Consider the following 57671-nt stretch of genomic DNA (forward strand, 5'->3'; position numbering starts at 1 on the left):
GGGGTGTCACGGCCGACCATCTATCGCTACTTCGTGTCCAAAGAGGACCTGATCGATGCGCTGGGAGCGCATGAACGACGGCGTTTCGACGCGGCGATGGAACGGGCGATGAGGGGGGTCACCGGCATCGCACGACTCGAAGCGGCGGTCGACCTTGTGGCGACTTTCGTGGAGGATCAGCCGCCCGGGCGCCAGCTCGATCTGGATCCGGGCTTCGCGCAGGACCAGATGGCGCGGGCGTTGCCGATGATCAGCGAGAGGTTGATGGTGGTCTTGGAGCAATGCGCTCGTGAGGACGGCTTCGATGCCGCGGCGAATGCGCGCGATCGCGCCGGTGCAATCGCACGAGTCGCATTGAGCCACTACATGTTTCGAGAGACGGACCCAGCGGCGGCACGTCGGGAGATCCGCGCTACGGCTGGTCTTCGGTGACAGTCGATCCAGGATGTCGCGTTCACGTTGATGGTGATCGCGTTCCCAGGCGCATGCTGCGCTGAACGCGAGCGGTTCTAAAACGCTGAATGCCGAGTGGGCCGGCTTCCCGGCGCACAACAGACGAGCGATGAACCAGACCCTGGCCGCTCTGGGCAGGCTGTTGACCGCCAACTCGAGATAGCGGTTCCTTGTCTGCAGCGAAGTTAGCTGGTTCTGCAGCGGGTGTGCCTGCTGCACGTGATCCGCTTGACGTTTGTCGGTGGGCAGGTGTTGACTGATTCTATCGAACATATATTCGAACATCAGTGGTAACACCCGTACCTCAGGAGGTGGTGATGACGGCGATTCTCGCCTCCGATCAGCCTCATCACAACCGCGTTGACCAGCTAAAACAGCTGCGCCGCCAGATCGCGGCAGTGTCCGGGAAGGTCGGTTCCGGTCGGCTTAGTCATCAAAGACATGCTCATAGTCACCCCGGCCCGGACGACCTGCTTCCGGATTCGGAGACAAAGCTGCCCATCCCGCAGCTGCTGGCCGATGTGCTGCCTGACGCGTTGCCACGGGGAACGGTGGCGGTGCTGTCGGGAGCCCGGTCGCTGCCGTTGAGCATGGTGGCCGCGGTGACGGCCGCCGGTGGGAACGCAGCCATTGTCGGCCAGCCGGATATCGGACTGCTGGCCGCCGTGGAAATGGGAGCGGATCTGAGCCGGCTCGCGGTAATCCCGGATCCCGGTTCCGATCCGGTGGAAGTGGCTGCGGTGCTCATGGACGGAATGGATCTGGTCGTGCTGGCTTTAGGCGGGCGCTCGGTGCCACTGTCACGGGCGCGGGCGGTGGTGGCCCGCGCTCACCACAAAGGCTGCACGCTGCTGGTCACCGATGGTGACTGGCAGGGTGCGTCGATACGACTCAAGGCTCGGGTCTGCGGCTATGAGACCACGGCGGGTACGCCCGGTTTCGGACGGATCAGCAAGGTGCGGCTCCAAATCAACGGGGTGCGCGCAAGGGGGCGGACCATCGGCCGGGTGCGAACCGGGTAGTTCACGTGGCCTCCCGAGTATTGGCGATTTGGTGTATGGACTGGCCTGCGGTCGGCGCTGCGGCGGCCGCGGGCCTGCCCGCGACGGCCCCGGTCGCCGTCACGCTGGCCAACCGGGTGATCGCCTGCTCATCGGCTGCCCGTTCGGCGGGAGTGCGGCGAGGATTGCGGCGACGAGAGGCCGCGGCTCGCTGTCCGCAATTGCACGTCGTGACAGCCGACTCCGACCGCGACGCCCGCTTCTTCGAAGGAGTTATCGCGGCGGTGGACGATCTGGTGCCCCGCGCCGAGGTGCTGCGGCCCGGGCTCTTGGTGTTGCCGGTGCGTGGGGCCGCGCGCTTCTTCGGGTCCGAGCAGCAGGCCGCCGAGCGGCTGACCGACGCAGTGGCCGCAGCCGGCGCAGAGTGTCAGGTCGGGATCGCCGACCAGCTGTCCACCGCGGTCTTCGCCGCCCGTGCCGGTCGTGTCGTCGAACCGGGAGAAGACGCGCGGTTCCTATCGGCGCTGTCGATCCGGCAACTCGCCACCGAGCCCAGCCTGTCCGGTCCCGGGCGGGACGATCTAGCGGATCTACTGTGGCGGATGGGGATTCGCACCATCGGACAGTTCGCCGCATTGCCGCGCACCGACGTGGCTTCCCGGTTCGGCGCCGACGCGGTGAACGCGCACCGGTTCGCCCGCGGTGAGCCGGAACGCGGACCGTCCGGGCGTGAGCCGCCGGCCGAACTCGACGCCGTGCTGCATTGCGATCCGCCGATCGACCGGGTTGACGCCGCGGCATTTGCCGGCCGCTCGTTGGCCAGCACGTTGCATCAGACATTGATGGTCGCCGGAGTGGGATGCACCCGACTGGCCGTTCACGCCGTCACCGCCAACGGCGAAGAGCTGACGCGGGTATGGCGATGCGCCGAGCCGTTGACCGAGGATGCCACCGCCGACCGGGTGCGCTGGCAACTGGACGGGTGGTTGAACACCCGGATCGTCGCGGATCGGCCCACCGCATCGGTGACGCTGTTGCGGCTGCAGGCGGTGGAGGTGGTGTCGGCCGGGGCGCTGCAGTTACCGCTATGGGGCGGCCTCGGTGAAGAAGACAGGATGCGGGCCCGCCGGGCGCTGGTGCGGGTGCAGGGTCTGCTCGGCCCGGAGGCAGTGCAGGTGCCTGTCCTGTCCGGCGGTCGTGGGCCTGCCGAGCGCATCACGTTGACGCCGCTGGGCGACGAGCCGGTGCCGCGGGCCGATCCAGGTCTGCCCTGGCCCGGTCAACTGCCCGAACCATCGCCCACGGTGCTGCTCGATGATCCGGTGGAATTGCTTGATGCCCAAGGTAACTCGATCCGGGTGACCAGCCGGGGGCTGTTCTCCGCCGACCCGGCACGGCTAACCTCTCGCGGCCGCGACGACCAGCTGCGCTGGTGGGCCGGCCCATGGCCGGTCGACGAACGCTGGTGGGATCCGGATCGGGTGGCGGGTCGCACCGCTCGCGCTCAGGTCTTGCTGGAGAGCGAGCGCGCGATGCTGCTGTGCTACCGCCAAAGGAGGTGGTATCTGGAGGGAATCTACGATTGACACCCTCCCCGCCTAAAGGGCGGGGATTCCCGGCTCGGCAAGCACCCGAACCTCAAGAAGATCCGGATGTCTTACAGCTTCAGCACCGGCAGGGTTGAGACCAGCCCTGTCCAGAATGACTCTGGCAGCGTTTCGGTCGCGATCCTGGATCATTCCGCAGGACTCACAGGCGAAAACCCTTTCCGACAGCGGCAGGCGGGACTTGGCTCTCGCACCGCAACCGCTACATGTCATGGTCGTGTAGGCGGGCGGCACCAACACCACCTTTCGGCCCGCCCGCTGCGCATATTCAATCAGCGTGGCTTTGATCGCGCCGATCGTGCCGTCCGCGGACTTGCGCGCCATACGAGACTTAGCTAAAAACCGCGGCTTGAAGTCCTCAACCGCCAATTCCCCATGGTTGGCGACGACTTTTGTGGCCCACTTACGCGCCGTGTCCTGCCGCTGCCGGGCGACTTTCTTAGACAGTTTGGCGACCGCGCGCTTAGCCCCGAGGTAACCCTTCGACGCCGGTTCGCCGCGGGCTGGCTTGCGCCGCGCCATGGTCCGTTGCCCGCGTGCAAGCTCGGTGCTGGCACGCTTGCCGTATTCCGGATGCGCCAGGTCGTATTTAGGGTCGGTGGTAGTCGCCACGGCGCGCACTCCCCAGTCGATGCCGATCGCGTGCTCGCACACCGGCAGCGCCGCGTCGTCACAGCGCACTACGAAGCTGGCATACCAGTGCCCGATGCTGTCGCGGTAGACGCGCACACTGCTGGGCTCAGCGGGCAACTCGCGCGACCACACCACCGGAATGCACAGGCCGCCGGCCAGACGCAACCGGCCACTTTTGACGGCGAATCCCCGCCTGGTGTAGTTCAGGCTCGGCAGAGTGCGCTTGGCGGACTTGAACTTGCGACGCCCCTTACCCTTAGCCCGCTTGGCGCGAAAGTTTCGCAGCATCTGCTGTTGGGCCACCACCGAACCCTCACGCAGCCAATCATGCTCTCCCCGCCAACCGGTAAGTGCATCGTCACGGACCCACTCGCCGGACTCGTTAAGTCGTGCAACCGCTTGATTCCACACCCAGCGGCAGCGGTCCCACTCTCGCAGCAACGCCGTCAGCGCCGTCGCGCCGGGGCGCAACCTGTACCGATAGCGAACGACTGCCATGCGGCGAACGCTACCGTCGCTGTACGACAACACTGCCCGTTCCTCTCGCGCCTAAAGGCCGAGGCTTCCTGGCGGTGAATCGGTAACGGCCCGTCACGCCGAGCGTGTGCTCACGGCAAAAAGATCGCCCCGAGATCTCCCCGCCAGTACATGTACGGCTCGTCAGCCGAGTCGACCGGCGAACGGTCCGACCCGTTCGATAAACCGGTCGAAGAACACCGCTGGGTCCACACCAACACCGATCAGCGCGTTGGGCTTTCGGCTCCACCGACCCGACCAGTCGGTCACCGTCATGCCGCGGGTCAGTCTGCCCGTCAACTCGACGTCTACCGTCGCCGGCCGGGTGGCGAGCAGCTGCGGGTCCAGCGCGACCGCCGCGGCCAATGGGTCATGCAGATGCGCCTGGTAACCGTGGCCGAGATCGTGGTAGGACTCCAGGTAGAACCGCGTCGCGTCCTCGATCAGCCGAATCAACGGGTTGGACGCCGACGACCGGGTGCCGCGCTTTTCCTGAGCATTCATTATGGTCGTCGCCGTGTTGGCAGCCGCCGCCAGTCTGACCAGTATCTCCGGTGTGATCGAGATGTTCCGCGTCACGTCCAAGCCGCAGAGAATCGGAAGCGATTGCGGCTCATTGTCTTCCGAGACCTCAGGGGACCAGGCGGCGAACACTTCGGCCGCCGCCTCGGGGTCCACTCCGATGTTCCACTCCGCGACCGGAGTGATGTTGCCGCGGTAGTCATAGGCCCCGCCCATGATCACCAGCCGCCGCAACAGCGTCGGCAGCGCAGGTTCCTTACGCAGCGCCAGCGCCAGGTTGGTCAGCGGGCCGGTGGCCAGCCCGATCAGCTCTCCCGGATGCGCATGAGCCGCTGTGACCCATGCCGTCGCCGCATCGTCGCCGGCGAGCTGACGAGCGGTCGGCGGCAACTCCGCATACCCCAGACCCCGTGGCCCATGGACGTTCCCGACGGGAAGCGCGGGGGAGTTCAACGGGTGATCGACGCCTTTGGATACCGGCACGCCGTCGATCCCGCACAGCTCGAGTAGGCCGAGGTTGTTCTCGCAGACCTGATCCACACCGACGTTCCCGCCGGTCGAGGCGATGCCGACCAGCTCGGCCTCCGGGCTGGCCAGCAGGTAAATCAACGCAATTGCGTCATCCACACCGGTGTCGACGTCGACGAAAACTGGTGCGGCAGCCACTGTTGCAACGATACCCGGAGGGGCTACCAGTGCACGCCGGGCACCAGCCGTATCGCCCGCTTGACCGGCCGCGGGACCCGCAGCCGGTTAACCGCACGCGTTGGTCGCCTCGGCCGGCGCGGTGACGATGATGGCGCGGCAACGGTTTCCGGCGGCGTTATTCCCTGCGCTGCCGCTGAATCCGGATATCCGAGATAGAGCTGGTGCAGGATTCGTCGCGACAGCTTGGGGGTGAAGTAGTTTCCGGCTTCCGCAAGGGTGCCGACCGGGGTGTCGATGCGGGCCGGCTTGTCGACCAGCCCGCGCACCACCATCGCCGCCGCATGCTCGGCACTGATCGGCGGAACGGGGTTGAGCCGCCGCGACGGCGCGATCATCGGCGTGGCCACCAACGGCATGTGGATGTTGGTGAACGTGATGTGGTCGGAAAGCGTCTCGGAGCCCACAACTTCGGAGAACGCGTCCAACGCGGCCTTGGTGGGCAGATACGAGCTGTACTTGGGGCTGCGGGCCTGCACGCCGGCGCTGGATACGTTGACGACGTGACCGAACCGGCGGTCACGCCAATGCGGCAGCAGCGCCAATACCATCCGCACTGCCCCGAAGTAGTTGACCGCCATCACCCGCTCATAGTCGTGGAACCGGTCGGTGGCGTTGACCACCGAGCGGCGGATCGACCGGCCGGCGTTGTTCACCAGATAGTCGACGTGACCGAAGCGGCCCAGGATGTCCTTGACTGTGTGCTCCACCGAGGCGGAGTCGGTGACGTCGCAGGTGAAGGCGTGAGCCTGACCGCCGTTGGCGCGGATCTCGGCGACCAGGTCGTCGAGCGCCTCACCGTTGCGCGCCAACGCGAATACTGTTGCGCCGCGTTCGGCGACGGCGATCGCCGCGGCCCGGCCGATGCCGCTGGACGCGCCGGTGATGATCACGTGGCGCCCCATCAGCGCTCCGGCCGGATCGTCGCGTCGGGCCCGATCGGGGTCCAAATGCTCGGCCCAGTACCGCCACAGCTTGGGTGCGTAGTCGGCGAACTCAGGAATCTCGATACCGGTGCCGTGCAATGCGTTTCGTGTGTTATCGGAGATGAACGTGGGCGCCAGGTCGACGACGTCGAGAACCTCGGCGGGAATGCCCAGTTGGGTGGCTGCCATGTTGCGCCACACCTTGGCCCGCCCGCGCACCTTCGTCACGGGTGCGGCGACGGACCGGGGCAGCGATCCGCGCAGCGGCGGCAGCCCGGCCGCGTCGGCGATCCCGCGATAAATGCCGCGCAGGCCAATCGTTTTCGGTGCGGTCAGGTGGAACGTCTGGCCGTCGCGACCGTCGGCGTGCATGAGGGCGACCAGTGCGTCGACGACGTAGTCGACAGGGACGATATTGGTGCGGCCGGTGTCGGGCAGCATGATCGGCGTGAACCGGGGCAAAACCGCCAGCTTGGCCAGCACGCCGAAGAAGTAGTACGGTCCGTCGATCTTGTCCATCTCACCGGTGCGCGAATCACCGACCACCACCGCGGGGCGGTAGATCCGATGGCGTAGGCCGGTCGCCTCGCGCACCAGCAGCTCGGCCTCGAACTTCGTCTGGTGATACGGCGTCGGCAGCTGCTGACCGACGTCGAAATCGTCCTCGGTGTACTCACCGCGGAATTCCCCGGCTACCGCGATCGACGACACGTGATGCAGCGTCGCGTCGAGCCGGCGCGCGAATTCGATCACGGCGCGAGTGCCCTCGACGTTGGCGATGCGTTGATCGGGTTCGGGGACGGTGAGGTCGTAGATCGCCGCGCAGTGCACCACGTGCTCGACGTTGCCCAGCTCGGCGATGGCCTCGTCGGTCAACCCCATATCGGGCTCGGCCAGGTCGCCCACCAGCGGTTTCGCTCGTTCGCCCCACTGACCGGTCAGCCGTTCGAACCGGCCCAACGACGGGCGACGAACCACGACCCACACCTCGGCGTCCGGCCGGGAGTCCAGCAGACGCGAGACAACGCGCCGCCCGATAAACCCGGTACCGCCGGTAACGACATAATGCATGCAACACATGGTGGCGCGTGGCACGTCGCACGTCAACGCAGTGTGACGCGATCGGTGAAGTGCAGCTCGTTACCTACCGGGCCTACCGGGAAGTAACCGCCGTCTCCGCCTCGTCCGGGTCGTCCCACAGCAGTAACTGACGAACCGCGGGACGCGATCCGTAGGGCTGCAGCATCCGACTGGCCGGCCGCGGGCGCACCCGCTGCGGCCACCAGAACCAGCGCCCGAGCAGGGCGGCGATCGATGGCGTCATAAAGGAACGGACGATCAAGGTGTCGAAGAACAGGCCGAGGCCGATGGTTGTCCCGATTTGGCCGAGCACCTGCAGACCGCTGAACACGAACACGCACATGGTCACGGCGAAGACCAGACCGGCGGCGGTCACCACCGACCCAGAGCCTGCCACCGCGCGGATGATACCGGTCTTGAGGCCGGCGTGGATTTCCTCTTTGAACCGGGAGATCAGTAGCAGGTTGTAGTCGGATCCGACGGCCAGCAGCAGGATGACCGCCAAAGCCAGTACGACCCAATATAATTGGATGCCCAGCATGTACTGCCACACCAGCACCGACAGCCCGAACGATGCGCCCAACGACAGCACCACGGTACCGACGATCACGATGGCGGCGACCAGGCTGCGGGTGATGATCATCATGATCAGCAGGATTAGGCTCAGCGAGGCGATGCTGACGATCAGCAGGTCGTAAGTCTCCATATCAGCGATGTCTTTGTAGGTCGACGCGGTGCCGCCGAGATAAAAGCGGGCGCCCGCCAGCGGCGTGTTCTTGACCGCCTCGTGCGCGGCCAGCTTGATCGGCTCGACATGGGAGATGGCCGCGGGCTCTGCCGGGTCGCCTTCATGAGTGATGATCATCCGAGCCGCTTTGCCGTCGGGCGACAGAAACAGTTTCAGGCCGCGTTTGAAGTCAGGGTTGCTGAATACTTCCGGCGGCAAGTAGAACAGGTCGTCGTTTTTGGCTTTGTCGAAGGCCTGTCCCAAGGCCGCCGGGTTGTCGTTCGCGGTGGCCGACTGATTGGCGATCCCGGAGTTGGTGGCGAAGTTCTTCAGCACCAGTTCTTGGTTGATTTCTTGGCTGGCGATCTGGGGGGGTATCAGTCCCACCAGTTGCGGTTGGATCGCATCGAGCTTGTCCAGGCTTGTGACCAGGTCTTCGAATTTTTCGGTCAGCTCATCGACGCTGTCGATTGATTCAAACGTGTTTCGCAGCGCGAAGCACACCGGGATGTCGTAGCAGTGCTTTTCCCAGTAGAGATAGCTGTGGATCGGTCGAAAGACATCGTCGAAGTTGGCGAGCCTGTCTCGCACCTCGGAGATGATCGCCAAGGTTTCGTGGAATTTCTGGGTCTCGTCGTGAGTGGCGGCGGCGAGTTGCTGCTGCAGGGCATATTGTTGCTGCAAGATGCCGATCGTCTTGCTCAACTCATTTGACTGCGTTACCAAGTCGCGCGCGCGATCCATCTGGTACTTGAGATTTTGAACCTGGCCGATGCTTTGCTGGCTGATCTGAAACGCGATCGAACTGTGGTCCAGTGGTGCTCCCAATGGCCGGGTGATGGACTGCACTTGAGCGATACCGGGGATGTGGACCACGCCTTTGGCCACCTTGTCCAGCACGAGCATGTCGGCCGGATTCCGTAAGTCGTGATCGGCCTCGATCATCAGCAGTTCGGGCTCCAACCGGGACCGGGGAAAGTGCCGCTCGGCAGCGGTGTATCCGACGTTGGCCGCAGCAGAGGCAGGGATGTAGGGCCGGGTGTCATAGCTGGTCTTGTAGCCGGCCAGGGCGAGCAGACCGATCAGGGCGACGGCGATCGAAACGACGAGAATCGGTGCGGGCCAACGGACAATGGCGGTGCCGATGCGACGCCAGCCTCGGGTCTGCAGTACGCGCTTGGGCTCGAAGAGTCCGAAGTGACTGGCAATCGTCAGGATGGCCGGGCCCAGCGTGAGCGAGGCCGCCAGGGCAACCAGGATCCCAATCGCCGCGGGCAGGCCCAGGCTTTGAAAGTAGGGCAGCCGAGTGAAACTGAGGCACGCCACCGCGCTGGCAACCGTCAGTCCAGAGCCCAAGACAACGTGCGACGTGCCGCGATACATGATGTAGAACGCGTCTTCCCGTTCTTCGCCGCCGGCGCGCGCTTCGTGATATCGGCCGACGAAAAATATCGCGTAATCCGTTCCGGCGGCGATCACCAGCAATGTCAGCAGATTGGTGGCGTAGGTCGACAGCGGAAGAATCCCGGCATTGCCAAGGAATGCAACGAATCCCCGTGCCGCGGCCATCTCGATCAGAACAGTCGCCAAGACCAGGAGCGTGGTGGAAAACGATCGATAGACGAAGAACAGCATCACGGCGATCACGCCGACGGTAATCGCCGTGACTTTGCTGGATCCTTTACTGCCTTCGGTGAATTGATCGGCGATCAGTGGGGCAGCGCCGGTGAGGTAGGCCTTGACGCCTGGCGGCGGCTGCATGTGATCGACGGTGCTGCGGACCGCGTCGACTGACTCGTTCGCCAATGCCTCGCCCTGGGCTCCGTTGAGAAAGAGCTGAACGTAGGCGGCCTTGCCGTCGCTGCTCTGGGATCCCGCCGCGGTCAGCGTGTCTCCCCAGAAGTCCTGGATGTGCTGAACGTGCCTCTTGTCCTGTTCCAGCTTGCGAATCAGCGCGTCATAAAAGGTGTGAGCATCAGCGCCGAGCGGCTTGTCGCCTTCCAGGACGATCATCGCCGAACTGTCCGTGTCGAACTCGTGGAACACCTTGCCGATGTGCTTGAACGCCTGGTACGACGGCGCCTCCGGGGAGCTGAGGCCGACGTTGTGCATCCTGCCGACTTCTTCTAGTTGCGGCACAAGGATATTCGGCACCGCGGCCAACGCCACCCAGAACAACAGAATGGGCACCGCCAGGCGGCGAATCGTGTGTGGCACGACGGGTCGGCGGCTGCTGTGATCGCTCATCCGGACTTGTCCAAACAGAACGTGTACGCGTTCAATTCGTTGACGGTCCTTTCGTCTTTGACGATGCCGTTGACGGTGATGCGGCAGCTCAAGGTGGGGCCGTTGCCTTGAGCAACCACGTTGGCGATGACCGCGGGATCGGTGGTCGTGATCGTGTAGGACCACGGCAACGGGGCGTTGTCGACTCGTTGCGGCGCGGCATGGACGTCCTGGTAGTTGATGGTCGCGGTGGTCCCCGGTTGGCCGAAGACCTCATAGATCACTTGCTTGGGGTTGAAGGGAACGATCTCGTTAGAGCCACCGCTGCCGAGTGCTGCATTTTTGTGAGAACCGAAGGCGTCGTGCAGGCGGAAGACGGCGAACCCGGCCAGCGCGACCACCACGGCGGTGACCAGGATCATCCAGTGCCCTCTGACAAGGCCGGTCAACGAAATACCTCTCACCCGTTGACCTTTCGATTAGCGCATCGGGTGAGGCTCGGGATGATCACATCGTCCACGAGGGCCTCCACGGTCTGCTCGGTTGGTGGCCGGCCGGGAAAGATGGACCGAAAGATCAGATAGTGCGGCATCAGGTCCCAGAGTTCGTCGTTGATGGCGGTTTGATCGATCTCACCGCGGTCAACGGCCTGCTGGAGGATCTGGTACATCAAGGCCTTCCGCTGCTCGATGAACTGGTGCTGCATGACGTCGTTGAGTGCGGGGTTGCGCGATACCTCGACAAGCACCGCGCGGATGGTGCCGGCGTGCTGCCGACCTTGTTGGCAGACCACCTCTCCTATGTGCAACAAATCGCCTCGCAGCGTTCCGGTTTCGGGTGGGACGGCGATCTGGCGGATGCCCTCGATGAACGCGGCCAAAACCAATTCGGCTTTCGAGGGCCAGCGCCTGTATACCGTGGCCTTGCTGGCGCGCGCGGTGGCCGCCACCGCGTCCACCGTCAACCGGTCATACCCGTGTTCTTGCAGGAGCTGCAACGTCACCGCAAGCAGTTCGGTCTCCCGCGGCGACCACCCCGCCGCGGGATCGGCAGTCTGCGTCACGCGCTCAGGATAGAACCACCGCGGCAGTACTGTCCAGTACCGTACCGCGGGGATTTCGCTGCCAACCAGCCGTCGAGTCCTGGCGCGTTCGGCTCAGTAACTGAAGTCGCGGATGCCGTCCCAGTCCACCAGCGTCCATCCCATCGCCGGACTGCCGGTGACCACCACTCGGCCGACATTTGGCAGCCGATGGCTGGTCGCCAGGCTGTCCTTGGGGTTTTTGACGTTCATCAAGGTCCAGTACATGATCGCTGCGCCGTGCGAGAACGCAACGGGTTTGGTGTTACCGCTGTCGTAGATTTTCTGGACGGCGGCAGTGAACTGATCGTTGAATTCATTGCCGCTGATCGAGCCCGGAATGGCGTCCTTGGTGTCGCCCTTGAGCCAATCCGCCGGCGCGAGCAGATAGGTCAGGTCGGCCCTCTTGGTCGAGGTGTCGTTGTACCAGCCAGCGTCGATTTCCCGCAGACCGGGCAGGACTTCGACCGGCTTGCCCAGCGCGTGGGCCAGCGGTGCAGCGGTCTGCTGGGTACGAACCATGTCGGAGACGTAGATGCCGTCGAAGTTGTTCCGGGAGAGCTGGTGGGCCAGCTGCTCGGCTTGCGCCTTGCCTTCCTCGGTAAGGCTCGGACCGGGAATATCGGTGTTGAGGACATTGTCGGCGTTGGCCTGCGACTCGGCATGTCGGATGAAGGTCAGCGTGATGCTGCGCACATGCGGGGATCCCGAGCAGGCGCCGATCATCATCGTCACGACGAGCGCGGCCAAAGCCTTCCAGATGACGGTGCGGTTGCGCATGGCGATAGCCTGCCTTGTCGACGGCTTCGATGTGGTGGGTTTGCATAGGTTCGCCATGGTTGGCCGTATGAATCTGATCGAGAGGAGACCCGCATGGCGATCGACCCGAAGGCCATCGGCGCAACAACCGACCCGATGCTGTTCGAATGGACCGACCGGGACACCATCCTGTACGCGCTCGGTGTCGGTGCTGGAACCGAGGATTTGTCCTTCACCACGGAGAACAGCCACGGCATCACCCAGCAGGTGCTACCGACCTACGCGGTGATCTGCTGCCCGGCGTTCGGCGCGGCGGGCAAGGTCGGATCGTTCAACTGGGCCATGCTTTTACACGGTTCGCAAGGCATCCGGCTGCACGCGCCGCTGCCGGCCGCGGGCAAGCTGTCGGTCGTCACCGAGGTGGCGGACATCCAGGACAAGGGCGAGGGCAAGAACGCGATCATCATGCTGCGCGGCCGCGGCAGCGACCCCGACACCGGGACACTGGTCGCCGAGACGCTCACGACGCTGGTGATCCGCGGCGACGGTGGCTTCGGCGGAGAGCCGGGCCAGCGGCCCGTCGCGCCGGAAATCCCTGACCGCGAGCCCGACGCCCGAGTCGCGTTGCCTACCAGGGAGGATCAGCCGCTGATCTACCGACTCTCCGGCGACCGTAATCCGCTGCACAGCGACCCGTGGTTCGCCAAAGAACTGGCCGGCTTCCCGAAGCCGATCATGCACGGGCTGTGCACCTACGGGTTCTCCGGCCGAGCCTTGGTCGCCGAGCTCGGCAATGGCGATGCCAGCGCCATCACCTCGATCGACGCGCGATTCACCAAGCCGGTCTTTCCCGGCGAGACGCTGACCACCTTGATCTGGCGCACCGAACCCGGCAAGGCGGTGTTCCGTACGGAAGCTTCCGGGCCCGACGGCAGCAATGCGCGGCTGGTGCTGGAGGACGGCGCGGTCGAATACGCGAAGGGCTAGCGCTGAGGTTTAGCGGGGCCGCCATTGTGGCAGCCTGCGGCTATGGCATTCAAACTCACCTACAGCGACGGGCAATCGACCGACTACGACGACAGCACCAAGTGGGAAGTCGAAAACGGAGTGGTCAAGATGGGGCGCGAGGCCGGCAAGTGGACGGTCTTCATCTCCCCGAGTCATTGGGCCACCCTCGAGCTTGTGGCCGGCAAAGATCGAGACAAAACAGGCGGCGACGGGCACGAAGACAAAGGCGACAAAGGCCAGGACAAGCACAAAAAGGGCAAACACAAAAAGGGCGAAGAGGACGACGAAGAGGACGGCTGACCGCGTCAATCGTCGACGCGAATGACCAGGCGGGGTTGCTTTTCGCCGTTGGATGCCGCGCGTTCCCACACCGCCTCGATCATCGGCCGCAACAACAGCTCGCCGAGCTGCCGCACCAGCACGGTGACGATCTGGTGCGATTCGCTGTAGCACGACGTCAGGTCGGCACTTTGTCCAGGAATCCGACAACGCGGGCCAGCCGTCCGTCGGCGCCGAGCGATGCGACGTCGGAGCCGATCACGAGCGGGTCATCCCCGTCGCGGCCAAGGCCCCAGCTGAACCGGGCAACGTCGTGGTGGGTGTCGACTGGGCCGGCCAAAGCGAAGACGTGATCTGGAAATTGGCCTTGGGTCGTGGCGATGGCGGCGTCGATGGCGTCGTGCCCGTGCGCGTCGACCAGAGGGTCGAGATAGGTGGCGTCGTCGTCCCACGTTTTGGCGATCAGCTCACGGCGGGTGGCTGAGTCGGTCTCGTTCCAGCAGGCAAGGTAGCGGTCGATCAACTCGTGCATGTGCTCATCCTTTCGGCGGGTAGAAATTCTGCACCCGATCGTGGACGGCGCCGCCGCGCGCTGTCGATTACCCGGGAGGTAATCGTCGTCGTGAGCCGGCGCGGCTAGCATCGTGGCGGTGACGACTCTGGCCCAGCGGGCACCGGCAACACCGCCGGTCGGTCAGCTGCTGCGCGAATGGCGCGAGCGGCGTCGAATAAGCCAGCTTGACTTGTCAATTCAGGCCGATATCTCGGCTCGGCATCTGAGCTTTGTGGAGACTGGACGGTCGCGCCCGACCCCGGGAATGATTCTGCGGCTCAGCGAGCAACTCGACGTTCCGCTGCGCGAGCGCAACGCGCTGCTGCTGGCCGGTGGTTACGCCCCCGCCTATCCTGAGCACTCGCTCGACGAGCCGGAACTAACGCGACTCCGCGCCGCGCTGCGTCAGATCCTCACCGGACACGAGCCGTATCCCGCACTGGTTGTTAACCGGTGGTGGGAAATGCTCGACGGCAACGCGGCCATCGCGGTGCTCACCGAAGGATGCGACCCTGCACTGCTGACACCGCCGGTGAACGCATTACGGGTGTCGCTGCACCCGGACGGCATGGCGCCACGCATCGCCAATCTCGCAGAGTGGCGCGCCCACATCCTTGAACGCCTGCACCGGCAAGCGCACAGCACACGTGACCGGCGGCTGGCCGAGTTGCACGCCGAGTTGGCGGCCTATCCGGGCGGCGTGACCGAGCGCCCCGAGCTCACCGACGTCGCGGTGCCGCTGCGCCTGCTTCATGGCGATCAAGAGTTGGCGTTCTTCAGCATGACCGCCGTGGTTGGCGCGCCGCTGGACGTCACGGTCGCCGAGGTTGCGATCGAGTCGTTCTACCCTGCCGACGCGGAAACCGCTGCGGCGCTGCACCGAATCGGAGGGTGAGCTCATGACCGACACGGCCGCGACCGAAATGATCCACGCGCAGGTCCCGCTGTGCGCGACTCTGGGCATCACCGCGGACACGTTCCGGCCCGACGAGGTGGTGCTGAGTCTGGATTGGGCGCCGACGCTTTGCACGGGCAACGACGTGCTGCACGGCGGGATCGTCATGGCCCTGGCGGACTCGGCGGGTGGGCTATGCGCGTTCCTGAATCTCCCTGAGGGGGCGAGAGGAACCGCAACCATCGAATCCAAGACCAATTTCTTGGCCCCGACCCGCGGTGGCACGGTCACGGCGCACTGCCACCCGCTGCACATCGGGAAGCGCGTCATCGTGCTCGAAACCGAAGTCCGTGGCGACGACGGCAAGTTGGCCGCCAAAGTACTGCAAACCCAAGCGATCCTGTGATCAGCGACCGAGCTGACGGGCCAGCCGCTGGATGAAGTCCCGCACCCGTTCGGGATTGTCCAATGCGTACTTCGCGGCGGTGGCGCGATCGCCGTCGTCGGTGTGCCGCACCACGATGGGGATACCGTCGTCGTGGACGGCGTCAAAGGCGTCTTCATCGGTGATGTCGTCGCCGAGGTAGATCGGTAACAACGGACCCGGGTGCTCGTCATGGCGAATGTAGTCGAGCACCCAGCGCAGCGTCTTGCCCTTGTCCCAGTCGACATTTGGCCGTAGCTCGATGACTTCGCGACCGGTGGTGACGCGAAGCGCAGTGCGCCGACCGGCGCTTCGTACCGCTGCGGACACCTCGCCGACTCGGTCGCGCGCAGCGTTGCGGTAGTGAACGGCGACACCAAACCGCTTGTGCTCCACCACAACACCCGGGATGTGACCGAGTTGGTCGGCCAGCTCGGCGGCCGCCTCCTCGAGCGCGGGGATACTCGCCGCCGCCTCAGCGTTTTCGTGATGTGTGCCGTCGGGTCCGGTCAGCTCGAAACCATGACTGCCCGCATACCAGATGCCAGGCAGGCCAATCCGCTCGCGCACGTCGGCGAGGTCGCGGCCGCTCAGTATCGCGACGGGGCACTGTGCAGCCAGCGATGTCAGCGCATCGGCCGCACCCTCGACCAGCCACGCAGAGTCGGGATTCTCGACGATGTCGGAGAGCGTGCCGTCGAAGTCGAAGAACACCGCAGGCTGCCGACCGGTCACCACGTCGAGCGCCTGCACCGCGTCGGGCAGCTCGAACATCCGGCGGTCCCCGGTGCGCACGCTGATGTCGCGCACGTCCGTGATCACCGCGTCGGCCCCTCGGCGGGTCAGCTCATCGCGGCGTGCGGTCGTGTCGATCGCGATCACCAGCGCGAATCCGCCGGCGCGGGCGGCGTCGACACCGCTCCCGGTCGCCGTGACGACGGCGCACCGGCCCGGGCGCACCGACAGCCGCCGCGCTGCCTCGACCAGCGCCGCGGTGTCGGGCGGCTGGCGGAGTTCGTCGGAGCCCACACCGGCGTCGTGCAGCCGCTTCAAGAGGGGCTTATCGGCCGCCCGGTCACCGAGGTCGAACAGCACCGCGTCATAGCGGCGCGGGTCGATGGTGACCGACATTCGGCTGCCCTGCCTTCCCGGCACGCTGTTGCGATGCCGGTAGCAAGGTTAATCAGACCGTTCTGTTGGCGAACAGCAAGATCGAGTCTTGGCTGAGCATTTCCAAGCGCGCCACGGCCATCGCGATACCGTTGGCCAGTGCGTCGACGTCGGCTGCGGCGTCGTAATCAGCCGTGATACCGAACACCAGGTCGTTGGCATAGCTCAACACCGCGACACCCGTGCGCAACCGCAGTGCGATCGGTGGAATCGGCAGCAGGCGCGCTACCTCGCGGCCCATCATCTGCAACTGGCGGCGTGGTCCCGGGATGTTGGTCGCCAGCGTCACGATGCCGCGCTGCGGCAGACGGGTGAGGAACCGGATTAGCCACGAGGACAACATAAACGGGATGTAGCTGGTCGCGGAGACGGCAACGTTGCCTGCTTGCCGCTGCCCACCTTGCTTGGCCCGGCTCAGCCGGCTGTGCACGACGCGCAATTGCTGGATCGGGTCGTCTTGTTCGACGGGGAGATAGGGCAGCATGATCGAGAGGCGATTGCCGGGTTTGTCCAGCGCGTCGGGTGAGCGCACCGACACCGGGACCAGGGTGCGCAGCGAGTCCGGTCGGGGTTCCTCGCCGCGATGCAGCAAAACCGAGCGGAAGCCTTCGGTGATCGCGGTGAGCGCAACGTCGTTGATGGTCACGTCGAACTTCCGGCACACCTGTTCGACCTCGGCGAGTGGGACGCGCACCGCCCGATAACACCGCATCCTGGTAACCGGTCCCACCAGTGAGCTGCCCACCGAAGGCCGGAGCAGCCCGGTGGCAATTTCCGCGGCGCCGCCAACCGTGCGCACAGCGGCACCTGTGATGCCGGTGGCCGTCCGCCACAGGCTGTCCAGCGGGTTCCAGAGGTTCTCCAGCGGTTTGGGGTCCGGCACCGGCTTGAGGTGATGGCGTGTCTTGGCACTCCGCTTGGCGACGGTGGGGCGAGCGAACGCATCGCCGTCGACGTCATCGCACAGTCGACTGAGGATGCGGGTCGCCGAGATTCCATCGGCCATGCAGTGGTGGATCTTCATCAGGATCGCCCAACGATTGCCCTTCAAGCCCTCGATGACCCAGCATTCCCACAGCGGGCGGTCTCGGTCCAGACGGCGCTCCAGCACGTCGGCAACGACGCGGTACAGTTCGGCGTCATCGCCGGGCCGTGGAAGTGCCACCCGGCGCACGTGACGGCTGAGGTCGAATCCCGGATCGTCGACCCACTGTGGAGCACCAACATCGAAAAGTTGGGTACGCAACATCTGAGTGCAGCGCGGTATTGCCCGGATGCGTTCTGCCAGAACGTCCTTGAACTCGCCGTAATCGGGGGCGGAACCGTCGATGATCGCGACTCCGCCGATCGCCAGGCTGACGTTCCGGTCCGAATCTTCCGCCATGAGAAAGCCTGCATCGAGCGCGTTGAGTCGCTCCACGAATCGTCACCGCCGTTCACCCCAGGGACTTCGTCGAGTATCGTCGGCCGTCCCCAGCAGGAGGTGGCGGCAAGATTAAATCGTGTAAACAACTGGAGTCGATTGTGTGGCAACGTAGTTCAGTCTGAGAATTTCTGAGAATTTTTCTCAACCATCGACAAGGCGATCTACCTCGAAAACATTTCAGTCGACTGACTTGTATAGATGTTATCGTTGATACATGAACCGATTCGCCCCGGTCCAACGTCGGACCCAAGCCGAGCGCAGGGAATCGACGCGTACAGCGTTGCTGGACGCCGCGGTCGACTGCCTGATCGACGAGGGGTACGCAGCGGTGACGACGCGCGGGGTTGCCGAACGGGCCGGGGTCTCTCAAGGGGCGCAACAGCATTACTTCGATGGACGGGTGGACATGGTCGTACAGGCCGTCGGGCAGCTGTCGCAGCGATTGGCTGAGCAGTCCCGGGAGCAGATTCGTACCAGTCAGCGCGACGAGCGTCGCCGCATGCAGTCGCTGCTGGATCGAATGTGGGACATCCACACCGGTCCCGCATTCCAGACCGCGGCTGACCTCTGGGCCGCCGCCCGCACTGATCTCGAACTGCGGCAGCCGATCGAAAACCTCGGTCGGGACCTGGATCGCCAGCTCGCGCAGCTCATCGCCGAAGTGCTGCCCACCCTCGCGAACACCGACTCTGGGCGCACGCTGATCGATGTCGCAACGGCCACCGCGCGCGGTCTGGCGCTGCGTCGGCTGCCGGGACTGGAGGCCACGGTCGACCGGCGGTGGCGTGCCGCGAAATCCCTACTCATGGACTCTTTCGACGCCCTCGACAAGAAGGGTTAACGGCATGACCGACCCCTTCGGTAACAGCTGACATGCGTTAGCGTATCGAACATATATTCGATAGACTCGGGCGCGTGGGTTTCAGCAACGGGCCGCCGGGCTGGGCGGAGATAGAGCGGGTGCTCGCCGGAAAGCCGCGCCGTTCCGGCACGCCATCGGTGTGGGGGCCGGCCGATGACGTCCCACTGTCGCGCAAGCGGGTCAGCTACCAGCCGCCAGACGATAACCGGACGGTTCGCTCGTCCGTTGCGTATGCGGAGTTGCACACGCATTCGGCGTTCAGCTTCCTCGACGGGGCCAGCACACCGGAAGAGCTGATCGAAGAGGCGGTGCGGCTGGATCTGCGCGCCATCGCGCTGACCGACCACAACGGCCTCTACGGGGCGGTGCGGTTTGCGGAAGCGGCCGCGGAATTGGACGTGCATACCGTATTCGGCGCCGAACTGTCGCTTGGACCCGGCGCTCGGACCGACGAGCCTGATCCGGCGGGCCCGCATCTGCTGGTGCTGGCTCGCGGTCCGGAAGGCTATCGACGATTGTCACGGCAGCTGGCCGCGGCCCATCTGGCCGGTGGCGAGAAAGGCAAGCTGCGTTTCGATTTCGATGCGCTCGCCGACGCGGCGGGTGGCCACTGGCATATCTTGACCGGTTGCCGAAAAGGTCATGTCCGCTCTGCGCTGGCAGCCGGCGGCCCGGATGCGGCCGTGGCGGCGTTGGCCGACCTGGTTGACCGTTTCGGCACAGGCCGGGTCAGCGTTGAGCTGACCCACCACGGCCACCCGCTCGACGACGAAATCAATGCCGAATTAACCGAATTAGCCATGCGATTCGGCCTCCCTTGTGTTGCCACCACCGGCGCCCATTTCGCTACGCCGTCGCGTCGCCGACTGGCAATGGCCATGGGTGCGATACGGGCCAGGCAGTCGCTGGACGAGGCGGCCGGCTGGCTGGCCCCGTTGGGCGGCTCCCATCTGCGGTCGGGTGAGGAGATGGCGCGGCTGTTCGCGCAGCGGCCCGATGTGGTGACCGCCGCGGCCGAACTCGGCGAGCAGTGCGCCTTCGGCCTGGCGCTCATCGCCCCGCAGTTGCCGCCGTTCGACGTCCCGCCCGGCCATACCGAGGACAGCTGGCTGCGCGAGCTGGCGATGGCGGGGGCGGAGCGGCGCTACGGGCCGCGGGCGCAGGCACGGCAAGCGTATGCCCAGATCGAGCGCGAGTTGGGAATCATTGCGCAACTGACGTTTCCGGGCTATTTCCTGGTGGTGTACGACATCACCCGATTCTGTCGGGAGAACAACATTCTGTGTCAGGGCAGGGGATCGGCGGCCAACTCGGCGGTCTGTTATGCCCTCGGTGTCACCGCGGTCGATCCGATTTCCAACGAATTGTTGTTCGAGCGTTTCTTGTCGCCGGTCCGCGACGGACCACCCGACATCGACATCGACATCGAATCGGATCAGCGCGAAAAGGTCATCCAGTACGTCTATGACAAATACGGCCGTGACTACGCCGCTCAGGTCGCCAATGTGATCACCTACCGCGGGCGAATCGCGGTCCGCGACATGGCCCGTGCCCTGGGTTTCTCGCAGGGGCAACAGGACGCGTGGAGCAAGCAGATCGCGCACTGGAACGCGCGGCCGTCGGATATCGACGACATACCCGAGCAGGTGATCGACTTGGCCACCCAGATCCAGAATCTGCCGCGGCACATGGGCATCCATTCCGGCGGTATGGTGATCTGCGACCGCCCGATCGCCGACGTCTGCCCGGTGGAATGGGCGCGCATGGAGGACCGCAGCGTACTGCAATGGGACAAGGATGACTGCGCGGCAATCGGTTTGGTGAAATTCGACCTGCTCGGGCTGGGCATGCTCTCGGCATTGCACTACGCGATCGACCTGCTGGCCGAGCACAAAGGAATCCAGGTCGACCTGGCCAAATTGGACCTGTCCGAATCCGCGGTGTACGAAATGTTGTCTCGTGCCGATTCCGTCGGGGTGTTCCAGGTGGAGTCGCGCGCGCAGATGGCCACCCTGCCGCGGCTGCGACCGAGGGTGTTTTACGACCTGGTGGTCGAGGTCGCGTTGATCCGTCCCGGCCCCATCCAGGGCGGCTCGGTACACCCGTACATCCGGCGACGCAACGGCGTCGACCCGGTCGTCTACGACCATCCGTCGATGGAGCGGGCATTACGAAAAACCTTGGGAGTACCGCTGTTTCAGGAACAGTTGATGCAGCTCGCGGTGGACTGCGCGGGCTTTTCCGCCGCTGAGGCCGATCAGCTGCGGCGCGCCATGGGGTCCAAGCGGTCGGCGGAACGCATGCGACGGCTGCGCGGCCGGTTTTACGACGGCATGCGGCGGATACACGGCGCCGCCGACGAGGTGATCGACCGGGTCTACGAAAAATTGGAAGCTTTCGCGAATTTCGGTTTTCCGGAAAGCCACTCGCTGAGCTTCGCGTCACTGGTGTTCTACTCATCGTGGTTCAAGCTGCATCACCCGGCGGCGTTCTGCGCTGCGCTGCTGCGCGCACAGCCGATGGGTTTCTACTCGCCGCAGTCGCTGGTGGCCGACGCCCGCAGGCACGGGGTGACGGTGCACGGCCCGTGTGTTGCCGCCAGCTTGGCGCACGCCACTCTGGAGAACGCCGGTATGGAAGTGCGGTTGGGGCTGGGCGGTGTCCGCCATATCGGAGATGACCTGGCCGAAAAAATGGTTGAGGAACGGAAGGCCCACGGCCCCTTTGCTTCGCTGCTGGATTTGACCTCCCGGGTCCAGCTCTCCGTGCCGCAGACCGAAGCACTGGCCACCGCGGGAGCGCTGAGCTGCTTCGGGATATCGCGGCGCGAGGCGCTGTGGGCGGCCGGAGCGGCCGCCGCCCAACGGCCAGACCGCTTACCAGGGGTGGGCTCGTCGTCGCACATTCCGGCATTACCGGGGATGAGCGAGCTGGAATTGGCCGCCGCCGACGTGTGGGCCACCGGCATCTCCCCGGACAGCTATCCGACCCAGTTCCTGCGATCGGATCTCGATGAGATGGGTGTGCTGCCCGCCGACGCCCTGCTGTCGGTGCCCGACGGCGACCGGGTACTGATCGCCGGGGCGGTCACCCATCGGCAGCGGCCGGGGACCGCCCAGGGGGTGACGTTTATCAACCTCGAGGACGAAACCGGGATGGTCAATGTGCTGTGTACACCGGGGGTATGGGCCCGGCACCGCAAGCTGGCGCAGACGGCGTCGGCACTGCTGATCCGTGGTCAGGTCCAAAACGCCAGTGGCGCAGTCACCGTCGTGGCGGAGCGGTTGGCCACGCTCACCCTGAAGGTCGGATCGAAGTCTCGCGATTTTCGGTGAACCTGCTCGCCGAACGTGAAACTACGGCGAGAGTGAAATTTGCGACGCGATACACCGTCGACATTCGTAGTCGATCAGTTCGGTAACGGCGCTTGACTTGCGGTACTGGTGTGGCCCCAGCCCCTTTACGGTTGGGCGCCGGTACGCCAGTTAGACGGCGTTCGGTCCTGGCTGGACGCGTTCGGGTGTCTGATGAGTCGATGCGCGTGGCGTCCAGAGGGGTCCCTCGTGCGTCAGCCGAAAAGTATCTCCACCACGCTCGTCTGATGACCGCGGAGCCCCGGTGACGCGGAAGGCTTGCCAGATGATGACCAGCTCCCAGACGACGAACGTGCTCAGCGGAATCCAGAACGAGAAGAGTCCATTCCACGCGAGCGGACCGGACTTGAAGAAGTAGGCCGCGACTGCGGGGCTGAACAGCAGGCACGCCCACAAGCTTGCGTAGCCCAACCAGCGGGGCAGCAGGACCGCTCTGCGTCTGTCCATCAAGATTGCTGCGGCAAACGGTAGGAACTGGACGAGGAATGGCGGCACTGGGGTCACGGTGAGTATCCAGCCGATGTCGTTGAGCATCAGGACATCTCCGGCTCCACGCTCGGCTCGGTAGGCAGCCACTTGCCAGAACAGGGCCGGCAGGACGAAGAACATGCTGCTGGCCAGGCCGCCGATGAGTTGACACGTGCTCAGGAAACGCGATTCGCCCTCCATGTCGCGGATCATCGCCGACCAGGTGACCACCCATGGCAGGTAGAACGCCGCCGCGAACATGATGAACACCATTCCGAGTTTGATTCCGGTGGTGTTGCGACGATAAATCGCTGCGATCTGCTCGGCGCTCGCCGCGGGGTTATGCGCCGGCACAAAGCCCGAGAACACCCACAGGCCAAGCAGATACATCACGAGGAAGGCCAAGCCGCACCATGCCCCGACCCTGTTAATGCGGGGGATCATCAGATTCCTCCTCGCCGACGATGACGCCTCACCTAGTCCATAACGCGGCGTTGGCGACCGGCAGCGCTGCGCTGGAGGGGCTGGCGGCCGGGGTCAAGTATTGGTAGTAAACACTATCAACGTAACCCACACAACAGGAACGGGTCAAGGCGTGCCCCGTTTTGAAGTGCCACCTGTCGTGTGGCTCCGTAGATCGCCGCTCGATGACACAATTCGTTTCCGGTGAACAGGTTTGGCGGTAGATCGGTCCGTGGTCGACGCCAATTTGCGCCGGCCGACTTTCCCGCCGGCGGGCAACAAACCCGCTGCTCCAATGAGGATGCGGGTAAGTTCGTCGATGATCCTTTTGCGGCTGGGGCGTCTGCCGGATGCATACAGCTCGTCCTCGAACATGGCCATGCTGATGACCATGCAGAGCATCGCGCGGGCCGCAATTGGGGTGTCCCATTGCAATCCATGCTCGTACTTGACACCGTCACTGACCTTCTCCAGGCGTGCCAACACCGGCTGAGCATCCTTGCCGACCAGGCCGTTCGCGACGAGGGAAGCAAAGAGCCGCCGGTGATCGATCACGACGGTGTAGAGCTCCTGGGCGAACTGCCGCAATGCTTCCTGAGGCGTGCCATGCCGCCTCGGTTCCGGAAGCCAGTCCTGCGCGTAGAGCGCCATGAACTCCTCCAGTGGTGCCAGCACGGCGGCGTTGAACAACTCCTCTTTGGAAGTGAACGCACGGAAGATCGCTGCTTCCGTCGTCTCGGCGGCGCGGGCGATCTCCTTTGTCGTCGTTCCCGCGTAGCCGCGAGTCGAGAACAGCTCTTCAGCCGCGGTGAGGATCTGATGACGCACCTGTTCGGTGGAGCGCTTGCGCCGCTTCGCTTGGGCGGGGGTGGCACCGGTTTCCACATGCCCAGGATAATGCGGAGACCCCCTTGCACGTGACGCGCGAGCCGATCTACATTGATAGTGATTACAATCAATAGAGATCGTGAACGCTGCCCACAAGTGGGCGAATGGCGTCTCCGTGGTCGGAACATTCTGGCGGCAACGTTTCTGAAGCGTGTCCGCATGAAGGAGCTACCTCGTGATCGTCCTGCTCGCCAGCTACGACCCGCAGACCGTGCTGAACTCAGTAGACACCCGCACCGTTCCAGTGATGGCCTTGATGACTCTGTGTCTTGGCGCCACGTTCGTGTACCTGGTTTCGGCGTTCCGGACTGCGAAGGCGCACAGCGCTTATCCGGCGCCGCTGGCCGCCGTCGGCTTCTTTGCGATCCATGACGCGACCTTCGTAGCCTATTGGAACAGCTGGTTCGGCACCTACCACCACTGGTGGTTGGAATGCTGGGCGGTGGCGCTCATCTTCACCTCGGCGATCGAATTCGCACTCTGTTTCCAGGTGTACCGCTACGGGCGTCAGGAGCTGATGCCCAAGCTCAGCCAACGTCAATTCGGTGCCGCCATCGTCGGGGCGCTGCTCGGTATTACCGCGATGTGGCTGACCGTCAAGAGCATCATCGACGACCCGCTGTTCCTGATCGCGTTCGCGGTGACCGCCTGGATGCCACCGGTGTTTTCGACCGTTCTCCTGTGCGGGCGGGGTTCGATGCGGGGCCAGACGATGCTGATGAACTGGTGCCTGCTGCTGAACCCGATCGGGATGTTCGGTGCCTGGGCGTTCTTGGACCCCTACTTCCGGACACCGCCGTTCATTCTGATGGGTGCGGCGACGATTGGGTGGGCAGCTTTCAACCTGTGGGTGATGAGCAAATACCCCAAGTACGAGCCCCGGCTCGGCGGTGCCGAGAAGACAGTCGTCCCCACCGGCGCGGCAACCTAGCGACTGGCGGCGAGAACATCAGCTTAACAACGCATTTCAAAGAAAGGGACATCACGTGAGCCGCGCCGCACCGACAACTGCCGGCGCCGAGTCGGAGGTGTTGACCCCAGGAAGGGCAGTGGAATGACTTCATTCACACCCTCCGCCGTGACGATGAGTGAGCTTCAACGATGACCCATTTCGACGGCATCCCGCATGGCGTACCGAACTACATGGAGCCACAACAGTTCGCCATGCCGCAAGGCTGGCAGACCGTGGCCGAGATCACCTTCACGGTGGCCGCACTTGCGACGGTCCTCGTGGCGAGCTGGATTTCGCGGCGGCGGAAAAGCTGGCAGCCGCTGCTGTACACGATCGCCGGTGGCGGCACTGTGGTGAATGAGGCGACGCTGGCCCACCTGTCGCACGCCACCCATTCCCAGGCGGGTGCACACGTGGCGTGGACGTCCCAAGGACTTGGCGTGCCGTTTTATGCGATCGGTGCGTACTTCCCCTACTTCGGGCTGGTGTTACTGGTCCTGGTGCCCCTTTTTCACGACCGCAAACTGACCGTAAGAGGTGTCTGGATTGCGGCCCTCTCGATTGTGTTGGGAGTGCTGGCATTCGAAGTACCGTGGATGGCGACCGGACTGTGGCACTACTACGGTCGCCAGTCACTGCAGCCGTTTGGTTGGATGCCGATTTGGTATGCCTTCGCCAGTGCCATGCTCACGTTCGTCCCCGCGGTGGCCATCGCCCGAGTCCAAGACCGATTGCACGGGGCACGGTCGCTGCTCCTGATTCCGCTGGTCATCATGACGTCGATCGGCGCAGTCGTGGCCGTGTCGTGGCCGATGTACATGGCAATGAGCAGCACGTGGAGCGACGCGATCATCCACCTTGCCGCTCTCACCAGCATCGCTCTCGTCGGAGTCGCGGTCTGGTTCTGCGCGCCCTTGGTGGCACAATCGGGGAGAGCTCTCGACCGCTCGCTGCCCGTCACAGCTCAGCGGTAGGTGGACGGGACAAGGATCCCGCGCGGGCGTTGAGCGCCGCCTAGTTATTGATCCGTGGTCAGGTCCAAAACGCCAGTGGCGCAGTCACCGTCGTGGCGGAGCGGTTGGCCAAGCTCACCCTGAAGAAAGTGCCAAAAAGTCGCCACAGGTTCACGTTCGGCGGCCAAATGTAGTCTCCAGGCATGACCCTGAACCTTTCTTTTGACGAAGTCCTCACCACCACTCGCTCGGTCCGCAAGCGCCTCGATTTCGACAAGCCGGTATCCCGCGACGTGCTGATGGAATGCCTCGAATTGGCGCTGCAGGCGCCCACCGGTTCCAACTCGCAGGGGTGGCAGTGGGTGTTCGTGGAGGACCCCGACAAGAAAAAGGCTATCGGTGAGATTTACCTGGCCAATGGTCGGAGGTACCTCAGCTCGCCGTCAGCCGAATACCCCGATGGCGACACCCGCGGGGAGCGAATGGGTGCGGTCAGGGATTCCGCGACCTACCTCGCCGAGCACATGCATGAGGCACCGGTTCTGCTGATCCCCTGCATCGAGGGCCGGGAGGACTCGTCGCCGCTGGGCGGTGCCTCGTTCTGGGCGTCGCTGTTCCCGGCGGTCTGGAGTTTCTGTCTCGCGCTGCGCTCCCGCGGCCTGGGCTCCTGCTGGACGACGCTGCACCTGGTTCGCGACGGCGAGAAAAAGGCGGCCGAGGTGCTGGGCATTCCGTACGAGCAGTACAGCCAGGGTGGGCTGTTTCCGATCGCCTACACCAAAGGCACCGATTTCCGGCCGGCCAAGCGGTTGCCCGCCGAGAGCCTCACGCACTGGGACAGCTGGTAATCAGACCGCCCCGGCGAACCCGTGCTGGCGCCACGCCTCGTACACGGCGACCGCGGCGGCGTTGGCCAAGTTGAGTGAGCGCCGTCCGGCCAGCATGGGGATGCGGATGCGGTCGGTGATGTGAACGTCGGCCAGGGTGGTCGCGTCCAGGCCGGTGGGCTCGGGGCCGAACATCAACACGTCGCCGGCCTGATAGCGCACGTCGGTGAACAACGACGTCGCATGCGCGGTAAAGGCGAACACCCGCTGCGGTGACAGCACCTTCCAGGCGGCATCCAGTGACGAGTGCACGGTGACCGACGCCAGGTCGTGATAGTCGAGCCCGGCTCGGCGCAGCTTGGGTTCGGACAGGTCGAAGCCGAGCGGCTCGACGAGATGCAGTTCGGCGCCGGTGGCCGCCGCAGTCCGGATTGCATTGCCCGTATTGGGCGCGATACGCGGCGAGTAGAACAGCAGCCGGAACATCTGTCGATCATGACAGCTGTCGTTAGAGAATTTGCTCGGCTATCCTTTGCGGTGTCTGGCGGAAGTCGGCTGACTCTGTCTGTTCAGTAAGAATTGTGGTTTCCACAGCCGCAGGCTGGCATACTCGCAGAATTGCCAGGCGTATATCACCCGCCCGTCACTGTGGGTGTAATCAGCAGGAAGTCTCATGAACGACGCGCCAACACTGCATATCAGCGGAGCGGTCACCAGCACGGACGTCGTCCGGTGACCATGCTTGCCCGCGCCAGGCGGGCGATTCTGCCGACCAAAAGTGACACCGCAGACGGCAACGGCGCCGAGTCCTCAACGGTGAAACGGCCGGCCTCATGGTCGCTACGCAATTGGCCGGTGCGGTGGAAAGTCGTAGCCATTGTGGTGGTGCCTTTGGTGCTGGCGATGGTTTTCGGGGGATTCCGTATCGCGGGCGCGCTGACCGATGCGCACGACCTCCGCTTAGCTGCCGATCGCGTCGAGGTGGTTCCGGCCATTACCAAATACATGTCGGCGCTTGATGTCGCATTGCTGGCGACCTCTACCGGGGGCGACGTCGAGGGTGTGAAGAAGAATTACGACGCCCGCAAACACGAGCTGCAGGCCCGGCTGGCGGAAACAGACGTTGCCGCCGATGTCGGAGCAGGGGTCAACGCCATGCTCAACGGTGGGCAGGCGTTGCTGGACAGCGTCGCGTCGAACAACATCGGTTTGCGGCAGCGGGTGACCACCTACGCTCCCATCTTGCTGACCGCCGAGAACGCGGTGGACGGATCGGTACGCGTCGACGACGTGAAGATCCGCGCCGCGGCGCAGGGACTGAGCCGCGCGATCGGGGCCCGCGGCCAGATGATGATGCAGCAGCTGCTGATCACCCGGGGCGCCGACCTGCCCGAACCCGAGCTGCGCACGTCGATGATCACTCTGGCCGGCACCGAGCCGTCGACGCTGTTCGGGATGGCTGAGGTGCTTGGTGTCGGCTCAGCGGAAGCCAAGACGCTGCAACAGCAGATGGTGACCCGGATGGCGATCATGTCCGATCCGGCCACTCTGCTTGTCAACAACCCGGCACTGCTCCACTCGGTGCAGACCACCGACGCGATCGCCGCCCAGGTGATCAAAGACACCAGCGCATTGGTGACGAAATCCGTGGAGGACCAGGCCCGCGATCGGCGCGATGCCGCGATCCGCGACACCGTCGTCGTGCTGGGGGCCATCATCGCCGCACTCGCGATCGTGCTGGTGGTGGCCCGCTCGCTGATCCAGCCGCTGCGCGTGCTGCGCGACAGCGCTCTGAAGGTCGCCCACGAAGACCTCGAGCGCGAGATCACCCGCGCCCGGGCCGGCGACGAACCGCCGCCCGAGCCGCTGCCGATCCACACCACCGAAGAAATCGGCCAGGTCGCGCACGCGGTCGACGAATTGCACACCCAGGCGTTGCTCTTGGCCGGTGACGAGGCCCGACTGCGGGTGTTGGTCAACGACATGTTCGAGACCATGTCACGGCGCAACCGTTCACTGGTCGACCAGCAGCTTTCGCTCATCGACCGGCTGGAGCGCAACGAGGAGGATCCCGATCGGCTCGACAGTCTGTTCCGCCTGGACCACCTGGCCGCCCGGATGCGCCGCAACGGTGCCAACCTGCTGGTGCTGGCGAGCGCGCAGAGCTTGCGGGGAGAGCAACGCGGACCGGTGCCGTTGTCGTCGGCGATCAATGCCGCCACCTCCGAGGTTGAGGACTACCGGCGAGTGGAAACGTCGATGGTGCCCGACTGCACGATCACCGGCGTAGCCTCCGGCGATATCGTTCATCTCCTCGCCGAGTTGATCGACAACGGGTTGCGCTACTCACCGCCCGCGTCGCCAGTCCGGGTTTCCGCCTCACGGCGCAGCGACGGCGCGGTTCTGCTCGAGATCGTCGACGCCGGGTTGGGCATGACCGACGGCGACCGGCGCATCGCCAACATGCGACTGCGGGCCGGTGGAGAAGTCACTCCCGACAGTGCCCGCCACATGGGTCTTTTCGTGGTGGGCCGGCTGGCCAACCGGCACAGTATCCGGGTGCGGCTGCGCGGTTCGTCGATCGAGCAGGCGCGATCGGGTACCACGGCCGAGGTGTACCTGCCATCGACGGTGCTGACCGGCGCAGACGGTGGCGACGTTGCGCCGCGCCGGACCGCGGCGGCACACCCCGCCGCGTCGGCAGCCACCGACCAGCCGGCCGTTGCCGCGGATTACGGCGACTCGGTAGACCTTGCTGCGCTGGCCGACGCTACAGAGCGCAACGGCTCCCATTCGACCGAATCACCGATCACCTTGCTGCCGCGCCGCAGGCCGGGATCCAGCGGCATCACCGGTGTCCCGGCTGACCCGCCGGATCGGCCGTTGCAGCACGAGCCAGCCCTGCGCCGGCCAGAAGAAGCAGTCGAGCAGACTGCGGAACTCCCTGCGGCGCAACCCGTTTCAAATACGTCGTCGTTCTTCGGCTCGCGGGTTCGATTCGCCCGGCAGCAGCATCCCAAAGCCGAGCCGATCGCGCCGGAGCCGGCAGCAGAGTTCGATGTGCGGGAGGTCGACGAGCCCTGGCCCGCCGAAGCCGCCGCGCCGTCGGGGCATTCGCGGGAGACGGATCTGATTTACCAGCGGATGCTCTCGGAATGGCTGGTCGACCCGCACGATCTGGCACGCAGCGCCGACCTCGATTGGAAGTCGGTTTGGGACCACGGTTGGTCGGCGGCCGCCGAGGTCGACAACGTGCCCGTGCAGGCCCACACCGACCATGGCCTGCCGGTGCGTGACCCCGGCGCCCGGCTGGTGCCGGGTGGCGCCGGGCCCGATCAGAACGGCATCGCGGGCGTCGCACACCACCGGGCCGACGAGGACAACGGAGCGGCACCGAACGGAGGATTCCATTCCAGACGCAAGCCCGCACACGAGGCAGCGGTGCGGGACCCAGAGGCGATCCGCGCCTCGATGAGTAGCCATTTCGGCGGCGTTCGTGCAGGACGATCGCATGCCCGCGACACAGATCAAGGATCCGATCACGAATGACTTCTGCTTTCGATGCCTACGATTCAGCCCGCTCGGACAACTCCATGGATTGGCTGGTGTCGAGCTTCGCCCGCGAGGTTCCCGGGGTGACGCACGCTGTGCTGGTATCCGTCGACGGGCTGCTGATCGCGGCCAGCGAGCACCTGCCGCGGGAGCGGGCGGACCAGCTTGCCGCGGTGTCGTCGGGGCTGGCGAGCTTGGCCACCGGCGCCGCGCAGTTGTTTGACGGCGGCGAGGTGCTGCAGTCTGTGGTCGAGATGGAAAACGGCTACCTGTTGTTGATGCGGGTCGGTGACGGCTCGCATCTGGCAACGCTGGCTGCGACGTCGTGTGACATCGGTCAGATTGGCTACGAAATGGCCGTCCTTGTCGAACGGGTGGGGAACGTCGTCCAGTCGACGCGACGTGCTCCTACACACTCGTGAGCCGCGATGGACAGTCGCGAGTCAGAGGGGCCACTGGGGGCTCAGCCACCCGCAGCTGAGGCGAGCCTGGTCCGTCCGTACACCCTGACGGCCGGACGGACCAAGGCGAGCGTCGAGCTGCCGCTGGAAGCGCCGGTGCAGACGCTGCAGTCGGCGCTGTATCACCGGTGGCCACCCAACGACGTGCGAGGCAGGATCGTCCAACTGTGTGTCAAGAGCCCATCCGTGGCCGAGATCTCCGCTCGGTTGGATTTACCACTCGGTGTCACGCGCGTGTTGGTCGGCGATCTGGTGACTTCGGGTTACCTTCGGGTGAACCAGACGTTGACCGAACGCTCGACCCGCGATGAACGCCGCGAACTGATAGGAAGGACGCTCCGTGGCCTACGAGCCCTCTGAGGGAGAGGCCCAACCGCATCCCAACCCGCGAAATACCGCGTCGACGAAGATCGTCATCGCGGGAGGGTTCGGCGCCGGTAAGACGACGTTCGTCGGCGCGGTTTCGGAGATCATGCCACTGCGAACCGAGGCGATGGTCACCGACGCGTCGGCCGGCGTCGACATGGTGGAGGCCACGCCGGATAAACGGACCACCACGGTAGCGATGGACTTCGGCCGTATCACGTTGGACGAGGATCTGGTGCTCTACCTGTTCGGCACTCCGGGGCAGCGCCGATTCTGGTTCATGTGGGATGACCTGGTACGCGGCGCGATCGGCGCGGTCGTCCTGGTGGACATCCGGCGCCTGCAGGACAGCTTCGCCGCGGTCGACTTCTTCGAACACCGCCAGCTGCCATTCCTTATCGCGGTCAACGAATTCGATGGCGCGCCGAGGTATCCCGTCGCCGAGGTGCGTAAGGCGCTGACCCTGGCCGAACACGTCCCGGTGATCAACATCGATGCCCGCGACCGTAGATCGGCGACCGATGCGCTGATCGCGGTCAGCGAATACGCCCTGGCGAACCTGACGCCCGCCGGCGGCTGAATGCTGTTGGCGCTCAGCGCTTGAGGCGGATGTTCCAGCGTACGTAGCCGGCGTAAAACAGCGACAGAGCCGCGAGCATCGCCATGTCGAAGAGGTATATGTGCTTCGAGTGCTGCCAGATCGGGTCGTTGGTCGGAATTTGCTTGACCTTGACCAGGTCCGGGAAGTCGATCGACGACGCTCCCGCGGCGTAACCCCACCGTCCGGGCGTCACCCAGGACAGCTGATTAAGCCCCGCCCGGCCGGTCACCGGGATCATTCCGCCGGCGAGCACCAGCTGCGACATGATCGACACCACCAGCAGCGGCATGATCTGTTCGTTGGACTGCGCCACCGCCGACAACATCAGGCCCAGGATCGCCGAGGCGACGCAGGTGCCGGCGACGGTGACGAACAGAGAGAATGTCGAGCTGTCGAAGAACGGGGGATGCGCTGTGGGCGCACCCTTTCCGAGCCTGACGATGAACGTCGCGATCGCCGCCTGGGCGGTCGCGAAAACAAAGAAGATAAAGACCTTCGCCAGCAGGTAGGCCGTGGTGGACAGGCCAACCGCCTGTTCTCTTCGGAAGATCGGACGCTCGCCGATCAGGTCGCGGATGGTCAATGCCGTACCCATGAAGACGGCGCCGATGTTGAGCAGCACCATGATGTACTGCGGCTGGGTTGGCGCGAGGCCGAGCGGGTCGGCGGGGCCGAGCCCCGGTTTGGGGCCTTTCACGGTCAGCGACAGCGCACCGATCAGGAACGGCAGTATCGCAAGGAACACCGAGTAGCCGCGATCGGAGATGACGAGTCGGACCTGACGGCGCGCAATCGTGGAGAACTGGCGGACCAGGTCGGTGTGTACCGGTTCGCCCAAGTCTGCCGGGCTTTCCGGAGCCGGTCTTGCTTCGGAATATCTTCTGCCGTCGCGCTCCATGAAGCGCCGGTTGGCTTCGTCCGGCTCGGCGCCCACGTTGGCGAAGATGTCCGCCCAGTTGGTGGTACCCAACGCCGCACCGACCTGGCTGGGCGGCCCGTTGAACGCGGTCTTGCCGCCGGGTGCGATGAGCAGGATCTGGTCGCAGACGTCGAGATAGGACACCGAGTGCGTGACCACCAGCACCACACGGCCGGCGTCGGCGAGCTGCCGCAACATCAGCATGACTTGACGGTCCAGCGCCGGGTCCAGACCGGACGTCGGCTCGTCGAGGAGCAGCAGCGACGGCTGGGTGAGTAGCTCCAGGGCCACCGACGCGCGTTTACGCTGGCCACCGGAGAGTTTGTCCACCCGGGTGTCGGCGTGTTTGGTCAGGTCGAGTTCCTCGAGCACCTGCGCGACCACCTGGGCGCGCTCTTGCTTGCTGGTGTCGGGCGGTAGCCGCAGCTCGGCGGCGTAGCCGAGGGCCTGGTTCACCGTCAGTTGGCGGTGCACCACATCGTCCTGGGGGACCATCCCGATCCTGCTGCGCATGGTCGCGTACTCGGCGTGGATGTTGTGACCCTCGAAGGTGACCGAACCGGCGCTGGGGCGGGTGTACCCGGCGATCAGCCGCGACAGTGTGGTCTTGCCCGCGCCGGACCCCCCGATGATCGCGGTGAGCGTGCCCGGCCGGGCAGTCAGAGAGATGTTGTCCAGCAGTTCCTTGCCGTCGATCTTGAAGTGAACGCCGTTGACCTCCAGCCCGCCGGTGCGGGTGGCGGCTTCGGTGCGGCGGATCAGGATGCCGCCGGTGAAAACTAGGTCGACGTTGCCGATCGTGATCACGTCGCCTTCGTTCAGCACCGCCGAACCGACGCGCACGCCGTTGACGAACGTGCCGTTGACGCTGTGGGCGTCGCGGATTTCGGTGCCGAGCGGGGACTGAACCAAGAACGCGTGGTGGCGCGACGCGAGCACATCCTGGATGACGATGTCGTTGTCGTTGGCGCGACCGATGGTGGCAGATCCCGGCGGCTTCTCCGGTGTGCCGGAGCCGGGGAGAATCGCCTGGATCATCTTGGTGGCGAGGTTGCCCGTCTCGGGCTTGCTGGTCGCCCGGGCCAGCTGAGGTTTCGGCAGCAGCTTCGGCGGCGCTGAACTGGCACCGCTCAGCTGGCTCGGGATTTGCCGGTTCGGCGGCGGTGGTCGGTGCGGCGAGCTGGACGGATAGCCCGGTGGCCGCTGACCTCCGGCGCCCTGGTACATCGGCTGTGGTGGTGCCGGGGGGCCGCCCGGATGGGGCCGCGGTGGTCCGGCTCCCTGGGGCCGGGGCGCGCCCGCCGGGCGTGCCGGCTGCGGGGGAGCCGACCGGACGCCGGCTGACGGTTGGACGATGGGCATTGACGCGGTTTGCGGCGGCCGGCCGGCAGGCCCGACGTGGTGACCGACCTCGAAAGCAAGCTTCGGCCCGTCGGGATTGCCGATGTTGACGATCTGGCCGTCGTGGATGTCGACCACCGGCACCCGACGCCCGTTGACGTAGGTTCCGTTCAACGAACCGTTGTCGATGGCGAGCCAACGCCCCTGCTCGAAGCGCAGCAGCAGATGCGCACGCGAGATGAGTGGATGAGTGATGCGCATGTCGGCGCGCAGATCGCGCCCGACTACCACGTCATGACCTGCGGCGAAGGTGCGTTGAGATCCGTCGTATCGGACGGTCAGCACGGGCGGTGCTGCTTGACTCATCGCCCCAACCTTAGCTGCTTGGCTCACTGCACCGACTGTATCGGCTGCCGCACAATTGGCTCCGAGCGACACGAACCCTTAGGCCGTCCCGGCCTGCATCGTCGGCGGGCCGGAGCTGATTGCCCGCCTCCTCCTCAGGCCGTCCCGGCCTGCATCGTCGGCGGGCGGTCGGGGGCGCCGGTGACGACGCAGCGGGTGCGACTGTAGATGGTTGGCATGCATCGGTTGCAGTGCGTACACGCCGAATGCACGGTGTGCGCGGCCCCGTCGGCGGCGATCCGGTTGATCAGATCGGGCTCGGCCAGCAGAGCCCGGCCCATCGCGACGAAGTCGAATCCCTCCGCCATGGCCAGGTCCATCGTTTCCCGATTGGTAATGCCGCCCAACAGAATCAGCGGCATCGACAGTTCGGCGCGGAACAGCTTGGCCTCCCGTAACAGATAGGCCTCACGGTAGGGGTACTCGCGGAGGAACCTCTTGCCCGTCATCCGCATGCCCCAGCGCAGCGGCGGTTTGAAGGCGGCTGCGAATTCCTTGAGCGGAGCGTCGCCGCGGAACAAATACATCGGATTGACCAGCGAGCTACCCGCGGTGAGTTCGATCGCGTCCAGCCCGCCGTCATCCTGCAGCCATTTCGCGGTGATCAGCGACTCGTCGGTGCTGATACCGCCGCGGACACCATCGGCCATGTTGAGCTTGGCGGTCACCGCGATCTGAGCCCCGTCTTTCTCGACGGCGCGGCGAACGGCCAGCACCATCCCGCGGGCGACCTTGGCGCGGTTCTCCAGCGAGCCACCGAACTCGTCGTTGCGACGGTTGATCAGCGGGCTTAAGAACGAGCTCGCCAGATAGTTGTGGCCCAAATGGATTTCGACGGCGTCGAATCCCGCCTCGACGGCCAGGCGGGCGGCAGTGGCGTGTGCGGCGATGACGTTGTCGATGTCGTCACGGGTGGCCTTCTTGGCGAACCGCATGCCGATCGGGTTGAAGAACCGCACCGGGGCCAGGGCGGTGGCTTTGTTAGAGCGGGCATTGGCCACCGGTCCGGCGTGGCCGATCTGTGCGCTCACCGCGGCGCCCTCGGCGTGGATGGCTTCGGTGAGCCGGCGGAACCCGGGCACGGCCTCCGGGCGCATCCAGATCCCGTTGCCTTCGGTGCGGCCACCCTGGGAGACCGCGCAATAGGCGACCGTGGTCATGCCGACGCCGCCGGCGGCCGGCAGTCGGTGGTACTCGATGAGGTCGTCGGTCACCAGTGCGTTGGGCGTTCGTGCCTCGAAAGTCGCCGACTTGATGGTGCGGTTGCGCAGGGTGATCGGGCCCAGCTTGGCTGGGCTCAGGACGTCCGGGGGGCTAGACATACCGGGAGCGTAACGGCGATCGCAAGCGCGGCGGAGCCGGGCGCGGCGGGTCGCCGTCATCTGGCCACGCGCGCGGGGGGTCGCCGTCATCTGGCCACGCGCGCGGGCATGCCAGACTGTGAGGCGTGGGTGCGATCACGTTGGACGGCAAAGTCACGCGCGACGAGATCTTCGTCGACCTGAAGCAACGAGTGGCGGGGTTGACTGCTGCCGGGCGGACGCCCGGCCTGGGCACGATTCTCGTCGGCGATGACCCGGGGTCGCAGGCCTACGTCCGCGGAAAGCATTCCGACTGCGCCAAGGTCGGCATCACCTCGCTGCGCCGCGACCTGCCCGCCGACATCAGCCACGCGAAGCTCAACGAAACCATCGACGAACTCAACGCCAATCCCGAATGCACCGGTTACATCGTGCAGTTGCCGCTGCCGAAACACCTCGACGAGAACGCGGCACTGGAACGCGTCGACCCGGAGAAGGACGCCGACGGGTTGCACCCGACCAACCTGGGCCGGTTGGTGCTGGGCACTGCGGCGCCGCTGCCGTGCACCGCACGCGGCATCGTCCACCTGTTGCGGCGCTTCGACGTCGAGATCGCCGGGGCGCACGTGGTCGTCCTCGGACGCGGTGTCACGGTCGGTCGTCCACTGGGGCTGATACTGACCCGCCGCTCGGAGAATGCCACTGTGACCCTGTGTCACACCGGAACTCGTGATCTGCCCGCGCTGACCAAGCAGGCGGACATCATTGTGGCGGCTGTGGGTGTCCCGCATCTGCTGACCGCGGACATGGTGCGTCCCGGTGCCGCCGTCGTCGACGTCGGCGTCAGCCGTACCGCCGACGGGCTCGTCGGTGACGTGCATCCGGGTGTGTGGGAGGTCGCCGGTCACGTATCACCGAATCCCGGTGGCGTCGGCCCGCTGACCCGCGCATTCCTGTTGACGAACGTCGTCGAATTGGCCGAACAGCAATGAGCTTGCGTCAGCTGGTCCGCTCGCAATGGCCGATCGTGACGGTAGTGCTGATCTTTTCAGCGGCGTTCACACTGGTTGCGGCGAACTTCTGGCGCCGTGGCGCGCTGCTGATCGGCATCGGGGTCGGGGTCGCCGCCGTGCTGCGGTTAGCGCTCACCGAAGACCATGCAGGGCTTCTCGTGGTGCGCAGCAAGGGAATTGACTTCGCTACGATGTCCCTCGTCGCGGCGAGCATGGGCTATATCGCCTGGACGATCGACCCGCTGGGTACACGCTAGATCCCTGGGACCATCCCCGGCATGCCCGGGAATTGTTGCAAACCAGATACGTTGCCGCCGAGGATGTTTGCCATCTCTTCCGGGCAGTACGTCTGTATCGCGATGGTGGTGAACATCTGGGCCAACTGCGGCGACATGCCTCGGTGGGAGACACCCGACGCGGCAGCGGCGAAGCTACCGCCCGGCTGAGCGAGCATCGGGCAGATCGACTGGCCCACGGCCATCGCGTTTCCTGGTTCGCCGTACTCGATGCCGGCGTGACTCAGCGCGTCGATGAAGTCGTCGTCGTGCGGGTCTGCCTCCACTGGAGCCGAAAACACTGCGGCCGCGGTGATCAGGCAACCGGCGCCCAGTAACAGACGAACGGCCAGTGGTTGGTTGTTCAAGCGCCAAATCAAGCTACGCGTAGTCTCGAGTGTCGCCATGTCCTGCCCCTAACTTATGGGAGTGCAACCGCGGCACTCAAAGTCCCGGTTAGAACCCTCGTTTACCGCTGTCACGTTTCCAACACGATGGGGTTAAGGTTCGCGTACGTTTCAGTTCTTACGCCGACACGTCATGCGCCACCACGGTTTTTGTCGCCGCGTAGTTGAGAATGCGGGACGTGACGCAATCGCGGGAACCCGACGTTGGCGCGTGAGATCTCGCGTCAGACGTTTCTGCGGGGCGCCATCGGAGCGCTAGCCGCCGGTACGGTTCTGGGATCGGGCCGAGCCGGCGCCGATCCGATTGCCTCCGGCTGGGACCCGCTTGCCACCGCGATCGGCGGGCCGGTGATACGACCGGACAACGGTCAATTCGCAACGGCTAAACAGGTTTTCAACACCAACTACAACGGCTCGGCGCCGGCGGCGATCGTCACCCCTACATCGCCGGCGGATGTGCAAAAGGCGATGGCATTCGCTGCTGCCAACAACCTCAAGGTCGCACCGCGTAGTGGTGGGCATTCCTATATCGGGGCGTCGACGGCGAACGGAACCATGGTGCTTGATCTGCGCCAGTTGCCCGGAGGGATCAATTACGACGCGGCCACCGGGCAGGTCACGGTGACGCCCGCCACCCAGCTGTATGCGCTGCACCAAGCGCTGGCCGCGGCCGGACGGGGGATCCCGACGGGTACCTGCCCGTCGGTCGGTAGCTCGGGGCACGCCCTGGGCGGCGGGCTGGGTGCCCATTCTCGGCACGCGGGCCTGATGTGTGACGCGTTGAGGTCGGCGACGGTGGTGCTGCCCGGCGGCCAGGCGGTCACCGCATCTGCGGCCAGCCAACCCGACCTGTTCTGGGCGTTGCGCGGAGGCGGTGGCGGCAACTTCGGGGTGACAACGGCGCTGACCTTCGCCACCTTCCCCACCAGTGACGTCGACGTGGTGAACCTCAATTTCCCGCCGCAGTCGTTCGCGCAGGTCCTTGTGGGTTGGCAGAATTGGCTGCGCACCGCCGACCGCAGCAGCTGGGCACTGGCCGACGCCACCGTCGACTCGATGGGTACGCACTGTCGCATCATGGCGACCTGCCCGGCCGGCTCGGGTAACAGCGCGGCGAGCGCCATCACGTCAGCCGTCGGGATGCAACCGACCGGGACCGAGAACCACACCTTCAACTACTTGGACCTGGTGAGGTATCTGGCCGTCAACAATCTCAACCCGGCGCCGCTCGGATACGTCGGCGGATCTGATGTTTTCCCGACCATCAACGCGGGCGCGGCTCAGGGCATCGCCGCGGCGGTCGACGCCTTTCCTCGTGGCGCGGGCCGCATGTTGGCCATCATGCATGCCCTCGACGGCGCCCTCGCCGGTGTCGCACCGGGAGCCACAGCCTTTCCGTGGCGTCAGCAGTCCGCGCTGGTGCAGTGGTACGTCGAAACGTCCGACCCGTCGGCAGCGACCAACTGGCTCACCACGGCACACCAAGCGGTGCGACCGTATTCAGTTGGCGGCTATGTGAACTACATCGAGGCCAACCAGCCGCCGTCACGGTACTTCGGCCCGAATCTGTCCCGGCTCAGCGCCGTCCGGCAGAAGTACGACCCCGGCCGAATCATGTTCTCCGGGCTCAACTTTTGACGCCGTTTCGATCCAGGTTCTGGTGCGCGACTATTCAAGCGGATCTCTGGCACGTGCTTCAAGTGCCCGTGCTACCCGCTCGCCCTTGTCGGTGAGTTTTATCCATGCGGAGAATACCCAGGCCGGTGGATCGTCGTAATGGGTGACATAGACATCGGAAATCTTCTGTATTCATGTATCGAGTGACTCTTTCCAGGCGGCGAAACGCCCATGCTCACCGGACAGATCGCCCAGCACGAACAGCTCGTCTCCGACCAAAGTGCGGATCGTCTCCAAGGTTTCGCTCTGCACTTCTGAAAGCGATGCCGACGGAAGTTCCTGCTTGACGTGACAATGAACGGCATTTAGGTCGACCCAATCGGCAACACCGGCAGTAATTAGTGCCTCACGTACTTTCTCGCGTGCGGTGGTCATTCGGTGAGTCCTCGATTTCGTTATGGTTCAAATTCGGGTAAGTCGGCCAGCTCACAGTAGTGATTCTTGCCGGTTATCCACAGTTGCAATTTCATCCACACCTGGGGCTTCGGGCGGCCTCGCGCGTCAGCCGCGATCGATACAATTCGAACATGCATTCGAGTTGTCGCGAGGAGATCGTCGAGCGGTTCGACGCATTCCGAGATGCGGTATCCGGATTGCTCGAGCTGTCTTTCGACGTGCTGACCTGCCCGGAACTGCTGGGAATGCTGCAACGCCTGGAACAGGACACTCGGCGGCTACCGGTGCCCGGCCACGCTCTGATCAACCAACTCGCCCGGCAGGCCAGCGAGACGGAATTGGGCGGCAAGCTCAGTCATGCGTTGTCCAATCGGCTGCTGATCAGCCGCGCCGAGGCTGCCCGGCGCATCCGCGAGGCCGAGGATCTTGGCCCGCGCCATTCAGTCACCGGTGAACCGTTGTCGCCACGGCTGGCGGCGACCGCCGAGGCGCAGCGCGCCGGAAAGATCGGCGATGGCCACGTCGCGGTGATTCGCGGATTTTGTCAGCGGCTGCCGGACTTCGTTGACGTCGAGACCCGCCAGGTAGCCGAAGCGCAGCTCGCTCGTCTCGGCGGCAAGCACCGCCCAGACGAATTGAGCAAGCTGGCCGACAAACTCGCCGACTGCCTCAACCCCGACGGTACTTTCACCGATGAGGACCGGGCTCGTCGGCGCGGAATCACCATCGGTAAACAAGGTCTCGACGGGATGAGCCCGATCACGGGGTATCTGACGCCCGAGGCGCGGGCCTCCATCGACGCCGTGTTCGCCAAATTAGCCGCTCCGGGCATGTGCAACCCGGAGGATGACACCCCGTGCGTGGAGGGCAGCCCGTCGGAGACTTCCCTCGGTAACGACACGCGTAGCTCCGTTCAACGCAACCACGACGCGCTCAACGCCGCCGCGCGCGCCCTGTTGGCGTCCGGTGATTTGGGCAAGCACAACGGCTTACCGGCATCCATCATCGTCACCACCACCTTGCGCGAACTGGAGGCTGGGGCGGGTAAGGGGCTCACCGGCGGCGGCACGCTACTACCCATGGGCGACGTGATTCGGCTGGCCCGCCACGCACATCATTACCTGTGCATTTTTGACAAAGGCGAGGCGATCGGGCTCTATCACACCAAGCGACTCGCCTCACCCGGGCAACGAATTGTCCTGTACGCCAAAGATCGTGGATGTTCACACCCCGGCTGTACCGTATCGGGTTACTACTGCGAGGTTCATCACTGCATCCCGTACGCCAAGTGCCGCACCACCGACGTCAACCATTTAACGTTCGGCTGCGGCGGCCACCATCCGCTCGCCGAAGAGGGCTGGATCACCCGCAAAAACAAAGACGGTGAAACCGAATGGATCCCACCCCCGCATCTTGACCACGGGCAAGCCCGTATCAATACTTTCCATCACCCCGAAAAGCTGCTTCGCTCCAGCGACGGCGACGGCGACGAGGACGACGACGCGGCGTAGCGATGACGACGACCGGGGCGCAATTACGTCGACAGCGTCGCCCGCACGCACACCGTGACGTACGGCAGCGCCAGGCCTCCCGCGTTCGCCAACGCCGGATGGGTTGCCAGCAATTCGCGAACCTGGTCCAGTGTTTTGGTGCGCACTTCGGTCGGCGAGGTGATGCAGTAGCTCCGGGAGGCGACCAAGTCGATCAATGCCTGTGGCGTAAGGTAATTCGTCCACTCGACCTGATGGCGCTGTACGTCGGTGAACGGGTCGGCCAGTGTCACCTTGTCGCGGACCGGATCCCCATCGTGGCCGATGATGCGACCCAGCTCCCGCACCCAGCCGAGCCGCGCGTCGCGAGTGTTCCACACCAAACCCAGTCGTCCGCCCGGCCGCAGCACCCGGGCCACTTCCGGGATTGCCCGCTCCGGGTTGAACCAGTGCCAAGCCTGTGCGACGAGCACCGCATCAACGCTGTTGTCCGCCAGCGGAATTTCCTCCGCCGTGCCGAGCAGCGCGGGCGTGTCGGGCAGCGACGTGCGCAGCATTTCCAGCATCTCGGCGATCGGGTCGACGGCGACCACGTCCAGCCCGCGTTCCACCAGCCGAGTGGTCAGTTTCCCGGTCCCGGCGCCGAGGTCCAGCACGTCGCGAGCCCCGGCCGGCAACAGCCAGTCGATCGCGTCCGGCGGGTATGACGGTCGGCCGCGCTCGTAGGCGGCCGCTTCAGAGCCAAACGACAACGAGCGGTCCTGCCGGGACTGGGTCACCGTGGACACGCGCCTTGGCCGCTCGCCGATCCCACCGCCAGGTCGAGGGTTTGCCGCACCAGCTCACCCACCGCCTCGGATTCCACCAGGAAGCCGTCGTGGCCGTAGATCGACTCGACGATCTGCAGCTCGCGACATCCGGGCAACAGCTCGGCGAGTTCCTCTTGCAGGCGCAGCGGGTAAAGCCGGTCGGAGGTGATGCCGCCGACCACCACCGGCACCGGGCAGCCGCGCAGCGCGGCGGCTACACCGCCGCGGCCCCGGCCGACGTCGTGACGGGACAGTGCTTCGGTGAGCACCACATAGCTGCCGGCGTCGAAGCGTGACACCAGTTTGCGGCCCTGGTGCTCCAGGTAGCTCTGCACCGCGTAGCGGCCGCCCGCCACCGGATCCGCGGGATCTTCCCCGCCCTGTGCGTCGTTGGCGAAGCGGGTGTCCAGCTCGACCTCGCCGCGGTACGTCAGATGTGCGAAGCGGCGGGCGATGTGCAGGCCGGCGGTGGGGCTGCGCCCGCTGCGGTAATAGTCGCCGCCCTGCCAGTTCGGATCGGCTTTGATGGCCGCGATCTGGGTGCACTGTGTGCCGATCTGGTCGGCGGTCGCGCGCGCACCCACCGCCAGCAGCAGACCCGCGCCCACCCGGTCGGGATGGCCGACGATCCACTCCAGTGCCCGGGCTCCACCCATCGACCCGCCCACCACTGCGGCGACCTCGGTGATGCCCAGCGCTGCCAGCGCGGCGATGTCGGCCTCGACCTGATCTCGCACCGAAATCAGTGGAAACCTTGAGCCCCAGGGCTTCCCATCAGGCGCGGTTGAGCTCGGGCCGGTCGAGCCGCGGCAGCCGCCCAACACATTGGTGGCCACCGCGCACCAGCGATCGGTGTCGATCGGCGCGCCCGGGCCGGCGATGCCGTCCCACCAGCCCGGCGTGGGATGTCCGGGCCCGACGGGTCCGGTGATGTGGGAATCTCCGGTGAGCGCATGCAAGACCACCACGACGTTGTCGCGGGCAGGTGACAACTCGCCCCACCGCTGCACGGCGATGCTGACGTCGTCGATCACCGCACCGCTTTCCAGCGTCAGCGAGCCGATTTCGACAACGCCGACCTCACCGTCGGCGGGCAGCGTCTGCGTCGGCACATCCGAGATCGTCATTTCGGCCTCCTCAGTACGCCGCCACGGCGTGCGGGTCACCGCTGCTGGCTGTGGCGCCGCCGCCGTATTTGCGAGCCGCGGCGAAGCCAAGCTCGAGGTCGGCCAGGATGTCGTCGATGCCTTCGATGCCCACGGCCAGCCGCACCAAACCGGGGCTCACACCGGTGGAGAGCTGCTCGGCGGGGCTGAGCTGGGAATGCGTTGTCGACGCCGGATGAATCACCAGCGATCGCACATCGCCGATATTGGCGACGTGGCTGTGCAGCTTGAGCGCGTTGACGAACGCCTTCCCCGCCTCGACGCCGCCGGCCAACTCGAAGGACAACACGGCTCCGGTTCCCTTGGGCGCCAGCTTCTTTGCCCGCTCGTACCAGGGCGAGCTGGGCAGGCCGGCGTAATTGACCGACAGCACATCGTCGTGGCCGGCCAGGAATTCGGCGACTCGCTGGGCGTTGGCGACGTGGCGCTCGATACGCAGGCTCAGGGTTTCCAGGCCTTGCGCGACCAGGAACGCGTTGAACGGCGAGGCCGCCGACCCGTAGTCGCGCAGCAATTGCACCCGCGCCTTGACCGCGAACGCGGGCGGTCCCAACTCCGCGTAGACCACGCCGTGGTAGCTGGGGTCGGGGGTGGTGAAGCCGGGGAAGCCGTCCTGTGTCCAGTCGAAGGTGCCACCGTCGACGATCACCCCGGCGATCGCGGCGCCATGCCCACCCAGGTACTTGGTGGCCGAGTGCACCACGATGTCGGCGCCCTGGGCGATCGGCTGGATCAGGTACGGGGTGGCGACGGTGTTGTCGACGATCAGCGGCACACCGTGCTCGTGGGCCACTCCCGACACTCCCGGGGTATCCAGCACGTCGATCTGCGGGTTGGAGATCGTCTCGGCAAAGAACGCCTTGGTGTTCGGGCGCACCGCGGCCCGCCACGAGTCCAGGTCGTCGGGGTCGTCGACGAAGCTGACGTCGACGCCCAGCTTGGGCAGCGAGTAGTGGAACAGGTTGTAGGTGCCGCCGTAGAGCCGCGGGCTGGACACGATGTGGTCGCCGGCGCCGGCCAGGTTCAAAATCGCGAACGTCTCCGCGGCCTGCCCGGAGGACAGGAACAGCGCGGCCACGCCGCCCTCCAGCGCCGCGATGCGCTGTTCGACGACGTCGGTGGTCGGGTTGCCGATACGGGTGTAGATGTTGCCCGGGACTTCCAGCCCGAACAGCGCCGCGGCATGTGCGGTGTCGTCGAAGACGTAGGAAGTGGTCTGGTAGATCGGCAGCGCGCGAGCGTTGGTGGTCGGGTCCGGCTGTTGGCCGGCGTGGACCTGTTTGGTTTCGAACGACCAGTGCGCGGTCGGATCGGAATCGGTTTCGCTGTCAGCGTTGGTTTCGGAACTCACGAGGGTTGCTTTCTGGGAAGGAAGAGTCGGGTGGGTCGAGTGCTTGCAAGGTGCGCGGGACGCCATCCGGAGGCCTTGGACGTCGACCGGCAGTCATGCGGTCAGCAACTGCGACGCACGATGAGCCAGCCCAAATAGGTGCGCATCAGGTTTCCCTGTCTACTCTGGGGGCCCGTCACTGCGGACCCGCGCTTGCCGCGTAGCCGGTGGTGGCTACTACAACCTGGTCATCACCCGGGGCACCCCACCGCGGTTGGAGGGTTGCCGGCCAGCAAGCCGGGGCTTGACGCTGGCGCTCATGACCTGCCAGAAGCGTATCGCACGTTGCCGATGCGCCGCCACTAGCGGCGATCGCAAGGGCGGTAGAGCCAGGTGCCGCGGCCGCCGCTGTTGGGCCTAGCCGCAGCTGGAGGGACGTCGTACGGGATACTGGTTGCCGTCGTTATAAAGCCTCTCAAATAGCACGCCTTCAAGAATCTGACCGATAGTGACGCCGGGAGAAACCATGTGCGCCGACCAGCCGACCATCATCTACACGCTGACCGACGAGGCGCCGTTACTGGCGACCTACGCCTTTTTGCCGATCGTGCGCGCCTTCGCCGAGCCGGCCGGCATCGAGATCAAGACCAGCGATATCTCGGTGGCCGCACGGATCCTGTCCGAGTTCCCGGATTACCTGACCGACGATCAGAAAGTGCCCGACAACCTTGGCGAGCTGGGCCGGCTGGCAAAGCTACCCGACACCAACATCATCAAGCTGCCGAACATCAGCGCCTCGGTGCCCCAGCTCGTCGCCGCGATCAAGGAACTGCAGGGCAAGGGATTCAAGATTCCGGACTATCCGCAAAGCCCCAAAACCGACGAAGACAACGAAATTCGCGACCGATATGCCAAATGCCTTGGAAGCGCAGTCAATCCGGTGCTGCGGCAAGGCAATTCGGATCGCCGCGCGCCCAACGCGGTCAAGGAGTACGCACGCAAACACCCGCACAGCATGGGCGACTGGTCGATGGCGTCGCGGACTCATGTCGCGACCATGCGGCACGGCGACTTCTACCATGGTGAGAAGTCGATGACCGTCGACCGCGCGCGCAACGTGAAAATGGAGCTGGAGACCAAAACCGGCAAGACCATCGTGCTCAAGCCCATGGTGTCGCTGCGGGAGGGCGACATCATCGACAGCATGTTCATGAGTCGCAAAGCCCTATGCGACTTCTACGAGGCGCAGATGGAGGACGCGCACAAGACCGGCGTGATGTTCTCACTGCACGTCAAGGCGACGATGATGAAGGTATCCCACCCCATCGTTTTCGGACACGCCGTGAAGATCTTCTACAAAGAGGCGTTCGCCAAGCACCAGGAGACGTTCGACGAACTGGGTGTCAACGTCAACAACGGATTGGTGGATCTGTACAACAAGATCGAGTCACTGCCTGCCTCGCAGCATGACGAGATCATCCGCGACCTGCATGCCTGTCACGAGCACCGCCCCGAGCTGGCCATGGTCGATTCGGCCAAGGGAATCACCAACTTTCATTCGCCCAGTGACGTGATCGTCGATGCGTCGATGCCCGCGATGATCCGCGCGGGCGGCAAGATGTACGGTGCCGACGGACGGCAAAAGGACACCAAGGCCGTCAACCCCGAGTCCACGTTTTCCCGGATCTACCAAGAAATCATCAATTTCTGTAAGACGCACGGTGCATTTGATCCGGCGACAATGGGCACGGTCCCCAACGTCGGGCTGATGGCGCAGCAGGCCGAGGAGTACGGCTCGCACGACAAGACATTCGAGATCCCCGAAGACGGCGTCGCCAACATCGTCGACCTCGACACCGGCGAAGTGCTGCTGACGCAAAACGTGGAAGCCGGCGACATCTGGCGGATGCCCATCGTCAGGGACGCCGCGATCCGCGACTGGGTCAAGCTTGCCGTCAACCGGGCGCAAAACTCGGGCATGCCGGTGGTGTTCTGGCTGGATCAGGAACGTCCACACGAGAACGAGATGCGCAAGAAGGTCAACACCTACCTGGCCGAACACGACACGGCGGGCCTCGACATCCAGACCATGTCCCAGGAACGAGCCATGCGGCACACGATCGAGCGCGCGATGCGCGGACAGGACACCATCGCCGCGACCGGCAACATCCTGCGCGACTATCTCACCGACCTGTTCCCGATCCTGGAGCTGGGCACCAGCGCCAAGATGCTGTCCATCGTGCCGCTGATGGCCGGCGGTGGAATGTACGAAACCGGCGCGGGCGGTTCAGCGCCCAAGCATGTCCACCAACTCGTCGAGGAAAATCACCTACGGTGGGATTCACTTGGTGAATTCCTCGCGCTCGGAGCCTGTTTCGAAGACATCGGTATCAAGACCGGCAACGAGCGGGCCAAGATCTTCGGCAAGACGCTGGACGCCGCGATCGGCAAATTGCTGGACAACAACAAGAGCCCGTCGCGCAAGACCGGTGAGCTCGACAACCGTGGCAGCCAGTTCTACCTCGCGATGTACTGGGCACAGGAACTGGCCGCACAGACCGATGACGAAGAGTTGCGCAAACATTTCGCCGCACTTGCCGATGCATTGACCAAGGACGAAGACGTCATTGTGGCCGAACTAGCCGAAGCGCAGGGGGATGCAGTCGACATCGGTGGGTACTACGCACCCGACAACGCCCTGACGACAGCGGTGATGCGGCCGAGCAAAACACTCAACGCCGCGCTGCAGGACGCGCAAGGCTGACGTTCAGTCGACCAGTTCCCGGAGCGTCTCGATCAGCTTGATCCGGTCGGCCGGCGTTGCCGCGATCGGTACCACGTTCAACGCGGTCACCCCCGCGTCGCGGAACGCCGCCACACGTTCCTTGACGAACCCGCGTGTTCCGATCAGCGAGACATCACGCACGAGTTCGTCGGGCACCGTCTTGGCGGCGCCGTCCTTGTCGCCGGACAGGTAAAGCTCTTGGATGCGGTCGGCTGCAGCGCCGTAGCCGTAGCTGGTGGCCAGGGTGTGATAGAAGTTCTTGCCCTTGGCGCCCATTCCTCCGATGTAGAGCGCTAGGTGTGGTTTGACGAATTCAAGCAGTGGCCCGACGTTTTCGCCGATGGCCAGCGCGGGTCCCGCGTACACGTCGAGGTTTCCCAACGCAGGGTCGCGCTTGGCCCGGCCGGTGGCCAGGGCCTTACCCCAGACGTCTTGCGCCTTCTCCGGCAGATAAAAGATCGGTTGCCAGCCTTCGGCGATCTCGGCGGCCAGCTCGACGTTCTTGGGCCCCAGCGCAGCCACCAAAATCGGGATACGTTCTCGAACAGGCTTATTGATGAGTTTGAGCGGCTTGCCAAGCCCGGTGCCCTGTTCGGCAGGCAGCGGAATGGTGTAGTGCCTGCCCTGATGTTGCACGGTCTCGCGTCGCCACACCTGGCGGCAGATGTCGACGACTTCGCGGGTGCGTGCTATCGGAGCGTCGTACGGCACACCGTGGAAGCCCTCGATGACCTGGGGCCCCGACGCGCCGAGACCGAGGATGAAACGGCCGTCGGAAACGTAGTCGAGACCGGCGGCGGTCATCGCGGTCAAGGTGGGAGTTCGGGTGTAGAGCTGCAGGATTCCCGAGGCCAGTTGAACCCGTTCGGTGCTGGCCGCCAAATAGCCCAGTGCGCTCACCGCGTCAAACGAATACGCTTCGGGGACAAAGACAATATCCAAGCCGGCGCGCTCGAGGTCGGCCACTTCGGCAGCGACCTCCTTGAAGCCGCCTGCGTAGTTGATACCCAATCCAATCCGCACGATCTATCCCTTCGGCGGCGCTACGCGCTGGTGAACGATGCGTCTAGTTCGAGGGCTTCCTGCTGTATCCGATCGAACTGGGCGCCCATCGCCTCCGACAATGCCGTCGCACCCGACAGCGGCCGCACCATGACGGTGAAATCGTCGATGAGGCCCTCATCGTTGAAGTGCAGGAAGTCGCAACCGTTGACCTTCTTGCCCGCAACGGTTGTCTCGAACACAAGCGCGTGGTCATGGCCGTTGCTGTCGTGGATCTCGCGGACGTAGCGAAAATCTTCGAAGACCCGCAACACACCGCGCAGGATCGCCGCGGTGATCGGTTTGCCGACGTAGGGCTTGAATGCGACCGGGCTGGTGAATACGACGTCATCGGCCAGCATCGCCGCGATGGCCGACTCGTCACCTTCCTCGACTGCCTTGCGGAAGGGATGGGTAGCAGACACGGGGCACCTCGCATAGTCAACTTGTTGAGTAGGTGTGGTTGACGCTAGAGGGCCGATCGCCGTGTGTCCAGATGCGATTAATCACTTTATTGATTAATCAGATATCGTACTATGGGTCGATGTCGCTGCGTGACGCCGTGTTAGCCGCTCTTCTCGAGGGTGAGTCTTCTGGCTACGACCTGGCCAAGGGCTTTGACGCGTCGGTGGCGAACTTCTGGATGGCCACGCCACAGCAGCTGTATCGCGAACTCGAACGTCTTGCTGAGCAAGGCCTGATCCAGGCACGCGTCGTGCACCAGGAACGTCGACCCAACAAGCGGATGTTCTCGCTGACCGAGGCGGGCCGCGAGGCGATCCGCGAGTTCACCAGGACCTCTCCGAAGCCCTCGGTAATCCGTGACGAGCTGATGGTGAAGGTCCAGGCCGCCGATGCCGGTGACGCGGCGGCTGTCCGCGACTTCATCACCGAACGAGGGGAACGGGCCCAGGCCAAAGTCCATCGCTACGAGCGGCTGCGTCACCGGCTGCTCGATGGCCGCAGCGAAGCGGAATACCTGGCCACGGCGCAGCGGATAGGCCCCTACCTGACGTTGATGCGCGGGATCTCGTTCGAAGAAGAGAACATCCGATGGGGTGAACGTGCCCTGAAGATCCTCGAACAGCGTCAAGGCGCGGGGTCTGCCAAGTAGTGGGCGAGCACCGGGCGCAGCCATTCGATGAGTTGGGCATCGTCCATACCGGCGAGTGGCGGGACAACCAGGATGTAGCGAGCGACGGCAAGGCCCAGGAGCTGCGATCCCACCAGGGCGGCCCGCTCGGCGGGATGATCGGGCGCGACCGCGGATAGTGCGGGGGCCACTTGGTCGACGAAAACTTGGAGCAGGGCATCTGCGGCAACGCGATTCGTCGCGGCCGCGCGCAGCAGCGGGAGAAACGGTCCCTGCGGTCCCCAAACGGTGATGAACAGCGGCAGCAGGATGTCGGCAATACGGTCGGGTGCGACATCCGAGAGATCGGGAAACGTGATGTCGAACCGGGAGGCCGCGGCGAACAGTTCGGCCTTGCTGCCGAAGTAGTGCATGACGAGCGCCGGATCTACGCCGGCCTGCGATGCGACCGAACGGATCGTCGTGCGTTCAAAACCGTGGCTTCCGAACTGCGATCGTGCGACGTCCAGGATCGCTGCCCGGGTGGCCTGTCCATCACGTCCCTCACGCGCCTTCGATGGCATGCCAATAGTGTATTCAACAACTGTTGACACAGCTGGGACAACGGCCTACCGTCGAGTTCAACAGTTGTTGAACTCATGACGAGAGGTCGGGGTCATGACCGTTACTCGACCCGGACCCGAAGGCGGTGGCGTGATGACCGGTCACGAGGTTGACGTCCTCGTCGTCGGCGCCGGCCCGACCGGGCTGACCGCCGCCGGTGACCTCGCGCGAGCGGGCCGCTCGGTTACCGTGCTGGAGCGCTGGCCTGCGATCAACCCGTCCAGTCGCGCGTTCGCCACCATGGCGCGCACGCTGGAGATTTTGGACGCCCGCGGAATCGCCGACGATCTGCTCGCGCACGCGCACAAGGCGCCGGGCGTGACGATTTTCGGCGGCGCCCGCATCGATCTCACGCACCTCGACTCGCCCTACCCATTCGCGATGATCACTCCCCAAACCAATGTCGACCGGGCGCTGTGCGGCTACGCCGTCGCGCAAGGGGCCGAGATCTTGCGCGGCATGGAGGTCGTCGCACTCGATCAAGACGCCGACGGCGTGACCGTCACCGCGCGTGCGCACGGTGACCAGTCGGGTCGTCAAATCTATTGGCGAGCAAAGTACTTGATCGGTGCCGACGGCGCGCACAGCATCGTCCGCGCGCTGATCGGCGCCGACTTCCCCGGTAAGACGATCTTGTCGTCGATCGTGCTCGCTGATGTCAAGCTGGCGCACGGGCCTGCGGACGGCGGCCTGACGCTGGGCAGCACCCGCGACGAGTTCGCGTTTTTAGCTCCCTACGACCGCCACGACGATGACGGCTCCTGGTACCGCGCGATGGTGTGGGACCGCAACAATCAAGTTCCCGACACCGAGCCGGTCGGCGACGCAGAGATCGGCACAGTGCTCAGCCGCGCGATGGAAGCCGACCTCGGGCTTCTGGAAGTCGGATGGAAATCCCGATTCCATTGCGACGAAAGACAAGTCGCCCAGTACCGGCATGGTCGCGTGTTCCTGGCCGGAGATGCGGCACACGTCCACTCGCCGATGGGTGGTCAGGGCATGAACACCGGCGTCCAGGACGCGGCGAACCTCGCCTGGAAGATCGACGTGGCGCTCGATGGTGCGGACGACGGCCTGCTGGACAGCTATCAGGACGAGCGTCATCCGATTGGCAAGCGGGTCCTGCTGCAATCCGGTCTGATGGCGCGTGGCGTCACCCTTCATCCGCGAGTCGCGCGTGGGATACGAAACCTGCTGTTGCCGAGACTTCTTCGTGTTCCCCGGGTGCGTGATGAGGTAGCAGGGAGTTTCGCGGGCACGACGCTCCGGTATACGCACCAGGCTGGCGAGAGCGCTTTGGTGGGCACCAGGGCGACGCAGATCCCGCTGAAGCAAGACCGTCTCACAGAGCTGCAGCGCGAGCCCGGCTTCGTGTTGGTTCGTGAGAGCGGCAGGTCTCCGTTTGACGTGACCGACCTGCACCAAGCCGAGCGGGCCGATTCCGGGCCGGCAGTGCTGGTGCGGCCCGACGGTTACATCGCCTGGGCCGGCGACTCCGCCAATCGGCCCGAATGGCTTGAGATACTTGCCCGCTGGACCGGGCCTGTCGCGCGGGCGAACACCGTGTCGCCGTCCGTGGCCAGTTGATGCAACTCAGCCAGGGGTGCCCCTTGTAGCCTGGGCGCATGTCCAGCGCACGAAAGATCAAAGTCAAAGGCACAGTCGTAGAGCTCGACGGCGACGAGATGACGCGGGTCATCTGGAAGTGGATCAAGGACCTGCTCATCTTTCCGCACCTCGACATCAAACTGGACTATTACGACCTGGGCATCGAACACCGCGACGCCACCGACGACCAGGTGACGATCGACTCGGCGTACGCCATCAAGAAGCACGGCGTCGGCGTCAAGTGCGCCACGATCACCCCCGACGAGGCCCGGGTCAAGGAGTTCAACCTCAAGACCATGTGGTCGTCGCCCAACGGAACCATCCGAAATATTCTGGGCGGCACAATCTTCCGTGAGCCGATCATGATCTCCAATGTGCCGCGGCTGGTCCCAGGGTGGAAGAAGCCGATTATCATCGGCCGCCACGCCTTTGGCGATCAGTACCGTGCGACGAACTTCAAGGTCGACCGGCCAGGGACCGTCACACTGACCTTCACGCCGGACGACGGCAGCGAGCCGATCGTGCAGAAGATGGTGTCCATCCCCGACGACGGCGGCGTCGTGATGGGGATGTACAACTTCAAGGATTCGATTCAGGATTTCGCCCGCACGTCGTTCGCCTACGCCCTCAAAGAGAACTACCCGTTGTATCTGTCGACGAAGAACACCATCCTCAAGGCCTACGACGGCATGTTCAAAGACGAGTTTCAGCGGATCTACGACGAGGAGTTCAAGGACAAGTTCGAAGCGGCCGGACTGACCTACGAGCACCGGCTGATCGACGACATGGTCGCCGCGTGCCTGAAGTGGGAGGGCGGCTATGTGTGGGCGTGCAAGAACTACGACGGCGACGTCCAGTCCGACGCGATCGCACAGGGATACGGCTCACTGGGTTTGATGACGTCGGTGCTGATGACCGCGGACGGCAAGACGGTCGAGGCCGAAGCCGCCCATGGCACCGTCACCCGGCATTTCCGGCAGTACCAGGAGGGCAAGCCCACCTCCACCAATCCGATCGCCTCGATCTTCGCCTGGACGCGCGGGCTAGAGCATCGCGGCAAGCTGGACGACACGCCCGAGGTGAGCGACTTCGCCCAGAAGGTGGAAGACGTCGTCGTCGCCACGGTCGAAGGCGGTCAGATGACCAAGGACCTGGCCTTGCTCATCGGCCCGGATCAGAGCTGGCAAACCAGCGAGGAGTTCCTCGGCGCGATCGCCGAGAACCTCAAGAAGGCGCTCAGCTCGAGCTGACGGCTCGGATCGGCGGCGTGTGTTCGTCGAGGAAGCTGGTGATCACTTCGGTGACTCGTCCCGGTGCCTCGAACATCGGAATGTGTCCGACTCCGTCGAGCTCGGTCACTCGCGTTCCAGCGGGAAGCTGGGCCTTGAAGTACTTGTGAGATCGCGGTGCGGGAAAGACCCGGTCTTTGCCGCAGATCACCAGGTGCGCGGGGACGGCGGTTTGCGCCAAGTCCAGGAGGCCGGGCAGCAGCAGCGATTTGACCATCAGTTGGAAGTAGGCGGGGCAGTGACCCGCGTCGTCGACGATTCCCTCGAGTTCACTGTCACTGACCCCGTCCGGCGATGCGCTGATCGGCAGCGTCGCGAGCCGACGACTGAACGGCAGCCGCAACGCGTGCGGCCCCGCCCACCGTGCCAATGCCCAGAAGGGCATCCCACTGACGAACTTGGCGATCACCTCGAACTTGGTCGGGGTCCAGCGGGTCCAGCCGCCGGCCGGCGCGATGCCGGTGACTGTGCGTGCCCGGCCGCGACGTTCCAGCTCGAAGGCCACCCAGCCGCCGAGAGAGTTGCCGACGATGTGGCAGGTATCCCAGCCCAGCTGGTCGAGTTGCCGCTCGACTTGGTCGGCCAGCACTGCCGAGCTCAGGAACCAGGTGCCGGCCCGCGGGCCACCGTTGTGGCCGGCCATTGTCGGGGCGAAGACCTCGTAGCGGCCGGTGCCGGCCAACTGCGGTGCCACCTTGTGCCACACCAGCTGCGATATCAGGAAGGGGTGCAGCAACAGGACGGGTTCGCCGGACCCGAGATGGATGGGGGCGCGTGTCATGGAGCCGACAGTAAGGTGCTACCACCGGTACCGCAAGCATTCGGAATGCGGGCCGGCATCCGCGTGAAAAGATCGAGCCATCATGAGGGGAGAGTGGCGCCTATGAATACTGGACCCCGCCGGGTCTTTTCCGGCGTGCAGCCCACCTCCGATTCCATGCACCTCGGAAATGCGTTGGGCGCGGTGACCCAGTGGGCCCAGTTACAGGACGACTACGACGCGTTCTTCTGCGTCGTCGACCTGCACGCCATCACCATCCCGCAGGATCCCGAAGTGCTTCGCCGCCGCACCCTGATCACCGCCGCGCAGTATCTGGCGTTGGGTATCGACCCCGGCCGCAGCACCATCTTCGTGCAGAGCCACGTCGCTGCGCATACTCAGCTGGCATGGGTGCTGGGCTGCTTCACCGGGTTCGGCCAGGCCTCGCGAATGACGCAGTTCAAAGACAAATCGACGCGGCAGGGCAGCGACGCCACCACTGTGGGCCTGTTCACCTACCCGGTGCTGCAGGCCGCCGACGTACTGGCCTACGACGCCGAACTGGTACCGGTCGGTGAAGACCAACGTCAGCATCTGGAGCTGGCGCGCGATGTCGCGCAGCGGTTCAACAGCCGGTTCCCGGACACGTTCGTGGTTCCCGACCTACTCATCCCGAAGATGACCGCCAAGATCTACGATCTGCAAGACCCGTCGTCGAAGATGAGTAAGTCGGCCGCGACCGATGCCGGGCTGATCAGTCTGCTCGACGCTCCGGCGCTGTCCGCCAAGAAGATTCGCTCCGCGGTAACCGACAGCGAACGTGAGATCCGGTACGACCCGGACGCCAAACCCGGTGTGTCGAATCTGCTGAGCATTCAGTCCGCGGTTACCGGTGTTGACGTCGATGGCCTGGTACAGCGCTATGCCGGGCACGGCTACGGCGATCTGAAGAAGGACACTGCCGAGGCCGTCGTGGAATTCGTGACTCCGATCAAAGCCAGGGTCGACGAATTCCTCGCGGACCCAGCCGAATTGGAGGGTGTGCTGGCCGTCGGAGCGGCGCGGGCCGAGGATGTGGCCGCAAAAACGGTCGACCGGGTCTACGACCGACTCGGGTTCCTGCCGAAACGTCCTTAGCGGGTGCGGTAATGAGCGAGCCGGCCAAACCAGGAATCCTGGATCGGCTGCGGGCGCGGTTCGGATGGTTCGACCACGCGATGCGGGCCAACGACCGATACGACGAATCCAAGGGCAACTTCTTCGCGGCCGGACTGACGTACTACACGATCTTCGCGTTGTTCCCTTTGCTGATGGTCAGTTTCAGCGTCGGTGGATTCATCCTGTCGCGTCAGCCCCACGTGCTGACCGGGATCGACAACAAGGTCAGGTCCGCGGTGCCGGGCGCGCTGGGGCAGCAAGTGGTCGACCTGATGAATTCGGCGATCGATTCACGGGCCTCGGTCGGCTTCATCGGTCTGATCGCCGCGGCATGGGTCGGCCTGAACTGGATGGCCAATCTTCGGGTGGCGCTGAGCGAAATGTGGCAACAGAACGACGAGTCGCCCGGATTCATTGGATTCATCCGCACAAAGTTTTCCGACCTGGTGGCGATGGTTTCGTCGTTTGTCGCGATCCTCGCCACGCTCGCGCTCAGTGCCCTCGTTGCTGCGGTGCCAATGGACAAGGTATTGGGGTGGGTGGGTATTCACAACGCGCCAGTGCTGGACGCAGTCCTTCTCGGCGTGTCGATGCTGATTTCATTGCTGGTGTCTTGGTCGGTATTCAGCTGGATGATCGCCCGATTGCCCAGAGAGCCAGTCAACTTCGCCAGCTCGATAAAGGCGGGTCTGATTGCGGCAATCGGCTTCGAGCTGTTCAAGGTGGTTGCGTCGATCTACCTGATGTCCGTGCTGCGCAGCCCGGCTGGCGCCGCATTCGGGCCGGTGCTGGGCCTGATGGTGTTCGCCTACATCACCATGCGGTTGCTTCTGTTCGCTACCGCGTGGGCGGCGACGTCGACGGAAAACCTGGTCGAGGCGCCGGTGGAGGCGCCTGAGCCAGCGATCATCGCGCCCAGGGTGCAGGTGAACGACGGTCTTAGTGCGCGGCAGGCATTGACCGCTGCGGCGGTGGGTGCCGTTGGAGCACTTGGTCTTTCCCGACTGGTCCGACGGAGTAAAGGATAGCTTTCCGGCAAAGCACCCTATAGCGATCGTTGCTTTCCCGAAACAATTTGGCTACGACGGGGTGCTTTGGCGCAAAACCGTGTCACCCTCATGGGCACGAATAGTTGCTCTACGCAAAGGCGGGTAGGCGATGTCGGAACCAAACCTGTTCCACAAACTGGCAGCGGAAACGATCGGCACCTTCTGGCTGGTGCTCGGCGGCTGCGGCAGCGCGATTTTCTCGGCGAAGGTTCACGCCGGCCACTACCCGCTGGGTATTGGCTATCTTGGCGTGGCATTGGCCTTCGGTCTGACCGTATTGGTCGGCGTGTACGCATTCGGCACGATCTCCGGCGGACATTTCAACCCCGCTGTCACGCTGGGGGCCGCGTTTGCTCGCCGCGTGGAATGGAAAGTGCTGCCCGCGTATTGGATTGTTCAGGTGATCGGCGGGCTGCTCGCGGCGGTGGTGATCTACTACATCGCGATGGGCAAGGCCGGCTTCAGTGCCACCGGGAACATGGCGGCCAACGGTTACGGCGAACACTCACCCGGTCATTACTCACTCGGCGCGGTGATTCTCGCCGAGATCGTCCTGACGGCGATGTTCCTGTTCGTCATCCTCGGCTCGACCGACGCCCGGGCGCCGAAAGGCTTTGCCGGCTTGGCGATCGGGCTGACACTGACCGGCATCCACCTGGTCGCCATTCCGATCTCCAACACGTCGGTCAACCCGGCCCGCTCCACCGCCGTGGCATTCTTCAACGGCAACGGCGCTCCCGCGCAACTGTGGGTGTTCTGGCTTGCGCCGCTCATCGGCGGGGCGATCGCCGGCATCGCCTACCCCTTCTTGTTCGGCCGGGCTGAGGAGACCGCCGACGGCGGCGCCGTCTAGTCGCCGGTCAGGTAGCGCTGCACCGTCGGCCCAATCCGGGCGACCAGGTCCTCGACAGCGGTTGACGCGATCGGCTCGAGCTTGAGTTGGTAACGCGCGAACGCCAATCCGGCTAGGTGGCTGGCCACCAGCTCAACACGCAACTCGGCATCGGTGACTCCGAACTCCGCGGCGATCCGCTGGGCAACCGGTCCAGCGATGGCGTCGTGCAGCACCTGTCGAGCCTGCGGTTGGATAGCCGCCGACCGCCACAGCGTCAGGAACGGCTCGAAGACACCGCCTTCGTCCCAGTGCTCGAGGAAGCGGCGCACCAGTCGCTCCCCGACCTGGTCGGGACCCTCGTCGAGCAGGGTGGCCAACTGGTGCAGCGGGTGCTCGGGACCGGTCAGCGTCGATGCGCTGAACAAGCCTTCCTTGCTGCCGAAGAAGTAATAAACCATCGCAACATCCACTCCGGCGTCCGCGGCAATCGCGCGGACAGCGGCTCGTTCGTACCCGTCGCGCATGAAACGTTCGCGTGCGGCGTCGATGATCCGCTGCCGGCTCTGCTGGCCGGTCCGCCACCGACCGGGACGCCGGGCCTCTGACATGCACAGCAGCATACTTCAACGCACGTTGACGTTAGGTCATCTGGCGGCGTACGGTTGTTCTTCAACGGGAGTTGAAGTATCAGAAAGGAAGGGGCTCGCGATGGTTGCGGAAACGCGTGGACGACGGCTGTGGTGGCGGCATCTGATCTCGGTTCTGATCGCCCCGGTCACCATGACGCTGGTGATACCGGCGCAGATCGTCGACTGGGCCCACGTGCGTATGCCGGATCTGGGCTCACCGCTGAATGCCGGACTGGTGACGGTCGGCGGCCTGCTGATCGCCGGCGGGCTGGGCCTGCTCATCTGGACCGTGTTGCTGTTCGACCGAGAGGGCAAGGGAACGCTTGGCGTGGGCACGCTGCTCGGAGAACCGGTCCACCTCGTCGTACAGGGCCCATACCGGCATGTGCGCAACCCGATGATCAGCGGCGTGCTGGCCATCCTGCTCGGCGAGGCGGCCGTCGCGGCGTCGGGTTGGCTGCTGCTATGGTTTGCGATGTTCTTCGCGTGCCTTGCGACTTTCATCAGGTTCTGGGAAGAACCTCACCTCGCTCAG

At 64.7% G+C, this 57671-nt stretch carries 52 protein-coding genes, 1 pseudogene and 1 riboswitch (1 of these 54 running past the window's edge); of the genes and pseudogenes, 28 read left to right on the forward strand and 25 right to left on the reverse strand.

Annotation, left to right across the window (positions count from 1 at the left end):
- The 3 genes from VNW74_RS21655 to VNW74_RS21665 all read left to right on the forward strand — a co-directional run.
- The coding region (locus VNW74_RS21655; protein ID WP_325680596.1) for a TetR/AcrR family transcriptional regulator at nucleotides 1-432 on the forward strand (432 nt) is incomplete at its 5' end.
- A 338-nt stretch (nucleotides 433-770) separates the two neighbouring features.
- Nucleotides 771-1475: a hypothetical protein gene (locus tag VNW74_RS21660; RefSeq protein ID WP_325680598.1), complete on the forward strand. Its 705-nt coding sequence runs from the start codon at nucleotides 771-773 to the stop codon at nucleotides 1473-1475.
- 35 nt (nucleotides 1476-1510) lie between these two features.
- The gene (locus VNW74_RS21665) at nucleotides 1511-3040 is read left to right on the forward strand and encodes a DNA polymerase Y family protein (RefSeq protein WP_325680599.1); all 1530 of its coding nucleotides are present in this window, start codon (nucleotides 1511-1513) and stop codon (nucleotides 3038-3040) included.
- 12 nt (nucleotides 3041-3052) lie between these two features.
- Here the strand turns inward: VNW74_RS21665 and VNW74_RS21670 are convergent, their stop codons facing one another.
- The 7 genes from VNW74_RS21670 to VNW74_RS21700 all read right to left on the reverse strand — a co-directional run bounded on the left by VNW74_RS21670 (nucleotide 3053) and on the right by VNW74_RS21700 (nucleotide 12257).
- Entirely contained in the window at nucleotides 3053-4192 is a 1140-nt protein-coding gene (locus VNW74_RS21670; protein ID WP_325680601.1) for a transposase, read from the reverse strand.
- Between the two features lie 162 nt (nucleotides 4193-4354).
- On the reverse strand, nucleotides 4355-5398 hold the full coding sequence (locus VNW74_RS21675; protein ID WP_325680603.1) for a nucleoside hydrolase: 1044 nt from the start codon (nucleotides 5396-5398) through the stop codon (nucleotides 4355-4357).
- A 23-nt stretch (nucleotides 5399-5421) separates the two neighbouring features.
- Nucleotides 5422-7434 (reverse strand): SDR family oxidoreductase, encoded by a 2013-nt coding sequence (locus VNW74_RS21680; protein WP_325680605.1) that lies wholly within the window; start codon nucleotides 7432-7434, stop codon nucleotides 5422-5424.
- Nucleotides 7435-7516: 82 nt separating this feature from the next.
- On the reverse strand, nucleotides 7517-10417 hold the full coding sequence (locus VNW74_RS21685) for an MMPL family transporter (protein WP_325680607.1): 2901 nt from the start codon (nucleotides 10415-10417) through the stop codon (nucleotides 7517-7519).
- Entirely contained in the window at nucleotides 10414-10860 is a 447-nt protein-coding gene (locus VNW74_RS21690; RefSeq protein WP_325680609.1) for an MmpS family transport accessory protein, read from the reverse strand. Before VNW74_RS21690 ends, VNW74_RS21685 begins: the two co-directional genes overlap by 4 nt.
- Nucleotides 10857-11459: a TetR/AcrR family transcriptional regulator gene (locus VNW74_RS21695; protein ID WP_325680611.1), complete on the reverse strand. Its 603-nt coding sequence runs from the start codon at nucleotides 11457-11459 to the stop codon at nucleotides 10857-10859. Before VNW74_RS21695 ends, VNW74_RS21690 begins: the two co-directional genes overlap by 4 nt.
- Before the next feature lie 93 nt (nucleotides 11460-11552).
- Nucleotides 11553-12257, reverse strand: coding sequence for a histidine phosphatase family protein (locus VNW74_RS21700; RefSeq protein WP_325680613.1), 705 nt, complete (start codon nucleotides 12255-12257; stop codon nucleotides 11553-11555).
- Between the two features lie 93 nt (nucleotides 12258-12350).
- Here VNW74_RS21700 and VNW74_RS21705 point away from each other — a divergent pair, with 93 nt between their 5' ends.
- On the forward strand, nucleotides 12351-13223 hold the full coding sequence (locus tag VNW74_RS21705) for a MaoC/PaaZ C-terminal domain-containing protein (RefSeq protein WP_325680614.1): 873 nt from the start codon (nucleotides 12351-12353) through the stop codon (nucleotides 13221-13223).
- A gap of 42 nt (nucleotides 13224-13265) precedes the next feature.
- A complete protein-coding gene (locus VNW74_RS21710; RefSeq protein ID WP_325680616.1) occupies nucleotides 13266-13544 on the forward strand; it encodes a hypothetical protein in 279 nt (92 codons plus the stop codon).
- A 157-nt stretch (nucleotides 13545-13701) separates the two neighbouring features.
- On the opposite strand, the gene VNW74_RS21715 is transcribed toward VNW74_RS21710, so the two are convergent.
- The gene (locus tag VNW74_RS21715) at nucleotides 13702-14055 is read right to left on the reverse strand and encodes a nuclear transport factor 2 family protein (protein WP_325680618.1); all 354 of its coding nucleotides are present in this window, start codon (nucleotides 14053-14055) and stop codon (nucleotides 13702-13704) included.
- Between the two features lie 118 nt (nucleotides 14056-14173).
- On the opposite strand from VNW74_RS21715, the gene VNW74_RS21720 reads away from it, so the two are divergent.
- Entirely contained in the window at nucleotides 14174-14971 is a 798-nt protein-coding gene (locus VNW74_RS21720) for a helix-turn-helix transcriptional regulator (RefSeq protein ID WP_325680620.1), read from the forward strand.
- A gap of 4 nt (nucleotides 14972-14975) precedes the next feature.
- Nucleotides 14976-15377: a PaaI family thioesterase gene (locus tag VNW74_RS21725; protein ID WP_325680622.1), complete on the forward strand. Its 402-nt coding sequence runs from the start codon at nucleotides 14976-14978 to the stop codon at nucleotides 15375-15377.
- Here the strand turns inward: VNW74_RS21725 and otsB are convergent, their stop codons facing one another.
- Both otsB and VNW74_RS21735 read right to left on the reverse strand, forming a co-directional pair.
- Nucleotides 15378-16526, reverse strand: coding sequence for a trehalose-phosphatase (gene otsB / locus VNW74_RS21730; RefSeq protein WP_325680624.1), 1149 nt, complete (start codon nucleotides 16524-16526; stop codon nucleotides 15378-15380).
- A gap of 52 nt (nucleotides 16527-16578) precedes the next feature.
- Nucleotides 16579-17985, reverse strand: coding sequence for a wax ester/triacylglycerol synthase family O-acyltransferase (locus VNW74_RS21735; protein ID WP_325680626.1), 1407 nt, complete (start codon nucleotides 17983-17985; stop codon nucleotides 16579-16581).
- A 220-nt stretch (nucleotides 17986-18205) separates the two neighbouring features.
- Here VNW74_RS21735 and VNW74_RS21740 point away from each other — a divergent pair, with 220 nt between their 5' ends.
- Together VNW74_RS21740 and VNW74_RS21745 are read left to right on the forward strand one after the other, a co-directional pair.
- On the forward strand, nucleotides 18206-18832 hold the full coding sequence (locus tag VNW74_RS21740; protein ID WP_325680628.1) for a TetR/AcrR family transcriptional regulator: 627 nt from the start codon (nucleotides 18206-18208) through the stop codon (nucleotides 18830-18832).
- Between the two features lie 74 nt (nucleotides 18833-18906).
- Complete coding sequence (locus VNW74_RS21745) at nucleotides 18907-22188, forward strand: error-prone DNA polymerase (RefSeq protein ID WP_325680631.1); 3282 nt, start codon at nucleotides 18907-18909, stop codon at nucleotides 22186-22188.
- 150 nt (nucleotides 22189-22338) lie between these two features.
- Here VNW74_RS21745 and VNW74_RS21750 read toward each other — a convergent pair whose 3' ends face one another.
- Together VNW74_RS21750 and VNW74_RS21755 are read right to left on the reverse strand one after the other, a co-directional pair.
- Nucleotides 22339-23139, reverse strand: coding sequence for a hypothetical protein (locus tag VNW74_RS21750; protein ID WP_325680633.1), 801 nt, complete (start codon nucleotides 23137-23139; stop codon nucleotides 22339-22341).
- 144 nt (nucleotides 23140-23283) lie between these two features.
- Entirely contained in the window at nucleotides 23284-24042 is a 759-nt protein-coding gene (locus VNW74_RS21755) for a TetR/AcrR family transcriptional regulator (RefSeq protein ID WP_325680635.1), read from the reverse strand.
- A 178-nt stretch (nucleotides 24043-24220) separates the two neighbouring features.
- Between VNW74_RS21755 and VNW74_RS21760 the strand changes: the two genes are divergently transcribed.
- The 3 genes from VNW74_RS21760 to VNW74_RS21770 all read left to right on the forward strand — a co-directional run bounded on the left by VNW74_RS21760 (nucleotide 24221) and on the right by VNW74_RS21770 (nucleotide 26798).
- On the forward strand, nucleotides 24221-24976 hold the full coding sequence (locus VNW74_RS21760; protein ID WP_325680637.1) for a hypothetical protein: 756 nt from the start codon (nucleotides 24221-24223) through the stop codon (nucleotides 24974-24976).
- A 170-nt stretch (nucleotides 24977-25146) separates the two neighbouring features.
- Entirely contained in the window at nucleotides 25147-25971 is an 825-nt protein-coding gene (locus VNW74_RS21765) for a hypothetical protein (RefSeq protein ID WP_325680639.1), read from the forward strand.
- Nucleotides 25972-26153: 182 nt separating this feature from the next.
- The gene (locus tag VNW74_RS21770; RefSeq protein WP_325680641.1) at nucleotides 26154-26798 is read left to right on the forward strand and encodes a nitroreductase family protein; all 645 of its coding nucleotides are present in this window, start codon (nucleotides 26154-26156) and stop codon (nucleotides 26796-26798) included.
- Here the strand turns inward: VNW74_RS21770 and VNW74_RS21775 are convergent, their stop codons facing one another.
- Complete coding sequence (locus VNW74_RS21775; protein WP_325680643.1) at nucleotides 26799-27263, reverse strand: tRNA (cytidine(34)-2'-O)-methyltransferase; 465 nt, start codon at nucleotides 27261-27263, stop codon at nucleotides 26799-26801.
- A gap of 246 nt (nucleotides 27264-27509) precedes the next feature.
- Here VNW74_RS21775 and VNW74_RS21780 point away from each other — a divergent pair, with 246 nt between their 5' ends.
- The 4 genes from VNW74_RS21780 to VNW74_RS21795 are packed head-to-tail and all read left to right on the forward strand — an operon-like array spanning nucleotide 27510 to nucleotide 31736.
- Nucleotides 27510-30326, forward strand: a complete 2817-nt coding sequence (locus tag VNW74_RS21780; protein WP_414686743.1) for an ATP-binding protein — start codon at nucleotides 27510-27512, stop codon at nucleotides 30324-30326.
- Nucleotides 30323-30751, forward strand: coding sequence for a roadblock/LC7 domain-containing protein (locus tag VNW74_RS21785; RefSeq protein ID WP_325680645.1), 429 nt, complete (start codon nucleotides 30323-30325; stop codon nucleotides 30749-30751). The genes VNW74_RS21780 and VNW74_RS21785 overlap by 4 nt, the downstream gene beginning before the upstream one ends.
- A gap of 6 nt (nucleotides 30752-30757) precedes the next feature.
- Nucleotides 30758-31150, forward strand: coding sequence for a DUF742 domain-containing protein (locus VNW74_RS21790; protein WP_325680647.1), 393 nt, complete (start codon nucleotides 30758-30760; stop codon nucleotides 31148-31150).
- Complete coding sequence (locus VNW74_RS21795) at nucleotides 31131-31736, forward strand: ATP/GTP-binding protein (protein ID WP_325680649.1); 606 nt, start codon at nucleotides 31131-31133, stop codon at nucleotides 31734-31736. The genes VNW74_RS21790 and VNW74_RS21795 overlap by 20 nt, the downstream gene beginning before the upstream one ends.
- A 13-nt stretch (nucleotides 31737-31749) precedes the next feature.
- On the opposite strand, the gene VNW74_RS21800 is transcribed toward VNW74_RS21795, so the two are convergent.
- Both VNW74_RS21800 and VNW74_RS21805 read right to left on the reverse strand, forming a co-directional pair.
- Nucleotides 31750-34383 carry an FHA domain-containing protein gene (locus VNW74_RS21800; RefSeq protein ID WP_325680651.1) on the reverse strand — a complete coding sequence of 878 codons (2634 nt, stop codon included), beginning with the start codon at nucleotides 34381-34383 and terminating at the stop codon, nucleotides 31750-31752.
- Nucleotides 34384-34517: 134 nt separating this feature from the next.
- Complete coding sequence (locus VNW74_RS21805; RefSeq protein WP_325680653.1) at nucleotides 34518-35744, reverse strand: NADH:flavin oxidoreductase; 1227 nt, start codon at nucleotides 35742-35744, stop codon at nucleotides 34518-34520.
- 125 nt (nucleotides 35745-35869) lie between these two features.
- Between VNW74_RS21805 and VNW74_RS21810 the strand changes: the two genes are divergently transcribed.
- The gene (locus VNW74_RS21810; RefSeq protein WP_325680655.1) at nucleotides 35870-36715 is read left to right on the forward strand and encodes a bifunctional methylenetetrahydrofolate dehydrogenase/methenyltetrahydrofolate cyclohydrolase; all 846 of its coding nucleotides are present in this window, start codon (nucleotides 35870-35872) and stop codon (nucleotides 36713-36715) included.
- A complete protein-coding gene (locus VNW74_RS21815; RefSeq protein WP_325680657.1) occupies nucleotides 36712-36993 on the forward strand; it encodes a DUF3017 domain-containing protein in 282 nt (93 codons plus the stop codon). Before VNW74_RS21810 ends, VNW74_RS21815 begins: the two co-directional genes overlap by 4 nt.
- Here the strand turns inward: VNW74_RS21815 and VNW74_RS21820 are convergent.
- Nucleotides 36993-37418, reverse strand: a pseudogene (locus tag VNW74_RS21820) (DUF732 domain-containing protein); the annotation flags it as partial. The gene VNW74_RS21815 and the pseudogene VNW74_RS21820 sit on opposite strands and share 1 nt — an antisense overlap.
- A 204-nt stretch (nucleotides 37419-37622) precedes the next feature.
- Between VNW74_RS21820 and VNW74_RS21825 the strand changes: the two are divergent.
- Nucleotides 37623-39056: an FAD-binding oxidoreductase gene (locus VNW74_RS21825; protein WP_325680659.1), complete on the forward strand. Its 1434-nt coding sequence runs from the start codon at nucleotides 37623-37625 to the stop codon at nucleotides 39054-39056.
- 171 nt (nucleotides 39057-39227) lie between these two features.
- Here the strand turns inward: VNW74_RS21825 and VNW74_RS21830 are convergent, their stop codons facing one another.
- Nucleotides 39228-39470: a hypothetical protein gene (locus VNW74_RS21830; protein WP_325680660.1), complete on the reverse strand. Its 243-nt coding sequence runs from the start codon at nucleotides 39468-39470 to the stop codon at nucleotides 39228-39230.
- 152 nt (nucleotides 39471-39622) lie between these two features.
- Here VNW74_RS21830 and VNW74_RS21835 point away from each other — a divergent pair, with 152 nt between their 5' ends.
- Entirely contained in the window at nucleotides 39623-41002 is a 1380-nt protein-coding gene (locus tag VNW74_RS21835; protein WP_325680662.1) for an HNH endonuclease signature motif containing protein, read from the forward strand.
- Nucleotides 41003-41025: 23 nt separating this feature from the next.
- Here VNW74_RS21835 and VNW74_RS21840 read toward each other — a convergent pair whose 3' ends face one another.
- From VNW74_RS21840 to VNW74_RS21850, 3 genes are read right to left on the reverse strand one after another with little or no spacing between them, the layout of a single operon-like run.
- Nucleotides 41026-41760, reverse strand: a complete 735-nt coding sequence (locus tag VNW74_RS21840) for a class I SAM-dependent methyltransferase (protein WP_325680664.1) — start codon at nucleotides 41758-41760, stop codon at nucleotides 41026-41028.
- On the reverse strand, nucleotides 41757-42917 hold the full coding sequence (metX, locus tag VNW74_RS21845) for a homoserine O-acetyltransferase MetX (RefSeq protein WP_325680666.1): 1161 nt from the start codon (nucleotides 42915-42917) through the stop codon (nucleotides 41757-41759). The genes VNW74_RS21840 and metX overlap by 4 nt, the downstream gene beginning before the upstream one ends.
- A 10-nt stretch (nucleotides 42918-42927) precedes the next feature.
- Entirely contained in the window at nucleotides 42928-44307 is a 1380-nt protein-coding gene (locus VNW74_RS21850; RefSeq protein WP_325680668.1) for a bifunctional o-acetylhomoserine/o-acetylserine sulfhydrylase, read from the reverse strand.
- Between the two features lie 183 nt (nucleotides 44308-44490).
- Nucleotides 44491-44611, reverse strand: a riboswitch (SAM riboswitch).
- Nucleotides 44612-44812: 201 nt separating this feature from the next.
- On the opposite strand from VNW74_RS21850, the gene VNW74_RS21855 reads away from it, so the two are divergent.
- Nucleotides 44813-47050 carry an NADP-dependent isocitrate dehydrogenase gene (locus tag VNW74_RS21855; RefSeq protein WP_325680670.1) on the forward strand — a complete coding sequence of 746 codons (2238 nt, stop codon included), beginning with the start codon at nucleotides 44813-44815 and terminating at the stop codon, nucleotides 47048-47050.
- A 3-nt stretch (nucleotides 47051-47053) separates the two neighbouring features.
- Here VNW74_RS21855 and VNW74_RS21860 read toward each other — a convergent pair whose 3' ends face one another.
- Nucleotides 47054-48094 (reverse strand): LLM class F420-dependent oxidoreductase, encoded by a 1041-nt coding sequence (locus VNW74_RS21860; RefSeq protein WP_325680672.1) that lies wholly within the window; start codon nucleotides 48092-48094, stop codon nucleotides 47054-47056.
- Nucleotides 48095-48114: 20 nt separating this feature from the next.
- Nucleotides 48115-48537, reverse strand: a complete 423-nt coding sequence (locus tag VNW74_RS21865; RefSeq protein WP_325680674.1) for a nuclear transport factor 2 family protein — start codon at nucleotides 48535-48537, stop codon at nucleotides 48115-48117.
- Nucleotides 48538-48656: 119 nt separating this feature from the next.
- On the opposite strand from VNW74_RS21865, the gene VNW74_RS21870 reads away from it, so the two are divergent.
- Nucleotides 48657-49226: a PadR family transcriptional regulator gene (locus VNW74_RS21870; protein ID WP_325680676.1), complete on the forward strand. Its 570-nt coding sequence runs from the start codon at nucleotides 48657-48659 to the stop codon at nucleotides 49224-49226.
- Here the strand turns inward: VNW74_RS21870 and VNW74_RS21875 are convergent.
- Nucleotides 49202-49768, reverse strand: coding sequence for a TetR family transcriptional regulator (locus VNW74_RS21875; protein WP_325680678.1), 567 nt, complete (start codon nucleotides 49766-49768; stop codon nucleotides 49202-49204). The genes VNW74_RS21870 and VNW74_RS21875 overlap by 25 nt on opposite strands.
- 94 nt (nucleotides 49769-49862) lie before the next feature.
- Here VNW74_RS21875 and VNW74_RS21880 point away from each other — a divergent pair, with 94 nt between their 5' ends.
- Nucleotides 49863-51395, forward strand: a complete 1533-nt coding sequence (locus VNW74_RS21880) for an FAD-dependent oxidoreductase (RefSeq protein WP_325680680.1) — start codon at nucleotides 49863-49865, stop codon at nucleotides 51393-51395.
- A gap of 38 nt (nucleotides 51396-51433) precedes the next feature.
- Nucleotides 51434-52666 (forward strand): NADP-dependent isocitrate dehydrogenase, encoded by a 1233-nt coding sequence (locus VNW74_RS21885; protein ID WP_325680683.1) that lies wholly within the window; start codon nucleotides 51434-51436, stop codon nucleotides 52664-52666.
- Here the strand turns inward: VNW74_RS21885 and VNW74_RS21890 are convergent.
- On the reverse strand, nucleotides 52653-53486 hold the full coding sequence (locus tag VNW74_RS21890; protein WP_325680685.1) for an alpha/beta hydrolase: 834 nt from the start codon (nucleotides 53484-53486) through the stop codon (nucleotides 52653-52655). The genes VNW74_RS21885 and VNW74_RS21890 overlap by 14 nt on opposite strands.
- A gap of 102 nt (nucleotides 53487-53588) precedes the next feature.
- Between VNW74_RS21890 and trpS the strand changes: the two genes are divergently transcribed.
- From trpS to aqpZ, 3 genes are all read left to right on the forward strand, one after another.
- On the forward strand, nucleotides 53589-54602 hold the full coding sequence (trpS, locus tag VNW74_RS21895; protein ID WP_325680687.1) for a tryptophan--tRNA ligase: 1014 nt from the start codon (nucleotides 53589-53591) through the stop codon (nucleotides 54600-54602).
- A gap of 11 nt (nucleotides 54603-54613) precedes the next feature.
- On the forward strand, nucleotides 54614-55651 hold the full coding sequence (gene yhjD / locus VNW74_RS21900) for an inner membrane protein YhjD (protein WP_325680689.1): 1038 nt from the start codon (nucleotides 54614-54616) through the stop codon (nucleotides 55649-55651).
- Nucleotides 55652-55781: 130 nt separating this feature from the next.
- On the forward strand, nucleotides 55782-56525 hold the full coding sequence (aqpZ, locus tag VNW74_RS21905) for an aquaporin Z (RefSeq protein ID WP_325680691.1): 744 nt from the start codon (nucleotides 55782-55784) through the stop codon (nucleotides 56523-56525).
- On the opposite strand, the gene VNW74_RS21910 is transcribed toward aqpZ, so the two are convergent.
- Nucleotides 56522-57115, reverse strand: a complete 594-nt coding sequence (locus tag VNW74_RS21910; RefSeq protein ID WP_325680693.1) for a TetR/AcrR family transcriptional regulator — start codon at nucleotides 57113-57115, stop codon at nucleotides 56522-56524. The genes aqpZ and VNW74_RS21910 overlap by 4 nt on opposite strands.
- Before the next feature lie 100 nt (nucleotides 57116-57215).
- Here VNW74_RS21910 and VNW74_RS21915 point away from each other — a divergent pair, with 100 nt between their 5' ends.
- Nucleotides 57216-57671 carry the 5' portion of an isoprenylcysteine carboxylmethyltransferase family protein gene (locus VNW74_RS21915; RefSeq protein ID WP_325680695.1) on the forward strand. It continues 84 nt past the right edge of the window, so only the first 456 of its 540 coding nucleotides appear in the window; it begins with the start codon at nucleotides 57216-57218; its stop codon lies off the right edge, out of view.

Origin of the sequence: Mycobacterium sp. (assembly GCF_035570115.1) — a bacterium.
GTDB lineage: Bacteria > Actinomycetota > Actinomycetes > Mycobacteriales > Mycobacteriaceae > Mycobacterium.

Coding starts and splice junctions, on each gene's coding strand:
- VNW74_RS21835 (WP_325680662.1), top strand. CDS start 39,623: ATGCATTCGAGTTGTCGCGAGGAGATCGTCGAGCGGTTCGACGCATTC.
- VNW74_RS21685 (WP_325680607.1), bottom strand. CDS start 10,417: ATGAGCGATCACAGCAGCCGCCGACCCGTCGTGCCACACACGATTCGC.
- VNW74_RS21765 (WP_325680639.1), top strand. CDS start 25,147: ATGACCCATTTCGACGGCATCCCGCATGGCGTACCGAACTACATGGAG.
- VNW74_RS21800 (WP_325680651.1), bottom strand. CDS start 34,383: ATGAGTCAAGCAGCACCGCCCGTGCTGACCGTCCGATACGACGGATCT.
- metX (WP_325680666.1), bottom strand. CDS start 42,917: ATGACGATCTCGGATGTGCCGACGCAGACGCTGCCCGCCGACGGTGAG.
- VNW74_RS21770 (WP_325680641.1), top strand. CDS start 26,154: ATGACCCTGAACCTTTCTTTTGACGAAGTCCTCACCACCACTCGCTCG.
- VNW74_RS21680 (WP_325680605.1), bottom strand. CDS start 7,434: ATGCATTATGTCGTTACCGGCGGTACCGGGTTTATCGGGCGGCGCGTT.
- VNW74_RS21875 (WP_325680678.1), bottom strand. CDS start 49,768: ATGCCATCGAAGGCGCGTGAGGGACGTGATGGACAGGCCACCCGGGCA.
- VNW74_RS21890 (WP_325680685.1), bottom strand. CDS start 53,486: ATGACACGCGCCCCCATCCATCTCGGGTCCGGCGAACCCGTCCTGTTG.
- VNW74_RS21665 (WP_325680599.1), top strand. CDS start 1,511: ATGGACTGGCCTGCGGTCGGCGCTGCGGCGGCCGCGGGCCTGCCCGCG.
- VNW74_RS21705 (WP_325680614.1), top strand. CDS start 12,351: ATGGCGATCGACCCGAAGGCCATCGGCGCAACAACCGACCCGATGCTG.
- VNW74_RS21880 (WP_325680680.1), top strand. CDS start 49,863: ATGACCGTTACTCGACCCGGACCCGAAGGCGGTGGCGTGATGACCGGT.
- VNW74_RS21725 (WP_325680622.1), top strand. CDS start 14,976: ATGACCGACACGGCCGCGACCGAAATGATCCACGCGCAGGTCCCGCTG.
- aqpZ (WP_325680691.1), top strand. CDS start 55,782: ATGTCGGAACCAAACCTGTTCCACAAACTGGCAGCGGAAACGATCGGC.
- VNW74_RS21910 (WP_325680693.1), bottom strand. CDS start 57,115: ATGTCAGAGGCCCGGCGTCCCGGTCGGTGGCGGACCGGCCAGCAGAGC.
- VNW74_RS21775 (WP_325680643.1), bottom strand. CDS start 27,263: ATGTTCCGGCTGCTGTTCTACTCGCCGCGTATCGCGCCCAATACGGGC.
- VNW74_RS21790 (WP_325680647.1), top strand. CDS start 30,758: ATGGACAGTCGCGAGTCAGAGGGGCCACTGGGGGCTCAGCCACCCGCA.
- VNW74_RS21870 (WP_325680676.1), top strand. CDS start 48,657: ATGTCGCTGCGTGACGCCGTGTTAGCCGCTCTTCTCGAGGGTGAGTCT.
- yhjD (WP_325680689.1), top strand. CDS start 54,614: ATGAGCGAGCCGGCCAAACCAGGAATCCTGGATCGGCTGCGGGCGCGG.
- trpS (WP_325680687.1), top strand. CDS start 53,589: ATGAATACTGGACCCCGCCGGGTCTTTTCCGGCGTGCAGCCCACCTCC.
- VNW74_RS21855 (WP_325680670.1), top strand. CDS start 44,813: ATGTGCGCCGACCAGCCGACCATCATCTACACGCTGACCGACGAGGCG.
- VNW74_RS21815 (WP_325680657.1), top strand. CDS start 36,712: ATGAGCTTGCGTCAGCTGGTCCGCTCGCAATGGCCGATCGTGACGGTA.
- VNW74_RS21740 (WP_325680628.1), top strand. CDS start 18,206: ATGAACCGATTCGCCCCGGTCCAACGTCGGACCCAAGCCGAGCGCAGG.
- VNW74_RS21805 (WP_325680653.1), bottom strand. CDS start 35,744: ATGTCTAGCCCCCCGGACGTCCTGAGCCCAGCCAAGCTGGGCCCGATC.
- VNW74_RS21670 (WP_325680601.1), bottom strand. CDS start 4,192: ATGGCAGTCGTTCGCTATCGGTACAGGTTGCGCCCCGGCGCGACGGCG.
- VNW74_RS21750 (WP_325680633.1), bottom strand. CDS start 23,139: ATGATCCCCCGCATTAACAGGGTCGGGGCATGGTGCGGCTTGGCCTTC.
- VNW74_RS21885 (WP_325680683.1), top strand. CDS start 51,434: ATGTCCAGCGCACGAAAGATCAAAGTCAAAGGCACAGTCGTAGAGCTC.
- VNW74_RS21830 (WP_325680660.1), bottom strand. CDS start 39,470: ATGACCACCGCACGCGAGAAAGTACGTGAGGCACTAATTACTGCCGGT.
- VNW74_RS21715 (WP_325680618.1), bottom strand. CDS start 14,055: ATGCACGAGTTGATCGACCGCTACCTTGCCTGCTGGAACGAGACCGAC.
- VNW74_RS21710 (WP_325680616.1), top strand. CDS start 13,266: ATGGCATTCAAACTCACCTACAGCGACGGGCAATCGACCGACTACGAC.
- VNW74_RS21785 (WP_325680645.1), top strand. CDS start 30,323: ATGACTTCTGCTTTCGATGCCTACGATTCAGCCCGCTCGGACAACTCC.
- VNW74_RS21660 (WP_325680598.1), top strand. CDS start 771: ATGACGGCGATTCTCGCCTCCGATCAGCCTCATCACAACCGCGTTGAC.
- otsB (WP_325680624.1), bottom strand. CDS start 16,526: ATGTCGGTCACCATCGACCCGCGCCGCTATGACGCGGTGCTGTTCGAC.
- VNW74_RS21700 (WP_325680613.1), bottom strand. CDS start 12,257: ATGCGCAACCGCACCGTCATCTGGAAGGCTTTGGCCGCGCTCGTCGTG.